The sequence below is a fragment of the Actinomycetospora atypica genome (genome assembly GCF_042653685.1).
GTDB classification, from domain to species: Bacteria; Actinomycetota; Actinomycetes; order Mycobacteriales; family Pseudonocardiaceae; genus Actinomycetospora; species Actinomycetospora atypica.
This window is the reverse complement of sequence record NZ_JBHSIV010000015.1, coordinates 55,677-113,347: the sequence shown is the minus strand read 5'-3', so window position 1 is coordinate 113,347 and position 57,671 is coordinate 55,677. Positions and strand designations below refer to the sequence as shown.

The following is a 57,671-nucleotide window of genomic DNA, read 5'->3' as shown; positions in this document are numbered from 1 at the left end:
CCAGTCCCGACCCGGTCAGCACGGGCGGGAAGCCGTCGCGCTGGGCTGCGACCAGGACCACGGCCTCGGACTCCAGCCGCCGGGCCACGAAGCCGAGGACGTCGGCGCTGGGCCCGTCGAGCCAGTGCGCGTCGTCGACCAGCAGGACGAGGGGCCGGTCGGCGGCGCTGTCGCTGATCAGGGTCAGCGCCGCCAGACCGATCAGGAAGAGCTCCGGTGCCGCGTCGTCGTTCATGCCGAACGCCGCCGTGAGCGCGCGCCGTTGCGGGGCGGGCAACGCGGGGAGGCGGTCGAACAAGGGCCGGACCAACTGGTGGAGGCCGGCGAACGGGAGGGTCATCTCGGACTCGACGCCGGTCGCGCCCAACACCCGCAGCCCGCGCTCGGCCGCGGTGTCGCGCACGAGGCGCAGGAGAGCGGACTTCCCGATCCCTGCCTCGCCGCGGACGAGGACGGCGGTACCGCGGCCCCGGATGTCGCGGAGCAGCCGGTCGAGGGCGTCGATCTCCGCGTCCCGACCGACCACGCCGGACGTCGTCGTCCCCGCACCCGTCAAGGCCCACCACCGTCCGGCTGCCGCGCGATCCGCGATCACCTCGACAGCTCCGTCGGTGCGCGCAGGACCTGGTCGAGGCACAGCCTAGACAAGGCACACCCGGTGGAGCGCGGTACTCGCTCATCCCCAGCCGGCGAGGATCTCCACCAGGGCCGCCGGATGAGCCAGGTGCGGGAAGTGCCCGCTCCCTGCCAGCACCGAGAGTCCGGCCGTCGGCAGGGCCGTCCGCAGCCACCTGACGTACGCGGGGGCCAGGGGGGCGCGGCTGACGTGGTGGTATCCCGTCCCATGTCGTCGCAACGCGGTGAGCTCGTCCGTCCGCTGCCGGCGGAGCTCCTCCGGCGACTTCTCGAGAATCTCCCGCCAGTACCCGAGCAGCAGGTCCTGGCGCGGCTCCGACCGCAACAGCGCCCGGAGCGGCGGGCTCAGCTCGTCGGTGCCCATCCCGTCGAGGAGCGTCGTCCAGACGCCCAGGTAGTCCGGTCCGCGCAGCACGGGTTCGACCGAGCGCAGCATCTCGCCGAAGGGACCGGCCAGCAACGGCTGGTCGATGTTCAGCACCGCCCGCGCGGGATGGCGTGCCGCGTACACGGTGGCCAGCACGGCCCCGATCGAGTGGCCCACCAGCACCGGCATGTCCACGCCCGCTGCGGTGATCGCCCCGTGCAGGATGTCGGCGACATCCGCCGGGTCGTACGAGCTGCCCGGTGGCGAGTCGCCGTGCCCCGGCAGGTCGAACGCCACCGCCCGGCGATCGGCCAGCGCGTCCGTCATCGGGGCCCACATCCCGCGATCGAAGGTCAACCCGTGCAGCAGGACGACCGGGGGCCTGCCGTCGTCCGTGCCCGTCAGGTCCGCGACGAGCTCACCGAGCTGCACGCCGGCCCCCTCTCTCACCCGGGTCCCGCCGTCCACCGTGCTCGCCACCGCGGTCACGCCAGCGGCCGACGGATCAGGTCGGCGGCCTTCTCGCCGATCATGATCGTCGCGGCGTTCGTGTTGACCGGCACGATCCGCGGCATGATCGATGCGTCGGCCACGCGCAGACCGGCCAGGCCGTGCACCCGCAGGTCCGGATCGACGACCGAGTCCGGACCGACGCCCATCGCGCAGGTGCCCACGGGGTGGTAGTAGGTGCTGGTGCCCCGGGCGACGAACTCGCGCAGACCCGCATCGTCGGTGACGTCGGGTCCCGGCAGCACCTCGCGAGCACGCCAGGACGCGAACGGCTCGGTCGCCGCGATCTCGCGGGCCACCCGGACCCCGTGCACCAGTCGGCGCACGTCGGAGTCCGCGCCGAGGTAGTTCGGGTCGATCAACGGGGGCACCGTGGGGTCCGGTCCCGCGAGGCGGATCGAGCCGCGCGCTTCGGGCACGGTGGCGATCGCGAGGGTGAAGCTGTTGGCGGGGGCGGCCAGGTGCGGCGGGTGGAACGGCACGTGGATGAACATCAGCTGCATGTCCGGGCCGCCCAGCGACTCCTCGCTGCGCCACACCATCGACGTCTCGGCGTGATTGGTCCGCCCCGCGGGGATCGGCCTGGCCGCCTCGTAGACGACCCCGCACAGCGGGTGGTCGTGCAGGTTGCGGCCCACCCCGGGCAGGTCGAGCACGACGTCGACCCCGACGGCCTCGAGCTCCTCGGCCGGCCCGACCCCGGACAGGAGCAGCAGCCGCGGCGAGTCCACCGCGCCCGCGCTGATCACCACCTCGACGTCGGCGTAGGCGGTGGTGGGCTCGCCGTCCTTCTCGAACTCGACGCCCACGCAGCGGTCCCCGTCGAAGAGCAGCCTCCGGGCCCGGGAGCCGGTGGCGACGGTCAGGTTGGGCCTCGTGTGGCGTACCGGGTGGAGGTAGGCGAGCGCGGTGCTCTGTCGTGCCCCGCCCGCGATCGAGAGGTCGTGCCAGCCGGCGCCCTCGGCGTGGGCTCCGTTGAAGTCGTCCGTGGCCGGGTACCCGGCGGCGGCCGCACCGTCGAGGAAGACCTGGGAGAGCGGGTTGGGGTCCGACGAGGGCGCGGGGAGCATCGGTCCGTCCGTTCCGCGGTAGTGCGGGTCCCGTCCGGTGACCGTCTCCATGCGCCGGAAGTAGGGCAGCACCGACTCGTAGTCCCAGCCCGTGCACCCAGACTTGGCCCACTGGTCGAAGTCGTTGCGGTGCCCGCGCAGGTACACCATCGCGTTGATGCTGCTGCTCCCGCCGAGCGTGTGCCCCCGGGGCCAGGGGTGGGAGATGCTGCCGGTGCCCGCCTGCGGAACTGTCTCGTAGGCGTAGTCGACCTCGGTGCCCCACAGCGCCGGCCACGCGGGCGGCGCAGCGATCTCCGGCCGGGTGTCGGCCGGGCCCGACTCGAGCAACAGCACTCGGGCCGCCGGGTCCTCGGACAGGCGGGCGGCGAGCACGCAACCGGCCGATCCTGCGCCGACGACCACGTAGTCGTAACGGCTGCTCCGGGCCGTCGTGCGCGTCTCGGTGTCGATGGTCATCATCCGTTCCTCTCGGTCTGCAGCGCCCGGAACGACCGGATCGGCCCTCTCTGCGCTGACGGATCGACCGTAGGAAGCGGCGGTCCTTCCTCGCGTACGTCACGTGACTGCCACGGCGACGTGAACCGGCCGGTGACGGACCGGTCGCGGCACGGAGCGCCGGCTCGAACCGGCAGGTCGGGCGCACACCTCACCCGGCCCGGCACGTCGTGGTCAGCCCGCATCACCCGCAACGCCTGTCGGCGCTCGTCGACCCCCGACGGAGCATCGACATGGCCGCAGCCACCTCGACACCGATCGCGGGGCAACTCAGAACACACCCTCGTCATCGCTCGTCGATAGGCGATTCCCGGTCTAGCCGCGACAGGCCCACCGTCATCGCGGTATGACCTGCACCGCCGACCCCTCCCCCACGCTTCGTGGATCGCAATCCATCCGCGCGAGTTATGTCCCCGCACCACGCGATCGAGCCTGGTACGAGGTCGAGCGATATCACGAATTGCGTCATCGCTCGCGACTGGAGATTGCCGATCATCGACTGATGACACAATCTAAGTTATCGGTTGTTTGTTTGTGCTGCTTACAGCGTTGCTGCATCACTTTTGTCAGCAGACGACCGACTACCGCGTTCGAGGCCCAGCCAACGCAACGGTGGTAGCGGCTCGAGCAGTACGAGGCCGTGACTAGCGCGGGTAGCACCGGACATGACTCGGTGCTCATCGCGGCGGTCCTCCGCCACACCTTGACCTTTGAAACGACCATGGCGCTGCTGGACCCGACCTCGCGGAGGCAACCCAGGCGGTCGGTACTCATCTAGCCCGTCAACCACCTTGAGGGCGCATTCCCAAGGGACAAGGCTGCTGCCACGATCTGCTAGCCTCCGCAGGCCTCCAGCCAGCCCTCCCGCCCGACGCTTTGAGACACGCGATCGAGACGTTCCAGCTCGTGCGTTGGCGACACCCGCGCTAATCGGCGTCGCTCGGCGCACCGGTCACCCCGGATCCTGGAGTGCGGGACGACCCGTTCGACGCCCCAGAAGGGGTTGGACATGTCGTTCATGACCAGGACGACGTCCTCCAGCGGCTCGGCCTCCAGCAACGGCGGCGGGGTCGGCACGCGCAGGATCTCCGGCAGGTCGCGAGTCCTCGGTTAGGGGGCCGCCCGGATGGCCCTGATCCGGGATGGGGCGCCTCTGCGGTGGGCTCCAGCACGTTTTCAACACCGAACGTGTCCCGCACGCGGACGCCGTCGAACCGGGGGTGACCGATCCGGGTGGCAGCATCAGCGGGACGACGAACGAGTCCACGCTGTGGGCCACAGCGGACTCCACAACGGCCAAGCGGGTGAGATCGGCGCGCGCGGTCTAAACTCCGCCGACGTACACCGCAGCGTCCTCGAACGCGAACAGCCGATCGGACCGCATCCCAAGGATGTTCGTTCGGGACGGCGATGACCAGGTCGGCCTCAAGTCTCCTAGGCTACCATGCTGTTATCGATAGCCCTGCCTCAAATTAACTGTCTGAAGGAAAACCCACCGGGAGCAGGCGTGATGGGCAACAAGCGTCCACGACCAGCCATGGAACGCAGCTTAATAGCCGCCGTCTTGGCGATTCTCGCTTTTGGTCTTGGACTTTTCGGTATGCACCAGTTGCTCTTGCGCCCCGACATTCCGGGGGGGCGAGGGGTCTCTGACCTAGTCTATTATACTTTACAACTCTTTCTTATAGACTCAGCCCCTCTGCAAACTGCTGGCGAATTGCCGACAACTCTGAACATCGCACGTTTCGCCGCCCCGGCTACGGCTGTTCTAGGATTAGGAACGTTATTAAGTCAAGGGGTCGCGAACTTCCTCGATAGGGCTCTTACTCCGCGGCGGTCGGGACACTCGGTAATAATTGGCGAGGGCGTTGCGGCTATGCAGCTGGCACATTCCGTCGTAGCCCGCGGCAACAGCTGCATTCTGATTCACAGCGAGACTCTTGGCGTGGGCATAGCCTACGACGGCGTGATAAAAATCGGAGGTGACGCAAGATCTCTCGCTACCTTAAGAGAAGCAGATATCGACAGAGCTCGAGACATCTTGATCTTATCTTCTCAGTTCAACCATACAGTAGAAATCACCAGCAGTTTGACACAAGCGATTAAGGATCGAAAGACTGCGCTACCGCTGTGCATCGCAGGTCGGTTTCCACAGGATCTATCACGTGCGTTGGCGGGGCTGTTCCCCGAAAAGCTGTCCTTGGAATTCGTCGATCCACTTCAGGTCGCCGCTAGAACGGTGATCGACCAGTGGTGGTCGCATGACGAAATGCTTGGCCTTATTGGTTCTGGAGCCGTTTTCGAGGCGCTTTCAGCAGAGCTAGAAAGACCCAGCGTAAATTCATCACGGCCTCAGGGCGTAGTTTTCGGCACACTCGAGGAGCTTGACATGGTGCCCGACGAACTCTCGACGATCATAGTTACGTGCCCGCCCGACTCGCTCGCAGTTAGCGCAGATGTCGCGCAGCGACTTCTTTCTCGGCCAGTCGATGTGGTGGCCTTGTTGGATGGGGCTACGAGATCGCATATGTCAATAGACCCGGGGCTCGAGCTTTCGGGCCGTCCGCGTGTACACACCTTCGATCTCGTCAGAACGATCTATAACGTTGCTCACCTGCGAGATCGACTTGCTCTTGAATTAGCACGCTCCGCGCACGACTCGTACCTGTTACAAGCTAAGAAGCGAGGAGACAGAGCGGGCTCAAATCCTCTCCAAGTTCCGTGGCCAGAGCTCGACGAGGAGCTAAGGGCATCGGCCGTGGAGCGCGCACGAGATGTGATCCGTAAGCTTCGTGTAATCGGATGTGTGGTGGTCCCCAGCCAGGATGTGACGTCGGAATCGCTTTCACTTGAAGCTGATGAAGTGGATCAACTCGCGCAGATCGAACACGAGAGATGGATGCAGGATCTCCAGAGGAGAGGTTGGCGCCAAGGTCCGCGAGATCTCATAGCAGGCTCCCATCCCGACCTAGTCGAATGGGAAGCGCTGTCAGACGAATCTCGCGAGAAAGACAGAACATCAGTGCGCGAAATCCCCAACCAGCTTCGTGCTGTGGGATATCAGATCGCGCGTCTCAAGACGCGGAAGTAGTTCGATACATGCACGCTCGCAGGTTACATTAGTCGGGGGGAGCTTCCGCTGAAGGCGGCTAGTCTCCGCAATATCGCACCTTGCAGAACGATGCATCCCTTCCTCGGGAAGGCGATGCCAAGGGTGGCGCCATGTCTGGCCTGGTCGGTCTTTGAGCGGGCCGGTCGGGTCCGGTGAGGGCGAGGCCGCCGGCGAGCCCGTCGCCCTGGCCGCCGACGCCTACGCCGGCGTCGACCTCCATCGCTCTACCGACCGCCCGCTACCGCCGCGATCGGCTCGCGGGCTGGGTCGCCGAACTCACCGCCGCCGCCAACCGCATCGCGCACGAGCTGAGGTGATGGCCGGACGCGGAGCGTGCCGGGTGCGCCGCATCATGCCCGGCTTCTGCCATACCGCGATAATCCCCGCTATCGCGGTATCGCTGAGCAAAGAGAAGGCCAGCGATATATCGCCAAGCTGACCCGACTTGAGGTATCGGCTAGAGTTGCTGCTGATCACGAGTTATGTCAGGACAAACGTTATCGCGACCAGCTTTTCCGGCAGGAACGGCCCGCGAGGGCCTCTTAATTCGGGTCAGGTGCGCGCACCACAGATTGGTCATACGCCCGTGGTGCCGGCTATGCCAGACATGTACGCCACCCTCTGCGGTGTGTGATATTACGGCCCTGGGTTGTCGAAGCTTCAGAGGTCCGCACGACCTGGAGTAAGAGCTCCAACACGTACAGTTCGGTAGATTCCCAAACTAGCCGCACATCCGCCGGAGATTCGTCCCAATGGCGTATTGCTCGTCGGGAAGCGGTCCACATGATCGTCTAGCTCGCACACTCCAGGGGGAATTGAGTGCGCGCTTCTCATCGGCTCTCGACGGCTGCCACATTCATAGTTCTATTGTTCATCGGCATGTCTGGGTTCAGTACAGCTTCCGCGGCCCCGCCCATGGGGCACGATGCTTCTTGCAACTACTTCGGCAAAGTAATCGACGTTAAGGGTGTGCCGACTTACAAGTCGATCCTTTGTCAGTACGTCTATCAGCGAGAGGCAGATGGCAGCCTGCTGAATGCTGAGGCAGATGGTTGGTTCAACACGGTTGGCTACTCGATCCAGACCGTAGCCAAGGAGCAGGTATGCAACTATTGGGTAGACTTCGACGCATGGGACTCTGATAGTGTGAAGTACTTTCACAACCAGGGCCAGAATCTAAGCACTTGCACGAAGCCTTTCATTAGTAAAAGTGGGAGCCGAGACCTCAACGCCGATCGACTCATCCGACCGAATAGCGAGTTCTGCGCAACGCTGTTCGAGACGGAGCAGGACAAGCCTCGACAGGTTGCGAGAACTTGCGCGCATCTGTCCTGATCTCGGAACAACTACGGGTACACCCGGCGCGGATTCCCCCGCTGTGCGAAGCGGACAACTCAAGCCTGTCGGTTCCCGACTAGGTGGAGTCGTGAGGGGCCTTAAGCATCTGGGCACGGGGGGACCGGGTCGATGCAGAGGTCGCCGCGGTAGAGCCGGTCAGCGCACGTCCTGGTAGGGCTCTAAGCAGATCCCTTGCGGATCGGCGGTGAGCCGATTGTTCCGCAGGCCGCCGCGGGCGTCGAGCCGATCGGAGTGAACGAGGCGCTGCACGCGCTCACACCCCATATCCACCACTTGTTCGCCGACCTGCCCATCGACATCGATGCGTTCGTCATCCTGTACATCGAAGTCCCAGAAGAGGGGTCGTTGCCAGCCGCGCCAGCCGACCCGCACCGTCACCCGCGGGCTCCGCCGCCACGACCGTCAGCGATCCCTCAGGTCGATCCAGTCACCGTGCCGTCAGCCCGCCACTAGCAAACGACAGCCAAGACCAGCTACGCGGCACTTACACGCTAACGATGACGCACGCTCTCGCGATGTGATGGCTGAGCGGGTGATGACCTGGGGGGACAATGGGGAACAGCTGCACGTGCAGATTCAGCAACATCCCAGGCACTCGCGCCTGGGCCAGGGGGGCAACGCCCTCGGAACGGGACCAGAACTGCCCCCTGCACAGCCTCCTCATGGAACGAAGCAGGCGAAGCAGTGCGTCCGCCAATTGGGGAAGATCAACATACGCCCCTACACCCAGCATCAACCCAGGAGGCGCGGACGTTGAGAGGGGGCGTGGACGCCTCAAGACCGCCCTGTACGTCTTCGTCACCCTGAGTGCGCTTTTCCTCGTTCTGGTTCTCTCGTTTATCTTCAACTTCCCCAGATGGTATTGATGACCTCGAGCGCCTCGCCACGACCGGGCCCTGCACCTCTGACGATCACTCACTTTCGGGCAACCCCAAGTGCCAGCTCCCGAAGTTGACTGCAACGGGAGATGCGAAGAACAACGCAGGGCAGCGGCCCCGTTGCCGCTGGGCATCCGTCCAATCAAGAAGCCCAAGCGTTTGCTCGAAAGGCGACTGTACGAATCCGAGACAGTGCACTAGGGGCCGCTTCAGAATAAATTTCACAACGATCCGATTGTCGCGGAATCGCTGCCGACGGTCGCACTCTCTGATGATCGTCACTACAAAGTCGATCGGTACAGCTGGCATGGAACGGGCCGAGGTGGTCGCAGTTGGGACACTCCCGCCGTTGCCTCCGTCGTCGAGGCCGGGCGGCCGGCCTGGTCAGGCTGTCTCGAGGGGCGTCGACGACCTGCGCGGCTCGGTGCCGCACCAGCGGCTTGCGTAGAACGCGAGGTGTGCTCAGCGCCGTAGGAGACGTGCCGGGTCGGGACGCTCTGATGTGGTCGACGGCGGCCGAGCCACCGGACTCGCCCGCTGGCTCAGCGATGCCGGCTCTGGCTCGGTCACTGCTGGGGCCGCCGACCCGACCGGCTGCGACATTCGCAACGCCCGATTTGCGCCCTCGAACGCCTTGACCGCCTCCCGGATCGGCACCGCGGCCTGACCTGTCCGCCGCTCCGCCCCAACCATCCGGCGCCAAAAGCGCTCGAGAGAAATACGCCGTGCCCACCACGCGGGCACCCGTCTGCACTCCGCGACCATGTTCGCTGACCCAGAACGTAGGGCACTCGCCGACCGAGGCCGCACGTTATGTCAGGTGACGCCAGTGACGCACCTCGCGCCGCAGGCTGTGCCGGCGAAGTCTTGAACCCTGTCGGGCGTTCTCGAGTCGACTGTCGAGGCTCCTCGAGACGGCTCCGTCCTGGCGCATCTGCCAGAACTCGTTGCCGGTCCACGCAATAGTGTGTGTCCCGCCATCGGTGGAACATGCAATGTTTCTTGCGTACCAATTGAAGTAGATCGTCCCACTGTAGCCTTGGTAGACGGTGTCTCCCGCAGCCGTGAAATAGGTGTCGTAGTAGTCGAGGTCGGTGTGACACACCTTCTCCACGAGCGCATTCTTCGTGCAGACGAAGTCAGCCGCGCTAAGATGCGGTTTCTCGCTGGTGGGCGTTGCGAGTACGTCGCATCCGAAGGCCGAGGTGCCGACGACCGAGCCTTCGACAGGAGCCGTGGATGCGGTCGAGACACTCGAGCTGTTGCTCGAGGCGTGCGGGCTTGCAGCGAACGCCACAGCCAGCAGTGCCACCGCAGCGCCGACGACTGCCTTCGCTCGGCCTCGCGCAGAGGCGGCCTCCCACAGGTCCCGCGGGCTCTTCCCAGAGCCATCTCGTGCGGCAATCAGTGGCCGTCCGGAGAAGAGGTCCGTCTCTTCAGCCGGTGGGTCCGCAATGAGCAGCGTCTCGGTGGGGGCGTCGAGGTTCTCGACGATCTCGTGCGGCGGGATGCTCGCATGGCAGCTCCCGGGTGCTGTTCGCTCGGGGCGGCGCATCCCGAGCCGAGCATTGGCAGAGCGCGCGCGGGACCCAGTGGTGCGCCAATCCCCGATTTCGGTGAGCTCTGACCGAGTCGGCGCCGTCACCTGCCCGGCGCCGGCGTCTGGCGCGGCCATTGTTCCGTCCACGGCGGCGGCGTGACGTCCCATCGCTGAAGTCCCCCGACTCCTTCGCGGTCCCCGACGGCCCGCGTTCGTCGTGTGGATCGCGGAATGAGACCGGACCGTTACGCGTCTGCTGGACCTGGGCGCCGCCGCCCTGTGACCTGCTTCCGTGCCAATTCCAGGATTCCTCCCTGCTTCCTGGGCGAGCCATCCTCTGCAGCCATCATCCACCCTCGAGAGGCAGTTAAGCTCCCTCGTCGCCGTCGCCCTACAGCAGTTCGACGTCGAGACCTGTCAGCAGTAGGCCACCATGAGCGGGCCGGCGGCTTGGTCGGTCGCCTCGTCGCGCGACAGGCCGTCCGCTTGTAACCGCTTCGTACCGAGGAGTGCTCGGTCGAAGCTGGCCTTCGGGAGCTGTTCAGGGATTCCGCCCGCAGTCTGCAACTGCCCGAAAGTCGCTTGCCCTGCTGCCGCACGTCTGAGTGCGTCGGCGAGGCGGTCACCGCACCCGCTGACCGCTTGTGCTTCTGCCGGGTCGTACGAAGGCGGAACGTAGGGCGCAGCGGTGGTCGGCGATGGCCTGACAACTGGTGGGTCGAGAAGTGTTAGCGACGCCGGGATGGTGTCGCCGACCGATACGAGCGTTCTGTAGTCGAGAGATAGCAGCGTCGTTCGCAAGTAGCCGGTGAAGCGGTAGTCCTTCCCGTTCTCAGCGCGTGTGCCATTACGGCAGCTGATGCTGAGGGACACGTCGCCCGCAGCCCCGTCGGCGCGGTAGCCGAACAGGGCGATGTTGGCTCCATTACGCGACCACTGACTGCTGTAGCTCGCCGTCGGAGTCACGGTCGGCACTTGGGCTACGACGTCGGCGAGGTCCTGGTGGCAGTACTTGCGCAGCACCGCTCGCTCCGTGCAGGCCATGCGCTCCGCCTGGTCGGCGGTCGGAACCGCGGGAATGTCGGCGGCTGGGCACCCCAGCGGTGTCGTACTGGACGTGTCGTCTGATGACCGATCTCCAGACGAGCAACCAGCGAGGACAGCCGCGGCGACGGCCAGGAGGAGCAGCGGAGTAAGGAGCCGACCCACACGTGTCATGCGCGTGGACGTCGGGGACGGCGGCGCCGTGATGACGTTCGGCATCTATCGATAACGAGGCGCCTTCTACTGGAGGTTCGCGGTGCCCGCCAGGCTCCGGGCAGTGCTGCCTCGACGCAGCGGCCTCTAGGGACACGGTGAGGACTTCCGTAGACGTCCCGAGCGGTCCAGCTGCTAAGCCCACGCCGCGCAACGCCACGGTGCCGGCCGACCGGTGTCGACGTTTCACCCAAGCGGTCGCCTATCCGGTAGTCCGGCTTCGCACGGTGGTTGCGTTGGAGCGCGCACGGCCCGTGCGGCCCATCCGTGATCAGGCAGAGGCAAGGCGTGGCTAGAGGTAACAGGGCGAGGACGTCCATCGACTCGTAGGAGACAAGCAAGATCGATCGGACAGAAGGTCATCAAGATGACGATGATGCAGGGACCGACTCCGGGTGAAGCCCCCTCGGGCGGTCCTTGGGGCCCGGCACCAGTGCCGCGCCGACGTATGCCGGCCTGGGCGGTTGCCCTGCTCGTCGTCGGGAGTGTGCTGATCGTTGCTGTGGCCGCATTGCTCGCTGTCGCCGTCGGGCTCGGAGTGGGCGAGCAGCAAGACGGTAGTTCGGCGACAGCGACGACACCGCAGGTCACCGAACAGGCCGGGCATCAGATTGAGGTCATCATGGACTCTTCTGAATCCGTGTTGCGGCAGATCAGCTCGCGCAACCCGATGGGAAGCGGTCAAGAGCAGTACGTAGCCTCGCCAGCCCGGTTTCCCGTCACCACCACCCCGGGCGCTCCCTACCTGACCACCGTTAACGTGCTCGGTCCCACGAACGCGAGGCGTGGAGCGTGGGTGCGATGCACCATCACTGTTGATGGTCAGATTGCCTCACAGCAGGTTGGGGTGAACGGCGACGATGCAAGCTGCAGCGTCTCCCTGACCAACTGATAGCCAGGCGAGATAGCTCGAAGGTCGCGTCGGCCTGAACACCGGCGACACCGCATCCGAGTTAGGTGAGCCAGTGGGTGGGGTTGGTGGAGTCGAAGGTGCGGGCATAAGTGTTCGCTGGACCGAGCGCGTTCCCGTTGACCCCGGTCGACGAGGTGCACGTCGATGACGGTGCGTGCGCCGGGCTCGTGGCCAGGCTCGACCGCGCCAGCGTGGACTCCGTCGGCGCTCTGGGTTCCACCGGCAGCTACGTCTACCTGACGCGCGAGCAACGACGCTGGATCGCCGAGGTCGCCGGCCGGACCCCGGTCCTGGTCGGGATCGGTGCGCTCCGGACGTCGAACGTCCTGCGTCACGCCGAGGACGCCCAGGAGGCAGGCGCCGGCGCGGTGATGCTGGCGCCGGTGTCCTGCCAGTCCCTGACCGACGAGGAGGTCTACGGGCTCTACGCCGATGTCACGACCTGTCGGTCCCGCTCGTGGTCTACGACAACTCGGGCACCACCCACGTCGTCATCTCGGACGAACTGCACGGCCGTACCGCCGCACTCCCCCACGTCGCCTCCATCAAGATCCCGGCCCTCCCGGCGGATCTGCCGGAGGAAATGGTGGTGCTAGCACCTTCCTTTGCCCCGGCCGGTCAAGAGGACTACTCCACGACCGACATCCGACGGCGACGACGATAGGCGGGCCGGGATGAACGCGCGGAGAGGCCGCCCCAGACCGTGAGGGAGGGCTGCGCGAGACTGCGGCAGTGATCCAGACCTGCCCGGCCTGCTACCGAGCCGATGACGTGCGCTGGTCGAGGCTGCCGGAGCAGATGATCAGCTACGTCTGCGACGACCGTCATGAAGGTGCGGGCCCCCACTTCTGGACCGCAGCAACCGGGTCACGCGAGCCGACCGAGACGGCGACGGCGGGAGTCACCGCGGACCTCCTCGAACCTCTGTTTCTCTGCGTCCATGAGGGCGACCCGTTCGTCGAGTACGGGGTCGTCGAGTACCGCCTCCGGACAGACTTCCCCGCGCTCTTCCACACCCACGTCGCCGAACGTGGCCACTCGATCTCCGGCCACCCGGCCCCGACCGCGAGCAGTGTCCGGTTCGCCGCCACGCTCGGTCGCCTGGCCGACCGGGGCGACCTCTTGAAGACCTGGGGTCCGGCCACCGGCGCTTGGCGGCGCAACGACCGCGTGACCTACTGGGCGACGCCGTCGACGCCACCGACGCCCCGGCTCTCGTGGGCCGAGTTCTGCGAGTCCATCGGCCGATCGGCCGAGTGGACAACGACTGACGTCGACGAGTTGTGCAGCGGCCGGCCTCGCCATTGACCTCCGGACAGGTCGTGTTCTCCCGTGAAGCGCCGGATGCCCGTCTCGCCTGTGGGTTCGGGGCCTCTCTGCGGTGACCTCCTTCACGGGGCCGTGGATCTCGTTTGGTAGGCAGTGCTGCCGGCACCGGCCGGACGGGGGAGGCGTCGATGACGTTCGTGCAGCATTTGTCTATAAGAGTTCCGTGGCACGACGACGGCTGGGCGGGCACCGTCTGCCGCTCGCCCCGGAGCAATAACGCCTGTCTGCTGCTCACCAACATCGGCGAGAAGCGCGTCGACGCCGTCGAGGAGGCCCACTCCGGCGCCGCGATCGATGACCTCCCGGAGGGTCAGACCCCACCGTGCGTCGCCGAGCGCGCCACGTTCATGAGTCCCCGCGTCCATGCCCTCACTCAAACCCACCCCTACGCGTGGCACCCGGCGCTCTCGGGGCTGCGGCCGTCCACGCTGCCGATTCCGGCGTTCTCAGCACCAGCGGTGCCGTACTTCTGGCTCAACCGCGGGTCGATCGAGGAGCTGCTCGAGCACGTCCCCGTCGACGGCTTCGAGCTCGACCGCGAAACCGACGCTCTGGACGCACTGGGCTGGGACAAGGCAACGTGGATCCTCCACGGCGACAACCAGCGGGCGTTGATCGACACCTTCTTCGCGAACGTGCGCGTCGAGGAATCATTGGTCTTCTTCTACGTCAAGCACTCGCCGTTCGAGGACAAGCCCGGTCGTGTCCTCGTCGGCGCGGCCCTGGTCGAGCACCTCACCTCGCCGTCGCCGTGGCCGACGGCGGGCGCGACGGCGTTCCCGAACCACCAATGGGAGACGCTCGTCGGCCACACGCTGCGCCCCGACGGGTCGGGCGGGCTGCTGATGCCGCTGCAGGACCTTCTCGAGCTCGCGGACACTGGTGTCGACGTGTCCGCGGCCGTGCCCGACGCGGTGCAGGCGAACCGCGAGTTCTCCTACGTGACCGAGCACGTCGGCTCCGACGCTGCGGTCGCCGCCCTGCTCACCTTGCGTCGCTGCGCCGAGGAGTCGTTGCGGCTCGGGGTCGCCGTGCCCCAGCAGTCCTTGGAATGGCTCGACACGCAGCTCGCCAGGACCTGGCGCCGCCGCGGCCCCTCCCCAGGCCTCCCCGGTGTGCTGGGGTTCCTCGGCTGGGAACACCCGACGTATGCCGCGCAGGTCGCGACCACCGCGGCAGGCGAGGACGACGCCTGGCCGCTCGTCGTCGCCGCTCTCGAGGAACGCCACGCGCCGACCCCAATCACCGAGCTCGCCACGTCGACGCGCCGGCGCATCTGGGCGGGGCAGTCGAGCGAGAGCCGGCGGGTCCTCGATCTGCTCGTACGCTTCGATCTCCCCGCCGAAGCGGTCATCCAGGCCACCGAACCCGAGCTGCCGAACCCGGTCGATCGCGACCGGCTGCTCGACAATCCCTACGAACTGGTCGTGGTCACCGCCGACAGGCCGTTCCCGGTCGACGTCACCGCTATCGACCGCGGGTGCTATCCGGACCCTGCCGTCGGCGCCGAGTTCCCCCTCCCGGTGAGCACCCCGTTCGACGATCCGCTCGACCGCCGCCGCCTCGAGGCGATTCTCACGTGGCTCGTCGTTCAGGCCGATGAGGAGGGGCACACGCTGCTGCCGGTGCCCGACGTGATCGAACGCGTCCTCAACCTCGCGACCACGCGCCCACCGAAGCTCACCACCACGGTGCTCGACGGGCTCGGTCTCGACCCGCGGCGCCTCGAGCAGGACGAGCGGGCCCTCGTCGCCAGCGAGCTCGCCGACGGCACGGCCGCCTACAAGCACGTTAGCGCCCAGGAGCGCGCCGAGGCCATCCTGGAGGTCATCGAGCCGCTGCGGACCGGCATCCGGCACCCCGTGCCCGGCGACCTCGCAGCGAGCCTTGACGCAGCTTTGCGGCCCCTCGCCGACGCCGGGACCGAGGACCGCGACGACGAGCAGCGCGCCCGGCAGGAGAAGCTTGCGGCGCTGACCGAGATGTTCGCCGCGCGGTTCACCGTCCTCAACGGCCGGGCCGGCACCGGAAAGACCACGCTGGTCAAGGCACTAATCAGCCGCCCCGACGTCACCGCTCGCCGGGTGCTGCTCCTCGCGCCCACCGGGAAGGCCCGAGTGCAACTCGAGGCGAAGGTGGGCCACCCGGCGAGCACGGTCGCTCAGTTCCTCGCCCGCAGCAAGCGCTTCGACGGCGACGACGGTTCCTACTTCTCCACCGGGGACGCTGCGTCGCGCGACCGCTTCGGCACCGTGGTGGTCGACGAGGCGTCGATGCTTACCGAATCAATGCTCGACGCCCTGCTCGATGCCCTGCATCCACCGGACCGCCTTGTGCTCGTCGGCGACCCCCGCCAGCTCCCGCCGATCGGGCCCGGTCGGCCCTTCGTCGACCTCGAGGGTGATGTCCGACGCGCCCACGACGGCCGTTGGCCACACACAGCACCCGGCTGGTGCGAGCTGACGGTCCTGCGTCGACAGCGCGGCGGGGGCCGGGCGCGCGATGACTTGCAGCTCGCCCAGTGGTTCGGCGGCGACGAGCTCCCCGAAGGCGCCGACGACGTCTGGGACCGGCTGCGGACGGGCGCGACCATGCCGACTCTGCGCGCGGTGCCCTGGGCGGGGCGTTCCGCCGGGGAGGTCCTCGACGCCGTGCTTGCCGAGGAACTCGACGTCACCGAGGACGGCGGCCGCAGCTTCGCCGCCTCGTACGGCGCCACCATCGACAAGTACGTCGACTACGGCTCCGCAGCCCAGCAGTGCGAGCGCTGGCAAGTGCTCTCACCGACACGGGGGCGCGCGCACGGCACCGTCGGCCTCAACCGGCACCTCAAGGCCGCACACCGCCGCGATGAACTCGAGAAGGCGCTGCGCCGTCGCTACCGGACGGTGCCCCGCCCGCTCGGCTGGGAACAGATCGTGCTCGGCGACAAGGTCGTCAACCTCGAGAACCGGACCTTCCCCGCATGGTCGCGCGACCAGGGCAAGCAGCGGGTCCTCGTCGCCAACGGCGAGATCGGAGTCGTCACCGGCCAGGTCAGCAAGAAGGCCCCGTGGGCGACACAGGTCGAGTTCCTCCAGCGCGCCGGGCTGCGCGTCACCGTGAACGGCGCCGTGTCCGAGAGCGACGCATCGCTGGAGCTCGCGTGGGCCCTCACGGTCCACAAGTCCCAAGGCAGCGAGTTCGGCCTGGTCATCCTCATGCTCCCCGAGCATCTCGGCGCGCTGTCGCGAGAACTGATCTACACAGCGCTGACCCGCCAGACGTCCCGCATCGTGCTCTGCCACGAAGGCCCGCTCGACCACCTGCTCGACCTCACACGCGCGACGGGCTCGGAGACCGCGCGGCGCTACACCGACCTCGTCCGACCCGCCGACCCCGTGACGGTCACGAGCGCCGACGGGCAGCACGCCTACGTCGTCGACCGCGGCCTGAGCCACATCACTACCGGCGGCGTGCTCGTACGGAGCAAGAACGAAGTCATCATCGCCGACATCCTCGACGACTTGGTCCCCGGCCAGTGGAGCTACGAAGCGCCGTTTACCGGTGACGACGGCCGGACCGTGCGTCCCGACTTCACCGCCGTGCTGCCCGACGGACAGATCGTGCTCTGGGAGCACCTCGGCATGCTCGACAGCCCCACTTACAAAGAGGCGTGGCACCGAAAGCAGCAGTGGTACACCGAGCAAGGCGTCCACACACCAGATGGGCCAGCCGAGGGACGTCGAGCAACCCTGATCACGACGTCCAGCACCGCCGGGGTCGACGTCCCCGCGTGGCGCGCCATCGCGGAATCAGCCCTCACCGGTGCGGCACCGCGGATGCAACGCCGCGCACGGGTCCGTCGAGGTCGATGAGCGGTTGGGACTCCGTGTCGCCGCGCTCGGGCTCGGGGCTCCGGCTAGTAGACGCTGCAAAGGACCAGGCCGAGGTGGACGGCGATCCGTGCAGACCCGATTGGAGATGAGATTCGCAGTGAGTGATGGTGAACGCCCGCAGTTCCCGTTAAAAGAGCTGCTCCAGGCCGGCCCAAAGGCGCCGCTGGTTCTCGTTGAATACGTTATCGAGCGACGTGGGCCCGACATTTCAAAGGAGCAAGCCAAGGCAAGAGAAGAAGCTGGATTTGGCGTCGAGGCTTATGTGGACGACCTCGTCAAGAAGCAACTGCTTCTTGTTCGCGGCCAAGGCGCTCTTGCGGGTCTCGGCTTCGTGGCGGCCGGAGCCGCAGGTCCTGGCGTCCTCCCAGCGGCGACCAGCGTCATTCTCTCGGATGTCGCAACACTTGCGTACTTTCAGATCGATCTATCACTGAAGATCGCCGCTGCCTACGGCCACGACCTGATAGATCGCGAAGCCAGAGCCCGCGAGATTTTACACCTTCACGGGATAGAGATTATCGGAGGAGAAGCACTAGCCGCTCCTCTCGGTGCTGCTGGCGAACGTATTCTCAAGCGACTCCTGATGCGCTACCTCCGAGGTCCCGCCTTACAGGCAGCAAAGGCACTCTTCCGCTTCGTGGGCGTCAAATTCACGCGGACAGCCCTGCTCAAAGCAGTCCCGTTCATCAATATCCCCGTCGGTGCAGCATTCGCAGACGTGACGACTCGTAGGTCAGCACGCAAGGCTCGACAGTTCTACCGGCCGTCTTCCTATCAAAAGAAGGCGTCCTAGCCCTAAGGTCAGGTGCCGCCGCTGGCCATCCAGATGGGACACTGGGCGAACCATAATCCGGAATAATGGAGGCTTAGGAAACCCGCTTTGGGCCGAATTTGTAGCTGACTGGCCAATGGATGGGACAAGGACTCAGCCCAGCCAATCTGTGGGGTTGGTGGGGTCGAAGGTCCTAAGCGGGCTCCCGTCGCTCCGCCCCAGGATTGCTACTCGAAGAGATTGAGTCGATCCCGCTCACTCGACTGCCGTAATAGGCTGCTCTCGCGCGTCCCGACCTCTTGGGCATGGCGAGCTTCAGACTGCTTGCCTCGAACCCGTAGCTGATCTCCGAGGCCAGGGCGAACAGTGCTACTGCTCAGCGCTTCGCTCAAGGCGTGCAACGTTCGACAGTACTGACGATTCCTGTGCGCCTTCGCCACTACATTCCGGCCCGGACAACCGTTCGCTAAGTGTGGCCAAAGCATGTCGCGCTGCTCATGGGCGGACCCCTGGGGCTCACTCGTGCGATGCACCGTCGCGCAGTGCCTGGTCCGAGTCACACGGGTTATGTCCGCGACTCTCACCGGACGCGCCTCAAATGCCGCGATTGCCGTAGTTATCGCGCTCCCGGTCGCGAAAGATTGGCGACTTATCGCCCGGCGACACAATCTGAGTTATTGGATTGCCATCAGTCGTGCCTAGAGCGTTGACCTGCCATGGTGAATCAAAGCCGTTTCGTCGACTCTGACGGAAGATCGTGGTATAGCAGCTCGAGTACGGTGTCCTTGCCCATTGGGATGGTGAGACTCCGTCGACGTCGTCGCCCGCCTACTGACCGTTTCGCATCATAGTGAGCCCGACAGCGTTGCAGCCGTCGAGGTAATCCTGCCAATGGGAGCCGCCGTAACCGTCGTCGTTGATGGAGCAGCGGCTCATCACCGTGATGCTGTAGTAGCCCCGGTCACGGAGGTCTCTGGCGTAGTCGGCGCCGGCCTGGCGGGCGCCGATGGAGGCCTGCACGGCGATCTCCGAGGCGCTGGGCCCACTGTTCGCTTCCACCACGCTCACGAGGCCGAGGGCCGACCCGGCGATAGCGCCGATCGCCAGCCACGCGCGGGTGTTCGGTGTGCGTTCGGCCCACCAGGCGCCAAGGTCGACCTCGCGCGGGTTGGCGCGAGTCATCTCGACGGTCGGCGCGTCCAGCTCTGGCGCGGTGTGGCGTCCCATATTCGTCCCCCGACGAGTCGAGCACGCTCCGACGGCATGCCCTGCCTCTGTCTCGCGGGCCGACACCTCGTCGTTACCCCCAGGACGCGATCGCCCTCGGTCGCCACGGCTAGAGGTGCGGCGCCGGTCAGCGATACTTCACCGGCGGAGAGGGACCGGGTTCGGGACAGCCCGAAAACGAAACCGGCACGACGGGCGATCGACGCGCATGCCAGCGAACTCGGATAGAACTCCGTCCGGGTCGTCTACCGGCCTACGCCGATCGGTTCTGCAAGACGCCGACGCACACGTCCTTACTGACTCCTTGGAGACCGATCGCGGGCTGCGACCCCAGGCCTCGCTCGTGCCTCTGTTCCTGGAGCCTGTCCGGCCCTTACACCCGAAGGAACCGAGTGTGGGCACGTCCTTACGTACGCCCGCTACCGAGCCGGCAACGCCGCCGACGACCTCTCGGAACAGGGCGCCACGATCGAACGCCTCGAACCGGGACGCGGAGACATCACTCCGAACGCGCCCCTCCCCCCCGAGCCCAGCACTGCAGCGCGGAAGTCGTCGCCGGCCCGTGACGAATCCAGCTCTGCGGGAAGTACTCCCCTACGCCAAAGAGCCCCGCGAGCACCTGGCACTCCGCGAACTGGCGCTGCGTCGAACCAGGAGCACCTGCGCGCGGAGGTGGACCACCTGGCTCGACGCCTCGACCGATGGACGGCCGCCATTAAGCGCGGGAAGGCGCCCATGATCTCCAACGTGCACCACGCCCGCTCCAAGCTGCGGGAGCTCTCCTTTCACGTTGACCTCGGCGGAGATGACTGCAGGACGGTCCATCGGCTCATCACCCGGGCGAGCGAACTCCTCACCGAGTTGGAACGGTTGGTACGGCAGGTCGCTGCGGACAAGGCCGCCTTCCGCACACAGACAGCTGGCGCGGGCTTCTGGGCCTACCCGACGATCGGCAAGGTTCCCTTTGAGACCGGCCAGATGGCCCGTGGCCCCCGCACGTCCAACCGCCACAGGCCCGCGCGCAGTGCCTGATCAGTGAGCGCAGGTCTACCCGGTCTCGGACGCTGACCCGGGGACGCTGAGTCGGCGTCCACGCTCGGAAGACCCGAACGCCGGCTTCGACGCACCGCCGCCGCTGTCGACCAACGCCAGGATTGGCCTCGCCGCACGGCAGGCCAGACGAGGACCGTGCGGCTACATAAGCCAGCTCGGGCCCGACGCGAGCCACAGCGGGACGGCGGTTAGGGGGCGCTCGTCGCCGGGTTTCGTTGGATCAGCGTCTGGCGACTGTCGCCAGAGCTGGCGGACATCGAGCGCGAGGGGTAACGGACAGCCTATTACAGACGAACTGGTCTTCACGATCAGCCGGAAGGAACCGTTATGTCCATCAAAGACGACGTCCCCACGCCCGGTAGTGCGCCGAAGCAGATGCTGGTCGTGCCCGTCCGATGGCTGGTGACCGGTGCGGGCGTCCTCGCTGCCCTGGGTCTCATGGTCTGGGCCATCGTCGCGCTGTCGGACCCCAACTCGGAGGACCGTCTCGTCCGGCTGATGCGTAGCGATATGACTCCATCAGCGAACGCCCGGGTCACTGACCCTCAGCTCGTCGAACGCGCCGAAGCGATCTGCACTCGGCTTGGCGCCCGCAGCATCGCCGTGGCGATGGACGGCGTCGAGACCCCGATCCCCCGGGACGAGTTCATCGAGCTGTACGACGACTTCTGCGACTCTCGGTAGGGACTCAAGGCGGCACATGTGCCAGGCGTCGGCGGGCTGGGGTCGACCTTCGAACTGCAGTTTCGGCAGGCCGACTGACGCCGAGGAAGTTCGCCGGCAGGCCCGCCAGGCGAGGGCGCTGTAGGTGGCCGCGTAGCTCACGAGTCGTCTGCGTCTTCGCCCTCGTCGTCGCCGATGCGAGCGATGAGGTCGCGATAGAGAGCGAAGGCGTCCTGCGGACCGAGCACGGGGACGTCGAGCACACCGCGGTAGACCTCGTCGTTGCCTTGCTCGGTCAGCGTCCAGTCCACGCGGACCGTCCGACTCCCGGAATCGGTGAGAATGCAGAAGTCGCCGTTGTCGGTCGTCCATTCCTCATCGGGGTGTAACGAGTACGGCGTCAAGGTCACCCGTGCTGTCCCGCCGACTACCTTCCAGTCCACCGGATAGTTCGCGAGCATCGGCGGCGATGGCGACACCATGTCGTGGAAATCCTGTCGTCGCCCTAGGCGTCCGGACTGCGGTTGGCCGCACCGAGCAGGAACTTCGCGACCTTCGTGATTCCAGTCGGCTTGGTCAGGTCGATCTCACTCTTGACCTCGAGGTAGGACGTCTCGGCCTCGTCCCCGACCTTGACCACGTGGTCGAGGATTGCCTGCCGTGATCGTTCCCCTAGCGGCGGCCCGTTCGTGTCCATCCGTCCATCGTGCCGCCGCGCGGTTCAGTGGCGGCGCCAGGCCGGGCTCCGGCCCTAGTGCCCGTCGAGCGCGAGCTCCCCCGGCTACTTCCGCGCCCGCCCCGCGCTGTTCCGTCCGACAATGCCGGGGTGGCTGATGAGGTAGAGGAGGTAGAGGTAGGCCAGCGCAGGCAGATCGTGCGGGACCTCGCCGTCGTGGTTGGCCAGGAGGGCTTCGGTACGAGCGGAGTCATTCGCGCCTGGCTTGCCGCCATAGCCGTGGGTGGCGTTACGGAGCAACTTGACGTAGTGCGCGGCCGCACCCTCGAGGGAGAGGTCAGCGCGACCTGGAACGTTGACGACCTCGACGTTGAGTTGGCGAGGCAGAAAGAAGCCGTGCTGCAGCGCGCTGAGGGCCTCGACGCCACGCTCGGCCCCGTGAAGGAGTAGCGCGGCCTGCCGGTCGGTCATCGACGCGGCCAACTCGGCGAGTTTCTTAATCGCGAAGGAGGCCGTGCACATCCTCTCGGTGGAGTAGCCGAGGAGGCCCTCAAGAGTGTCCATGACCGTGTGGAACAGGGCCCGTCGGGCGGTGGAGTCGCGGTGCGAGGTCTGGATCGAGTGGGTGAGCCGGAAGACCTGCTCGACGCTGGCCAGGCACTGCAGGTGGCGAGCTGGGCGGTATCGCCCGTCAGGTCCTGCGAAGACGCGGGGGTCGCTGATCACCTCGAGGAACCGCTGGAGGTGGTAGCACCACCACGACAGCGAATCCGACACCGCGCGGGTCGCCAGAACTGGGAAGACCGTCTCGCCGGCGCGATCCCGGATGGAGAGCATTTGAAGGGGTTCAGCCGGCCCGCCCGGTCTACGGCCGTTCAGGGCGCTGCCAAGACTCATGACGACGATCCCGAATCCGCGAGCGATCGCAAAGCCCCAGACCGCGGGACTGATCGCACCGAGCAGCGGGCCGATGTAGGCGTCGAAGGTGTATAGCCCTTCCCACAGACCCTCTGAGCTGGCGAACACGCTCGCGCCAGCGACGTGGGCGACCATCAGGTCGTCGATCTTGCCGTCTCGCATCTGCTGGTCGTAGTCGGCGCGGACGAGGAAAGAGGTCAGCTTCGCGCGGGTGCGTAGAGACGCACTGGGTATGACGACGTGCACGGCCGCGTCTGGGAAGGCGGGGTTGCCGTCCTCACCCTGGACCGTCCGCAGCTGCTTATATGCCTCGTCGACACGGACGGGGAGTTCGGCGTTGGATGCGGTGCTACACAAGAGCTGCTGTCGGTAGAGCAAGTCGACCGGATCCCGCAGCGGGCCGAGGCGTTCGAGGTCGCGCGCTATGCGACCGGGGTCCTGGGTCGGCTCGATAAGGGCCGGCGCCTGGGCGATCAGTTCCTCGAGCCGTTCCAGGCGTGGGCGAGGCACTCTCCCGCCGGCGATCTTCTCGACGTTCACCAAATCAACTGAGCTCTGGCCGAATATCGGCACGGGCTGGAACACGCGGTACAGGTTCTGGTCCGCGTCCTCTATCCGGGCGGTCAACCCAGCGTGGGCGAGCAGCCCCAGAGGGGCGCCTCCCCAGGTCGAACCGGGTAAGCCCATCGTCACCGAGCGCGGCGCTACCCACCGTGCATCTGCCATGACCACTCCGACCGGCTCTGCCGAGAACCGCATTCGCGCCCCCAATACCTGGCGAACTCTATCCGCACCTGTCCTTCCACGAGCCCACGCCGCAACACCCACCCGCCGCCAGCCTGGACCTCGCCGAGCCTGGTCAAGACGGTCCCGGCGGTCGTGACCTTCCAGGAACCCCCATCCGGACATGTTGGGCGTCCCGTCATATCAGCCAGTGGGTGGGGTTCGTGGCGTCGAAGGTGCGGGCAGCGTCGATGTAGGGGTCCATGGATGCTCGGGAGCGCCAGCGGCCGTGGCGCTGCACGTCGCGTTCGGGGACGCCGGCGGCGATGGCTTCGGTGGCGAACCCGCGTCGGAGGCTGTGGCCGCCCCACAGATCGGCGTCCCCGAGTCCGGCCGCCGCCGCGCGGCGTTTGATGATGTCGGCGATGGAGTTGCGGTGCAGTCCGCCGGCGCGGGGGCGGCGGCCGTAGCGGTCGATCCCCCGCCACGCTGGACCATCAACGATGCCGTGGGACCCGAGCAGGTCCCGCCACCGGACCCAGGCGACACCGGCGTCGAGCAGCATCGACTCCCCGCTCCCCTCCCCCACCGTCGTGGTCTCGGGAGTTGGGGCGGCGATGCCGAGGGTGGTGCCGTGCCCGGCCTGGTCGGTCTTGGACCGGGCGATGAACACCGACAGGCCCTGCTCGGAGGCGTGCAGGTCTTCCATTCGCAGGCGGGCGAGGTCGTCGGAGCGGAGCGCGGCCTTCCACCCGATGAGCAGCAGGGCGTGGTCACGGGCGTCGGACAGGGACTCCTCGGGATGCAGCGCGCGCAGGAGCTCGAGCAGCGGGTCGCGGCGGGCCGCGGCCCGGCGTCGTGGTGGGGCGACGGCGGGGTGGCGGCCGATGCCGGCCAGGGTGCGTCGCACCGCTTCCGAGCGGGTCGGGTTCTCGAGCTGTGCGGTCTGGTGGACCACCGAGATCGCCGCCAGGTAGCCGCGCAGGGTCCCGGGGCGCATCCCGTCGCGCTCCCGGACCTGCCCCGCCACCACGGTCGCCGGCGGGTCGGCGGGGGTGGCGGGGCGCCACCGCGGCGCGAGGTCGGCCAGGAACCGCGCCACCGTCAGCGGGTCCGCCGGTAGCGCCCGCTCCCCCACCCCGTCGCACCAGACTTCGAAGCGGGCCCATTGCCGCTCGTAGGCCGCCCAGGTCTTCTCCGCCCGCGCGCCGCGGGCGTAGGACTCGGCCCGCGCAGTCAGCTCGTCGCGGGCCTCGGCAACCGCACCCGGCTCGTCGTCAGGAAGAACGGTGAGGGCCTCCTCGGGCAGCTCCATGGCGGTCACCGGAGCAGCGTCTCAGCAGCGAAAGACCGGTCTCGGGAGGCGCGCCGGGTCAACCGGGCAGATACGGCTGTTGTGCACGGTTGGACGGGCAGGGCGTCGAGCGGGGCGGGTGCTGCCGCGCAGCACCCGCCCCACTCGGCACGGCGTCAGGGAGTCGGCACGTCGTCGACCAGCGCCGCCAGCCCGTCGACGACCTCCTTCTGGTGGGCGGCCATGTCCTGGCCGGACATCGCGGACAGGAAGTCGAGGAACGGGTCGTCGGCCTCGGTCCGGATGCCGCTGAGCTCCTCGAACACCGCGAGCCCGCAGAACGGGACGTACCCGGCCGAGTAGCCGCCCTCGTGCACGCAGAGCAGCCGGCCCTGCGCCGTCGAGGCCGCGACGTCGAGCATCCGCCGGGTCAGGCGCCGGTAGCCCTCGCTGTGCAGCATCTGGCGGCCCAACGGGTCGAGGGCGCTCGAGTCGAAGCCGGACGCGACGAAGACGAACTCGGGCCGGAACCGCTCCAGCGCCGGCACCACGACGGTGTCGAACGCGTACTCGTACCCCCCGGTCCCGGTGCCCGGCGGCAGGGGCACGTTGATGTTCGTCCCGACCCCGTCGCCCTCGCCGGTCTCCCCCGCGAACCCCGAGTCGTGCGGGTAGTAGCCGTCCTGGTGCAGCGAGATCGTCAGGACCGACGGGTCGTCGTAGAAGGCCTGCTGCGTCCCGTTGCCGTGGTGGACGTCCCAGTCCACGATCGCCACCCGCGCGAGCCCCCCGGCGCGGAGGTGCCGGGCGGCGACGGCGACGTTGTTGAGCATGCAGAACCCGCGGCCCTGGTCCCGCTCGGCGTGGTGGCCGGGCGGGCGGATGATCGCGTAGGCGTTGTCGACCACCTGGTCGCGGACCGCCTCGGCCGCCGCGATCGCGCCGCCGGCGGCGAGCGCCGCGATCTCGTACCCGCCGGGCCCGAAGGGCGTCAGTTCGCCGGCGTCGCCACCGTTCGCGTCCGAGAGCTCCTTCATCCGGTCCAGGTAGGACCGGTCGTGGACGCGGCACAGCTCCTCGGTCGTGGCGGCCCGCGGGCGGATCCACTGCAGCTGCTCCGAGAGGCCCGTGGCGTCGAGGAGGTTCTTCAGCCGCCGCTTCGTACGCGGGTTCTCGGCGTGCTCGTCGGGCTCGATCCACCCGCTCGCCGGGATGAACACCCCGGCGTGCCGCGTGTCCCACCACATGTACTTCTCGTGCCAGAGGGCACCGGTCGTCATGATCTCTCCCAGCTCGTCGGGTTCGGGGGACGCCGGATCAGCCGTGGCAGTGGCTGCCGCCCGACGGCGGCACGTCGAGTACCGGGTTGCGGTCGAAGAAGCCGACCGGCATCAGCCGGAACTTGGCGTGGTCGACCGGCATGACCGGCCAGTCCTCCGGGCGCGGGACGTGGGTGAGGCCGAAGGTGTGCCACAGGACCACGTCGGCTCCCGCGCCGCCCTCGTCGAGGGAGCGGTCGGCCGCGGTCCACGCGGGCAGGCCGGCCCCGCCGGGGTGCTGGTTGACGAAGTCGCCGGCCGGATAGCGCTCGGCGTCGTCGTGGGCGGTGACCCACAGGTGCTTCGTCGCGAAGGCCGCGCGCCCGGCGATGGAGGACTCGGGGTCGGCGAGCAGCGTCGGGGTCCCCTGGGCCATCAGGGCGTAGGCCACCGGCTTCCCGTAGCGGTTCGTCGACGACGGGTTGACGATCTGCCAGCTCCGGTTGCTCCCCGGGTCGGCGAGGCGCTGGGCCTCGCTCTCGCGGGTCAGCCGGGTGCGCGACTCGGTGAAGGCGTTGCCCCAGGGGTTGCCCTCCCCCATCGGGAGCCGGACGGCCTCCACCTCCTCGACGGCGTTCTCGGTGCCGTCGACCGCCATGTCGAGGCGGGCGGAGAAGAGGTGCTGGTGGAACGGCGCGCCGAGCCCGGGCGCCACCTCGCTGGCGTACTCCGAGCCACCCTCGGGGAAGGCCGAGGTGAAGGGGATGCCGGTCAGCTTGGACTCGCACTCGATGGTGCCGTCGAGGTAGAGGTACCAGTAGAAGCCGTAGTCGTAGTTGCCGACGGTGGTGAAGAACGAGACCACCATGCGGCGCTGGCGGCGGCTCTCCGACGCGTTGGTGAACAGGTCGGTGTGCTTCCAGAGGATGCCCGCGTCCTCCTCGTGCAGGCAGATCGCGTTGGTGATGGTGCGGGGCGAGCCGTCGTCGTCGGCCACCACCACGTCCATGTACGTGATGTCGCCGAGGCAGTCGCAGCCGAGCTCCAGGGAGTTGGCGTAGCGGGCGAACATGTACTCGCCGCAGTCGAAGTAGTTCTGCCAGAACCGCACCGGCGAGGGGTCGGCGTAGGGGACGACCATCTCGGCGATCGACGCCCGGTAGACCACGGGGCGGCCGTGCAGGCCGATCTGGTGCAGGGTCAGGCCCTCGCGCTCGTTGAACCCGATGCGCAGGTCCCAGCCCTCCCAGCGCAGCCGGTTGCCCTCGAGGGAGAAGCTGACGCCCTCGGGCTGGGTGATCTCGATCGGGCGCAGGGTGGTGCGCTGCGGGCCCACCTGGGCGGGGTCGTCGAAGTTGCCGGGCTCCGCGGGGACGGCCATCTCGGCGTGGTCGATGACCCGGGTGACCTCGCGGCGGGTGAGGTCGACGTAGGCGACGACGCCGTCGACCGGGTGCGCCCAGGGCGAGTCGGCGGCGTGGTCCTGGCGGAAGCCGAGGACGCGCGCCATGCGGTGCCCGGACTCCTCCGGGTAGTAGGAGCCGGCCGAGAGCGGGACGGCCCGGACCGTGGCGGGGTCGATCCCGCGGCGGCGCATCGCGTCGCACCACTCGGTGGAGGAGTTGACGATCTCCTCCATCACCTCGAACTCGGTGTCGATGATCGGCAGCTGGCCGCTGGTGGCGGCGTCGAGGTCGACGCTGGTGACGATCTCGCGGCGGGTCGCGGACACGACGACGTCGCGGGACGCGGCGCCGGCGAGGTCGAGCAGCAGGACGCGGAGGCGGCGGTCCACCGCGTCGCCCTCGGTGTGGGCGAGGACCTCGGCCTTCGCGGGCTCCTCGAGGGCGGCGAAGCAGACGCGGACGGTGTCGCCGAGCAGGCCGGCGTCGGTGAGCACCTCGCGGACGGCCGCGAACTCCTCGGTGGTGGGCTGGTCGAGCGGGTGGGGGGCGAGACCGGACGCGGTGCTCGTCGGGGCGGTGAGGGTCATGGTGTCTCCGGGAGAGGCGGGGGGACGGGTCAGGACGCGGGGGTGCGGTCGGGTCGGGTGTCGACCTCGGCCGGGGCGGTGCGCGGCGCCGGCACCCCGGCGGACGAGCGGCGCTGGAGCAGCGCGATGACGACGCCGGCCAGCGCGACGAGGGCGAGCACGGCCGCGATGGCGAGCGCCAGGGCGGGTGAGCCGCCGATGAGCGTCGGGAAGTTCGAGATCGTGAGCCACAGGCACACGAGCAGGCCGGCGAGGCCGAGCGCCGGGGCGATGCGGGTGTTCCAGGCCCGGCGGTCGACCCGGCTGCGGGCGAAGAAGACCAGGACGGCCAGGCAGGTCACCGACATCAGGACGAGGACGCCGAGGGTCGCCGTGCCGGCCATCCACGCGAACACCTGCGCCACCGGGTCGAGCCCGGCGAGCGCGAACACCACGATGAGCACGAACGACAGGCCGCTCTGGGCGAGCGAGGCGACGTGCGGCGACCCGTGGCCGGCGTGGGTGCGGCCACACGCGGCGGGCAGGGCCCGGTGGCCGCCGAGGGCGTACCAGTAGCGCGCGGCCACGTTGTGGAAGGACAGGATCGCGGCGAAGAGGCTCGTCACCAGCAGGATCGCCGCCAGGTGGCCCGCGAACGGCCCCAGCCACGCGTTCACGGTGTCGACCAGGAACGTGCCGGGGCTCGCGCCGGCCTGCGCGACCGCGGCCTCGTCGCCCCACGCCGAGACGATCGCCCAGCTCGACACCGCGTAGAACAGGCCGATCACGACGAGCGCGGTGTAGGTGGCGCGGGGGATCGTGCGCTGCGGGTCGTGCGCCTCGTCGCGGAACACCGCGGTGGCCTCGAAGCCGATGAAGCTGGCGATCGCGAACATGACGGCGATGCCGACCGCACCGGAGGAGACCTGGGCGGGGTCGAGGAAGGCCGTCGAGAGGCCCTGGGCCCCGCCCTGCACGGTCACCACGGCGTCGAGGACGAGCACGATCGCGATCTCGGCGAGCAGCAGGACGCCGAGCACGCGACTGGAGAGCTCGATGTGGCGGTAGCCGAGGACGGCGACGACGCCCATGAGCACCAGGGTGTAGACCCACCACGGCACCTCCGGGCCGCCGTAGCTCGTGACGAGCTCGTCCACCGCCGCGCCGACGTAGCCGTACACCGCGGCCTGCACGGCGGCGTAGGTGGCGAGCGCGAGGAACGCCGCGCCGAGACCCAGCGGGCGGCCGAGCCCGTGGCGGACGTAGGTGAAGAACGCGCCCGCGTCGGGGACGTGCGGGCTCATCGCGCAGAAGCCGACGGCGAAGAGCAGCAGGACCAGCGCGCACAGCAGGAACGTGCTCGGGAACGCGGCGCCGTTGCCGGCCCCGACCCCCAGCGGGACGGTCCCCGCGATGACGGTCAGCGGGGCCGCGGCGGCCACCACCATGAAGACGATCGAGCCGACCCCGAGCGAGCCGGAGAGGCGTGACGGTGATTCCGGTGCGGCACTGGTGGGTGCGGCCATGGCGACTCCCGAGAACGGGTGGATGCGACGACGACGAATGTCGTGGCTCACGTTTGCGTGCCCGTTCCGACGGGGTCAAGACCCGGTGAGCAGGGCCGGGACCAGCGCGGATGTCATTCCCGCGGGTGCTCGCGCATTCGGCGGCACTTCTCCGTTCGGAGAACGGCGGACGCCTCGGCGGGGTCGAACGAGAATCGGTCGCCCGCACTTTCTCGTTCGTGGGTGCGGAGATCGTCATTCCGCTCCCGGGGCCGTCGGCCCTACGGTACGGGCGTGATCGGAGGGTCCCGACGATGAGGCGCGTCCCGGTGCTGCGCGCGCGCTCGCCGGTGGCCGGGCTGCGCCGACGGACCCTGGGCCCGCTCGGGGTGCTCGCCCAGTCGGTGGCCACCACGGCCCCGGCGGCGGCGATGGCCTCGACCCCGCTCTTGGTGGCGGCCGACGCCGGGTCGGGCGCGCCGTGGTCGTTCGCGATCGCCGCGGTGCTCGCCGGACTCGTCGCGGTGTGCGTCGCCGTGTTCGCCCGGCGGATGGCCGCCGCCGGCTCGCTCTACAGTTACACGGCCAAGGGACTCGGCCCCGGGAGCGCGTTCGCGTGCGCGGTGGCGCTGGTCGTCGGCTACGGGCTGCTCGTGGCGGCGGCCCTGGCCGGGGCGGCCTGGTACGGCCGTGCCCTGCTCGAGCGCCTCCGGCCGGGCACCGACGGCGAGGTCGCGGGCATCGTCGTGATCGTGGTGCTGGCCGCCGCGGTCGGCGTCTGCGCGGTCCGCGGCGTGCGGCTGACCGGGCGCGTCATGCTCGTCGTCGAGGGCCTCTCGATCGGGCTGATCCTCGTCGTGCTCGTCGCGCTGCTGGTCAGCGGCCCCGCCACGCCGTCCCCTCCCCCACCGCCGCTGCCCTCCGGCGGGCTCGGCGGCATCGTCGTCGGGGTCCTGCCCGCGCTCGCCGCGTTCATCGGCTTCGACAGCGCCACCTCCCTCGGGGTCGAGGCCCGGCGGCCGTTCGCCTCCGTGCCCCGGGCCGTCGGGATCACCGCCGGGGTCGCCGCGGTGCTCTACCTCGTGGCCACCGTGGTGCAGCTCGAGGTGCTCGGCGTGGTCCCCGGCGCCGGGGGCGAACCGCCGGGCACCGCACTCGCCGGCTCCCGCGACCTCGCGTGGGCCTCCGCGGTGATCGACGCCGGCATCGTCGCCTCGTTCTCGGCGTGCACCCTGGCCGCGCTCAACACGCTCGTCCGGGTGCTGTTCTCCCTGGCCCGCGACGGGGTCGCGCCCTCGCTGCTCGGCCGCACGCACCGCCGCTACCTCACCCCGGCCGCCGCGATCGGGATCGCCGTGCCCCTGCTCGCCGTGCCCCCGCTGGTCAGCACCGCGCTCGGGGTGGCGCCGGAGACGATGTTCTCGGCGCTGGTCTCGGTGTCGGCGATCGGCTTCCTCGTCGCCTACGGCCTGGTCTCGCTCGCTGCGCCCCGCTTCCTCGCCCGGATCGGCGAGCTCACCCGCGGGGTCGTCGTGGTGGCCGCCGTCGCGGTCCCGGCCCTCGTGGCGGTGGGGCTCGTGGCGGTCGCGAGCTCGCTCGGGTCGGGGCCGATGTGGGCGGTCGTCGTCGGGATGGTCGTCGCCGGGATCGCGGGGTGGGCGGCGCTGCGGTGGCGGCGGCCCGCCGCCCTGGCCGGCATCGGGGTGTACGACGAGACCACCGCCGCCGACGTCCTCACCGGGGACCGCCGGTGAGCCCGGGCGGGGCGTCCCCGATCAGCGGGCGCCAGCCGCAGGCCGTGCGCAGCGCGCTGGCGATCCTCGAGGAGGTCGCGGGCTCGGGGGTCGGGGTCACCGCCAAGGAGATCTCGACGGCACTGCGCATCCCGCCGGCGACGACCTACCGGCTGCTCAACCTCCTCGTCGCCGAGGAGTACCTCGTGCGGCTCCCCGACCTCGGCGGCTTCGCCCTGGGCCGGCGCAGCGCGGCCCTCGCACCCGCCCCGGTCACGCTGCCAACCGCGGCGCGAGCGGTGATGGAACGGCTGCGCAGCCGGGTGCGGTGGGGCGCGCACCTCGCGGCCTTCCCGGGGCAGCGGCTGGTGTTCCTCGACCCCGATCCCGACCACCCGCCCGCCGACGCCGCAGAGCTCACCCGCCACGCCCACGCCACGGCGCTCGGGCGACTCCTGCTCGCCGAGCACGACGGGCCCGTCCCCACCAACCTGACCCGGCTCACCCCGCACACCGTGGTCGACCCCGTCGAGCTCAAGGAGCGGCTCGTCGAGGTGGCGCGCACCGGGCTCGCGCGCCAGTGCGGCGAGTTCCGGTCCGAGCGCGGGTGCCTCGCGGTGCCGGTGCGGGCGCCCGACGACCAGCGCCTCGTCGCCGGGCTCGCCCTGACCGGGCCGGCCGACCGGGTGGCCGCGCCGAACGAGGACCTCGTCGAGGTGCTCCGCCGGCACGCGGCCGAGCTGGCACCGCTCCTGGCCTGAGCTCAGCGCGAGCCGTCGAGGGTCCGCAACCCCTCGAGCATCGTCGCCAGGTTGTTCTCCAGGTGCTCGCGCACGGCCGCACGGACGCGCTCCGGGTCGCGGGACCGCGCGGCCTCGACCAGCTCGTCGTGCACGTGGGCCCGGTGGGCGGCGAAGGACTCGGGGGCCTCGACCGGGTCGAAGACCAGGCGCGTGTAGCGCTCCGAGGCGTCCCACAGCGGGCCGAGCAGCCGCCGGTCCCAGTCGCTGGCGGCCGGCTCGATCAGCGCCGCGTGGAACGCGCGGTGGGGAGCCCAGAACGCCTCGCCGAGGACGTCGTCGAAGGTCCGGCGGACCAGCGCGTCGAGCTCGTCGATCTCGCCGTCGGTGCGCCCGGGGGCCGACAGCGCCGCCAGTTCCGGCTCGACCGTGACCCGGAGCCGGTAGATGGCGCGCAGGTCGTCGGGGTCGAGCGGGGTCACCATGGCGCTGCGCGACGGGCTCAGGGTGATCAGCCCCTGCGCCTCGAGCTGGCGCAGCGCCTCGCGGACGGGGACGTGGCTGACGCCGAGCCGCTCGGTGAGGGCCGGGACGGTGAAGGGCCGGCCGGGTGGGAGCTCGCCACTGAGGATGGAGCGGCGGATCTCGTGCAGCACGAGGTCGACCGCCGACGCCTTGTGCGACGCCACCGAACGCACACCCCGGCCCACCTCAGCCGTCACCGGCCACCTCCCGTGCTCGTCGCCGCCCACGGGAGACCCGTTGACAAGTTATAAGATAGCAGCTTAGCTCCCGCCGAGACGCAGGTCACGCCGAGGTGGCCGTGGATCGGAGGATCGCCATGTTGTCGACACCCACGTCCGGTTGCTCCCTCGACCGTCCCGGTACGTCCGAGGAGGCTCGCACTCTGCGCGCCGACCTGGTCGGACGGGCCCGGGACATCGTCCCGGTCCTCGCCCGCAACGCCGCCCGCACGGAGGAACAGCGCCGGGTGGTCGAGGAGAACATCTCGCTGGCCGACGAGGCCGGCCTGTACTCGATCATGAAGCCGAAGCGGCTCGGCGGGCTCGAGACCGACATCCGCACGAAGCTGGAGGTGTCGCGCGAGCTCGCCCGTGGCTGCGGGTCGACCGCGTGGGTCTCGACGCTGATGAACGTCTGCTCGTTCTTCGCGGGCCTGTTCCCCGACCGGGCGCAGCGGGACGTCTGGGAGAGCTCGCCCGGCGCCCGCATCGCCGGGGTCCTCGCGCCCTCGGCCGAGGCGACGCGCGTCGACGGCGGCTACCGGGTGACCGGCTCGTGGGGCTGGGCCTCGGGCTGCCTGCACGCGCAGTGGGCCGTCGTCGGGTTCCCGGTTCCCGACGACCGCGGGGAGATCGTCGACCAGGGCCTCGCCCTGGTCCCGATGACCGACCTGAGGATCGAGGACACCTGGCACGTCGCCGGGATGCGCGGCACCGGGTCGAACACGCTCGTCGCCCGGGACGTCGTCATCCCCGAGCACCGTGTCATCTCGATCCCGGCAGCGATCGGCGGCCGGTACGCGACCGAGCACACCGACGAGGCTCTCTACCGGTCGGCGTTCGTCCCGGTCGCGGCCGTGGTCCTCGCCGGGCCGCAGCTGGGCCTGGCGCAGGCCGCGCTCGACCTCGTCGTCGAGAAGGCACCCAAGCGCTCGGTGTCCTACACCTTCTACGACACCCAGACCGAGGCACCGACCGTGCAGCTCGCGGTGGCCAAGGCCGCCTCGCTCGTCGACGCCGCCCACCTGTTCGCCTACCGCGCGGCCGCCGACATCGACCAGGCCGCCGCCGACGGCACCTACCCCGACTACGTCGCCCGCGCCCGGGTCCGCATGGACACCGGCGCCGCGATCGAGAACGCCCGCGAGGCGATCCGCGTCCTCGTCTCGGCCCACGGGGCCGGGTCGTTCGCCGAGAGCAGCCCGCTGCAGCGGATCTGGCGCGACTCCGAGGTCGCCTCCCGCCACGCGGTGATCAGCCCCGCCATCTCCTCCGAGGTCTACGGCCGGGCCCTGCTGGGCCTGACCGACGGCGTCACCGCCCTCGTCTGAACGGGAAGCACCCATGCGCATCGCCAACCACGCCGGCCGCCTCGTCCTGCTCGAGCCCGGCACCGATCCCGACGAGCTCCGCGGCCTCGACGTCGGCCGGGCCGGACCGTTCGACGCCGACCCGCAGGCCGTCTACGCCCGCTGGGACGAGTTCCGGGAGTGGGCCGGGTCGGTCTCCTTCGCCGATGCCGCCCCCCTCGACCCCGCCGCCCTCGGCCCCGTCACCCCGCGCCCGCCGCAGGTCTTCGGCATCGGGCTGAACTACCGCGACCACGCCGCCGAGTCGGGCTTCGAGCTGCCGACCCGCCCGGTCGTGTTCACCAAGTACGCCTCCAGCTTCACGGGGCCGACCGGCGACGTCCGGCTCTCCCCCGGCGACGTCGACTGGGAGGTCGAGCTCGTCGCCGTCATCGGGACGGGCGGGCACGGCATCGCCGAGGCCGACGGCTGGGACCACGTCGCCGGACTGACCGTCGGCCAGGACCTCTCCGACCGGACCGCCCAGTTCGCCGCGCCCCCCGCCCAGTTCGGGCTGGGCAAGTCCTACCCCGGCTTCTCGCCGGTCGGCCCCTCGCTGGTGACGCCCGACGAGCTGCGCGCCGCCGGGCACGACCCCGACGACCTCGAGCTGGGCTGCCTGGTCAACGGCGAGAGCGTCCAGAAGGGGCGGACCTCGACGATGATCTTCTCGGTGCCCGCGCTCGTCGCGGAGCTCTCGGCGGTGGTGACCCTGCTGCCCGGCGACGTCGTGTTCACCGGCACCCCCTCGGGCATCGGCGCGAGCATGACCCCGCCGCGGTTCCTCGCCGCCGGCGACGAGCTCACCTCCTGGTGCACCGGCATCGGCACCATGACGCACCGGTTCGTGGCATGACGGTCCTCGAGGCCGCGGACCGGGGCGGCACCTTCGTCGACCACGGGTTCGCCGAGCAGACCGTCGACCTCGGCGAGGTCCGGATGAACTACGCGGTGGCCGGCGACCCGGCGCTGCCCGCGCTCCTGCTGATCCCGGGGCAGTCCGAGTCGTGGTGGGGCTACGAGGCGGCGATGGGGCTGCTGGCCGAGCACTTCCACGTCCACGCGGTCGACCTGCGGGGCCAGGGGCGCTCCACGTGGACGCCCGGCCGGTACACGATCGACAACTTCGGCAACGACCTCGTCCGCTTCATCGACCTCGTGATCGGGCGCGGGACGCTGGTCAGCGGGATGTCGTCCGGTGGGGTCCTGTCGGCGTGGCTCTCGGCGTACGCGAAGCCCGGACAGGTCCGGGCCGCGGTGTGGGAGGACCCGCCGCTGTTCGCCAGCGAGGTCGCGCCCGCCGTCGGGCCCGGCATCGCCGGGGCGATCGGCCCGGTCTTCGCGGCCTGGAACACGTGGCTCGGCGACCAGTGGTCGATCGGCGATTGGTCGGGGCTCCTGCGCGCGATGCCGACGGCGATCCCGACGGAGATCCTGCGCCACCTCGGCGCCATGATCCCGCCCGACGAGGACGCCGATCCCACGGCCGGACCGCCCCAGAACCTGCGGGAGTACGACCCCGAGTGGGGCCGCGCCTTCGTGTCCGGCTCCGCCACGGCGTCGTGCGACCACGTGACGATGCTCGAGCAGGTCCGCGTCCCGGTGTTGTTCACCCACCACATCCGCATCGTCGACGAGCAGACCGGGCGGCTGATCGGGGCCTCGTCGGACGACCAGGCGCGGCGCGCCCGGGAGATCGTCGGCGCCGCCGGCGGCCGGATCGACTACCGGTCCTTCCCCGACTCTCCCCACTCGATGCACGAGCACGACCCGGAGAAGTACGTCGCGACCGTCCTCGACTGGCTCGCGACCCTCGACCGACCGACCCCCTAGAGGAGACGACCATGCCGACCGACCGCCCGGCCACTGCCGACCGGCGCAGCGCGCCGATCATCGCGCCGAAGCTGCACCACGCGACGTTCCTGACCCTGAAGCTCGACGAGATGGTCCGCTGGTACGGGCTCGTCTGCGGGCTGCACCCCGTGCACTACGCCGAGTCCGCGGCCTGGCTGACCAACGACGAGGCCAACCACCGGATCGCGCTCATCGCCCACCCCGCGGTGCACCGCCCCGCCGACAAGCCGACCAGCGCCGGCCTGCACCACACCGCGTTCGAGTACGCGACGTTCGGGCAGTGGCTCGACAATTACGTCCGGCTCCGCAACCACGGGATCACGCCGTTCATGTCGCTCGACCACGGCATCACCATGTCGATGTACTACGCCGACCCCGAGGGCAACGGCGTGGAGATCCAGTTCGACTGCTTCGGCGACTGGGCCGAGTCGAAGGAGTGGATCTGGGCGTCGCGGGAGTTCGCGGAGAACCCGATCGGCGAGTGGTTCGACCCGGACAAGCTCGTCGAGGCCCGCGAGCAGGGGCTGTCCGAGGCCGAGATCCACGAGGGCGCCCGGGCCGGCAAGTACCGGCCGGAGAACCCGCCGGCCGACATCCTCCTGCCCGAGGTCTACTGAGTGACCCAGGTCCTCATCGCCGGCGGCGGCCCCGTCGGTCTGGCCGCGGCGGTCGAGCTCGGCCGCCGCGGGATCGACTGCGTCGTCGTCGAGCCGCGCACCGAGGTGTCCCACGCCCGGCCCCGGTGCAAGACGGTCAACGTGCGCACGATGGAGCACCTGCGCCGGTGGGGCGTCGCCGACCGGCTCCGCGCCCGCGCCCCGCTGTCGCCGGCGTACTCCTCCGACGTCGTGTTCTGCACTTCGCTGACGGGACGGGAGCTCGCGCGGTTCACCGGCGTCCTCGGCCTCACCCCGCAGGGCGACCGCTTCCCCGAGGTCGGCCAGCAAGCGCCCCAGTTCGTCCTGGAGGAGCTCCTGCGGGAGATGGTCGACGAGCTCGACACCACGACCCTCGTGCTCGGCCGCCGGGTCGTCGACGTGGTCCAGGACGACGACGGCGTGACGGTGACGGTCGTCGGGCCGGACGGGGTGGCCGAACAGATCACCGCCGACCACGTGATCGGCTGCGACGGTCCGCGCAGCCGGGTACGCGAGTGCCTCGGGGCCGACTACGTCGGCGAGCACGCGCTGCGGCCGAACTTCGGCATGGTGTTCCGCGCGCCCGGACTGGCCGAGCGGGTCCGGCACGGTCCCGCCGTCCAGTACTGGACCGTGAACCCCGGCGCGCCCGCCCTGCTCGGCCCGCTCGACGAGGTCGGGACCTGGTGGATCATCGCGTTCGGCGTCGACCGCGAGACCGGCGAGCGCGAGGGGGCGGCCATCCTCGACGCGGCCGTCGGCGAGGCCGTGGGCGCGACCGTGCTGTCGACCGACCCGTGGACCGCCCGGATGCAGCTGGTCGACACCGCGCGGGTCGGGCGGGTGTTCCTCGCCGGGGACGCGGCCCACCTCAACCCGCCGTTCGGCGGGCACGGGATGAACACCGGGTTCGGCGACGCGGTCGACCTCGGGTGGAAGCTCGCCGCGGTCCTGCAGGGCTGGGGCGGGCCCGCGCTCCTCGACAGCTACGAGGCCGAGCGACGGCCGGTCCAGGACCGGGTGATCCGGGCCGCCGCGGAGAACATGCGCACCCTCTCGATCGACCTCCTCGACGACGACCTCGACCGGGACACCCCGGCGGGTGACACCGCCCGTCGATCGGCCCGTGAGCGGATTGAGGCGACGAAGGACGCCGAGTTCCACGCCCTGGACCTGGTGCTCGACCTCGACCTGGCGGGGTCGCCGGTGGTGGCCGCGGGCACCGGGAGGCGGCTGCCGCACCGCTGGCTCCCCGACGGCCGCTCCCTCTACGACGTCCTCGGCGACGGGTTCACCCTGCTCACCCCACCCGGCGCCGACGTCACCGCGCTGACGGACGCCTGCGCGAGCCAAGGCGTCCCCCTCACGGTCGCCGAGGTGCTGGAGGACCGGGCGGACCCGGTCCTCGTCCGGCCCGACCACCACGTCGCCTGGAGCGGGTCCCACCTCCCCGACGACGTGAGCGCCCTGGTCGGGCGGGTCACCGGTCGCCCGCCGAGCTGATCAGGAGGCGGGCAACGGCCAGATCGGACAGACCCATCCCCATCGACTTGAACACCGTCAGCCGGGGCGCGACCGGCCGGACGACCTTCCCGACGACGACCTCCGCCAGCGGTGTCGGTGCCTCCCCGCCCGCGTCGAGGTGCTCCCGCAGCTCGCGCGAGGCCCGCCGGGCGTTCTCCACGCTGTCGACCGCGACGACGTCGGCGGCGGGCAGGACGTCGGGGTGGAGCTCGGCGTTCGCGGGCAGGAGTGCGCCCACGGCGTTGAGGTGGGCCCCGACCGCGAGGTGGTCGAGCCCCAGGAACGGGTCGCGGGCCCGGGTCACCACGGTGACGATCGGGGCATCGGCGGTCGCGGCCTCCAGGGTCGGGACGGCCTCGGCGGCGAGCCCCAGCTCGGCGTGCACGCGCGCGGCGAAGGCGCGGCGGCGGTCGTCGTCGGGACCCCACACCCGGACCCGCCGCAGGGCGCGGACGGCGGCCACGGCCTCGACCTGCCCCAGCGCCTGGCGACCGGTCCCGACGATCGTCAGCTCGTCCGCGCCGGGGTCGGCCAGCAGGTCGGTGGCCACCGCCGAGATCGCCGAGGTGCGCAGCGTGCCGAAGCGGGCGGCCCCGAAGGTCGCGAGAATCCGGCCGTCGCGGGCGTCGAAGGCCGAGGCGAGGGCGGCCGCCCCGGCAGGCGTGTTCACCCAGGTCTTGAACACGACCAGGCCCTCGTCGGTGTCGACGGCCCCCAGCGCGTGGGCGCTGCTCGCGTCCGGCCAGGTGGCCAGGGTCTTGTCGATGTTGCGGGCGGTGCCCTCGGCCTCGTGGCGCAGGACGAGGCGCAGCGAGTCGATCACGGCGGGGATCGTCGCGGTCGCGGCGACGTCGTCCTCGGAGAAGCCGGGGATCGTCGTGGGCATCAGGGGGCTCCCAGGGCGGCGGGGACGAGGTCGTCGACGACGGTGTGGCGCAGGACGCCGACCCGGTCGACCTCCACCTCGATCCGGTCGCCCGGCGCGAGGAAGCGCGGGGGTTCCCGCCGGAACCCGATGCCCGACGGGGTCCCGAGGGCGACGACGTCGCCGGGGCGCAGCGTGGTGAAGGTGCTGATGTAGGCGATCAGGGCGGCCGCGGAGAAGGTCAGGTGGTCGGTGGTGTCGTGCTGGACGACGTCGCCGTTGAGGCGGGTGGTCACGGCCAGGGGGCGGTCGCCGAACTCGTCGGCGGTGACCACCCACGGGCCCAGGACCCCGCTGGCCTCCCAGTTCTTGCCCGCGACGGCCTGCCCGGAGTGCAGCTGCCAGTCGCGCACGCTGTTCTCGGCCATGCACGTCCAGCCCGCGACGTGGCCGAGCGCGTCGGCCTCGGCGATCCGCCGCCCGACGGTCCCGACGACGAGGGCGACCTCGCCCTCCCAGTCGAGCTGCTCGGACTCCGGGGGCCGGACGACCGCGCCGCCGGATCCGACGAAGGAGTCGGGGAACCGGGTGAACAGCGTCGGGCGGACGGGGACCTCGCGGCCGGTCTCGGCGGCGTGCGCGGCGAAGTTGAAGCCGACGCAGACGACCTTCGCGCCCTCCTCGACCGGCGGGGCCCAGGCGACGTCGGCGACGGCGTGCCGCGGGTCCCCGGAACGCGCCGCGGCCGGGTCGGCGAGCAGCTCCGGCCAGGTCAGCCGGGCGCTGACGTCGACGACCTGCTCCCCCTCGACGGGGCCGAACCCGACGGCACCGTCGGGCCCGGCGAACCGGGCGATCCTCACGACGCGCCCCCGTCGGTGAAGGGCGCGCCCTCGGCGAGCAGCCGCTCCACCTCGGGTACGGCGGCGTCGGACAGCGGCAGCAGGGGCATGCGGACGTGCGGGGAGCTCAGCCGGCCCCACCGGTGCAGGACCCACTTGGCGGGTGCCGGGTTGGTCTCGACGAAGAGCAGGTCGACCAGCGGGTGCAGCCCGAAGTGGATCTCGCGGGCGGTGGCGTGGTCGCCGGCCTCCCACGCCTCGAACATCCGAGCCACCGCCGCGGGCGCCAGGTTCGCGACCGCGCTGACGAAGCCGGCCCCGCCGAGCGCGAGCAGCGGCAGGCCCAGGAGCTCGATGCCCGACCAGACGACGAGGTCGGGCCCGCACGCCCGGAGCACCCGGGAGAAGTGCTCGAAGTCCTTCGTCGTCTCCTTGATCCCGACGATGTTGTCGTGGTCGCGGTGCAGGCGCGCCACGGTCTCGGGCGCGACGTCGACCGCGGTCCGCGAGGGGACGTTGTAGATCAGGATCGGCAGGTCGGGGAACTCGTCAGCGACCGTGGCGAACCACCGGTAGAGCGCTTCCTGGGTGGGCCGCGCGTAGTACGGCGTGATCACCAGGGCGGCGTCGGCGCCGGCGTCGCGGGCGGCGGCGGTCAGCTCGAGGGTCTCGTCGAGCTTTGCGGAACCGGTGCCCGGGACGAACGGCACGGCGTCGGCGACCTCGTCGGCGACCACCGTGATGGCCCGGGCGCGCTCGGCGATCGTCTGGGCGGCGGGCTCCCCCGTCGAGCCGCCGATCGAGAGGCCGTGGGAGCCGGCCTGCAGCTGCCAGCGGACCAGGCCGCGCAGGGCGGCCTCGTCGAGCGAGCCGTCGGCGGCGAACGGGGTGATGAGTGGCGCCACGGAGCCGCGGATGGCGGTGGGGTCGGAGCGGAACTTCATCGCGCTCAGCCGGCTTCGCGGGGGCCGATGTAGCCGGTCTGCCCGGCCTCGGAGCCCAGGGCGAGCACCGGGCCGTCGATCTCCTCCTGCCAGACCAGCGACTCCATGCCGATCTGCTGGGGGTGGTCCTGCACCGTGAACGCCGCGAGCCCGTCGGGACCCCAGTGGTGGGTGTGCTCGGCCCAGCCCGGCGCCGACAGCAGCAGGTCCCCGGCCTTCCAGTCGATGCGCCGGCCGTCGACGACGCTGTGGCCGGTGCCGCGGACGTGATAGTTGATCGCGACCGAGGTGTGCCGGTGGCCGCGCTCGACATTGGCTGACGGCTTCCCCGGCGGGACGACCATCGCGGTGACGAAGAAGTTGTGGGTGGCGCCGCAGCGGCGCTCGGTCGCCGGGTTGTAGTAGGCGAGGATCGGCCGCTTGCCGTCGCCGACCTCGCTCGTCAGGTGCTGGGAGACCTCGGCCCAGGGCCAGTGCAGCGGGGCGTTCTGGACGACCTCGCTGTCGACGATGTGCTCGTAGCCGCGCAGGCGGGCGCCCTCGGTGCCGATCGGCAGGTCCGGCGCGGTGCCCCGGCCGGAACCGGCGCCGGCCTCGTCGTCGGGACGAGCGACGGGGGCGCTGGAGGTGAGCTCCTCGACGTAGTGGACGCCGAGCTTGGCCAGCAGCGGGGCGTTGGAGTAGCTGAGCCGGACCCAGAGGTCGTCGCCGGTGTTGCGGAACTCGTGGGGCTTCATCGCGGGCACGCTGGCGACGTCGAAGACCTCGAGGACGTGTTCCGTCCCCGCGACCGCGACGACCCCGCGGCCGCGGATGCCGATCTGCACGGTGCCGGCGTTCTGGCGGACCGGGGTGGTGCGCTCCCCCGGGGTGAGCACCTCGATGGCCACCTGGATGCCGGGCGCGAGCCCGGGGCCGGGGCCGGTGGACTCGGGGTGCACGAGCAGGGAGACGCGGCGGCCGCCGGGCGGGGTGGGGCACGCCGCGAGCCGGTCGATCTCCGCGTCGATGCGCTCCTTGGAGATCTTCACGGGGGCCCAGGACCGCATCGTGCCGCGGAGGGTCCCGCCGGCGTCCTGCAGGGCGACCTCGTCGGGACGCAGGTCCGCGGCGGGGGCGACGTCGATCGTCGTCATCGCCTCTCCTCTCTCTCGCTGTTCGGCCTGTCCCGACCGTAGGGAGACACCGACCCATAGCACCAATGTCGATGTACGGATGCACTGATAACTTCACCGCTATGGACACGCGGACCCCGCTGCGACGACTCGAGATCTTCTGCCTGGTCGTCGACGAGGGCGGCGTGACCCGGGCCGCCGACCGGCTGCTCATCGCCCAGCCCGCCGTGACCGCCCAGCTGCGCGCCCTCGAGAAGTCCGTGGGCGCGACGCTGGTGGCCCGCACCGGCAACCGCCTCGTGCTCACCGAGGCGGGCGACCGCCTCTACGCCTGGGCGAAGGACGTCCTCGCCGGGGCCGGGCAGGTCCAGCGCGACGTCGCCCAGCTCGCCGCGGGCGCCGCCGGGGCGCTCGTGGTGCACGCCAGCATGGCCATCGGCACCTACCTGCTGCCGCCGCTGGTCACGCGCCTGCGCACCGAGCGGCCGGCGGCGGACATCACGGTGCACGTCGGCGAGCCCGGCGCGGCGATCCGGGCCGCCGCGCAGGGCGTCGCCGACTTCTCCGTGACGACGTTCCAGGACGCGGCGGACACCGAGGGCCTGGTGGCGCGGCGGCTCTGGGACGAGCCGATCGTCGTCGGGATGGGGCCGCACGGGCCCACCGACGCCACCGACCTGTCCCTCGCCGAGATCGCCGCGCTGCCGATGGTCGCGGCGCCGCGGGACGTCGCCTACGACCGGATGCTGAGCGCCCAGCTGCACCGCCACGGGGTGGGCTCGCTGACCGTGATGATCCGGCTCGGCCACGCCGAGGCGATCAAGCAGACCGCCATCGAGAACGGGTGGGCCTGCCTCATCCCCGGCTACGCCATCGCCGGCGACGTCGCCGCCGGCCGGATGCGGGCGGTCCCGGTCCGCGACGTGCAGCTGAGCGAGAGCATCGGGCTCTACCACCGCACGACGAAGTACTTCTCCCCGCTGCAGCGGGCCGCGCTCGACCTCATCGAGGCCACGGCCCGCGCCGCGGCCTGGCGGGGAGCGGGGTAGCCGGCGAGGTGGACGATCCCGGTGACCGGGGGACGGCGCATCACCTGCCCGTCGAGCACTCCCGGGGACGCCGGCGGGGGTGCGCCGTTCCCCACGGCGGGCGGTGCCGTGCCGGCCCGGGAGGATCAGGTCACGAGCACGTCCGTGCCGTCGTCGTGCTCGAGCGCGGCAGGGTCGTAGAAGTGCATGTAGAGGAAGTGGACGACCCCGATGGCCAGCAGCACCGCGACGATCAGCAGTGAGGCGAGGGTCGTGCTGGACACCAGGACGACGAAGAGGGCCGCGATCATCCACAGCAGAGCCACGACGGCGACCGGTCGGTCGACCCGCCCGAGGTCGAAGCCGCCGTCGCCGCGCGGCAGCGCGCGGCGCTTCCGGAGATAGAGCAGGACGGTCAGGCCGTAGATCGTCAGGCCGAGGATCGTGGTGGTGGCGATCAGCTGGAGCAGGGCCGCACCGGGCAACACGATCATCAGCAGCGTGCCGACGGCCAGGACGAGCACCGTCGCCGGGATCGGGGTCCGGGTCCTCGGGTTGACGCGCTGCATGATGCGGTGGCCCGGGAAGCGCCCGTCGCGGGCCATGGCGAAGACGTAGCGCGACGTGGACGCCATCGCGACGAGCGCAGCGCCGTAGAAGGCGATGGTCACGACCGCCAGCAACGGCTTCTCCCAGCCGGCCCCGAACTGCTGACGCAGGACCTCGGCCACCGGCGCGTCGCTCGCCGACGCCGCGGGCACGTCCTTGACCGCGATCGTCAGCACGACGAGGAAGACGAATCCGAGCCCGGTGGATGCGACGACGGACCCGATGATGGCGCGCGGCACGGTCCGGGTGGCGTTCTTCGCCTCCTCGGACATGTTGGCCGCCGACTCGAACCCGACGAGGGTCGTGAGGCCCATGATGGCGGCACCCATGAGTCCACCGCCCACCGCGAAGTAGCCGGCGCTGCCGCCGGCGACCCCTTCCGAGACGAGGTTCTGGGGTTGTCCGTCCCCGGTCAGCACCACCACGGCGGCGAACGCGATGCCGAGGACGAACAGGATGCCGATCTCGACGGTGACGGACAGGGAGTTGACCCAGCCGACGATGCGGGTGGCGGCGACGGCCAGGAGACACTGACTGGCCAACAGCGCCACCGTGATCACCCGGGCGGTCGTCTCGTCGTCCGCCATCCCGAGCAGGGGCATGAGGCACTGACTGGCCAGAGCGTTGTCGATCGTCGCGGGTCCGGCCACCGCGCTGACGAACGCCAACCACCCGAAGACCCATCCCACGCGGGGGCCTGCGGTGAGGGATGCCCACGCGTAGCTGCCGCCGCTGAGCGGGATCCTCGCCGCGAACTGCGCATACACCAGTGCCACCAGCAGCTGCCCGACGCCGACCACGGGGAAGAGCCAGATGCCGACCGGTCCGGAACTGCGCAGGAGGTCGTCGTACGTCGCGAAGATGCCGATGACGACGGACACCGACGCGAAGGCCACCGCGAAAATCTGGAAGCCGTTGAGTGACCGCTGCAGCTCGGGCTCGTAGCCGCAGTCCTGGCAGATCTCGTCAGCGGTCTCTCCCGCAGAAGTGCTCGTCATCGCAGCCACCGATCTTCCGTCTCGCCTGGGGTGATGCCGTGCTCGGCGTCGAAGACCCGGCACGGGTCGTAGCCGGCCTTGACCGCTCGGAGGCGGGCGACGTTGTCGCCCCAGTAGGCCGCCTCCCAGTCCTGGATGCCGGCGTTGGGCACGTTCACGTACGCCCCGTCGACGTAGGGAGCGAGCGCCTCGGTGAGCCGACGCACCCAGTCCAGGCACGCCGCGGTCCGCTCCTCCTCCGGCGGCGGGCCGCCACGGTCGCCCCACCCGGCGCCGGGCTCGGCGTAGAACAGGGCCCGGCGGTGCGCGAACGCCGACCCGCCGGTCGGCTCGTCGGTCGCGACAGCGCCCCCGAGGGCATTGGTGAAGTAGTTGCAGCCCGGCGGCGCCTCCTCGAGGGCGGCGGCGAGCATCTCGATCGCCCGGGGCGGGAAGGGCTCCACCACGAACTGCGAGGTGAACTTCCAGTTCGCCGGCTCCTCCTCGAGCGGGATCTGGAAGCCCGCGAAGGTGCGTCCCCAGTCCCCGTCCGTGACCACCACGTCGGGTCGGCCGATCCGCAGCATCGGGTCGAGCAGCGCGCGCATGTCCCCCTCCGGATCGGCCTCCGACCCGGCCACGAGCACGGCGGTGAGCGTCACCTCCTCGGCGGTGACCTCGAGCTGGCTGGTCAGGCGGTCGTCGCCGTGCGGGGCGTGGCGTTGCCAGGCGTCGAAGAGGGATCGGAAGTGCCCGAGCCCGGGCCAGGTCGCGACGAGACGGACCGTGCGCGTCACCGGGTGGATCCGCATCGTCATCGAGGTGACGACGCCGAACGTGCCGTTCCCTGCGCCCCGCAACGCCCAGAGCAGGTCGCCGTGGTGCCGTTCGTCGACGACGACCACCTCCGCTCCTCCTGCTGCCGGCGCGAGGACGATCTCGGCGGCGAGCAGGTGGTCGCACGCCATCCCGAACGGCCGGCTCAGCAGGCCGAAGCCGCCGCCGAGCGTCGCCCCCACGAGCCCGACCGATCCCTCGGTACCGGTCGGCGCGGCGAACCCCGCCTCCCCGAGCGCGGTCACGGCCTGCAGTTGGTCGATGCCGGCTCCGAGGGTGGCGGTCGCGGATTCGGGATCGACGGTCACCGACGTGAGCCCGCTGACGTCGATGACGACGCCGCCGTCCACCGCGCTCCAGCCCTCGAGGGCGTGGCGTCCGCTGCGGGCGCGGACCGGCAGGCCGCGGTGCCGCGCCCACGCCAGTGCGTTGACGACGTCGGCCGTCTCGGCGGCGAACACCACCGCGGCCGGTCGGCGCACGTGCAGGCCGTTCCACCCCGCGCTCGCGGCGTCGTACCCGGGGTCCCCGGGGTGTACGACCCGTCCGGTCAACGCGGTCATCTGTGCGACGGTCATCGATCAGGGCTCCGTCCCTCTCCCGAGCGCGGCGTCCGGACGCGCGGGAGGAGTCTTCATCGGCCGGAGGGCCGCGGATTCCGGGGACGACTACGGAGGTTCCGGTGCCCCGGAACCGAGCACTACCGAGATCCACACGGACTGCCGGGGCGCGAGTGACCGAGCTCTATCCCAGTGCGGCGCGAACGAGCTCGGCGAGGGCGGCGCGCTCGGTGACACCGGCTTTGCTGCTCGCGTTGTAGACATGGGACTCGACGGTGCGGACCGACAGCGACACGACCTCGGCGATGTCCCGGTTGGACAGACCCTGGGCCACCAGCAGGGCGATCTCGCGCTCCCGGTTGGTGAACGGCACCGCCAACGCCGCCGCGGCGACGGCCGGGCTCGTGGCGGCGCCGCCGGCCGTCGCGCCGAGGCGATTCGCCCGCGCGGCGGCGGTCAGGGACCGCCCGGTGCGACCGCTGCGGCGACAGGACACCGCGGCGTGCCCGGCGGCGTCCGCAGCGGCCAGGACGTCGCCCATCATCTCGAACTCTCCGGACACCCGCTCCAGCCCCGCAGGATCGTCTGCCGCGAGGGCGGCCGCGTACCGCGCGGCGACGGCTGCCCGGGGGGCAGTGGTCACCTCGGCCAGCTCGCCGAGACGCGCCGCGCAGCCGGTGTCCCCCAGCTGGACCGCGGTCTGCAGACACCAGATCTCGCGCGCGATCTGATCGTGGCCACGGGCGAACTCCGCTGCCCGGCGGGCCGCCCGGCGCGCCTCGGTGATCCGCTGCCCTGCGGCGGCCACCCACGCCTCGGCGAGCAGCTCCACCGAGGTGACGTAGACATACGCGGGGTGACGGTCGGCCTTCGCAGCCGCCAGCGTCGCCTCTGCTCCGGCGACGTCGCCCGATCGCGCCAGCGCCTGGGCCAGCAACGGCCGGAAGCGGTAGACGCTGGTGGCCACGGGGAAGCTCGCGCTCGTGGCCGGGTCGTGGAGCCCGCCGTCGGCGTGCGATGTCAGACGGCGGACCGCGGCGTCGAGGTCCCCCGCGGCCAGGAGGGCCATCCCGAGGATCTCCTCGGCCACCACCCGGGCCGAGGCCGGCAGATGCTGCTGTGCCCGGAGGTTCTCCTCGGCCACGTCGACGGCCTCGGCGATCCGCCCCGCCGCGGCGAGGGCGAACGTCAGGAACTCGGCCAGGTGCAGCCCGAGGAAGCGGCCCTGGTCGTTGAGGCCCACCACACGCCGGCACTCGACGGCCCGCGCCACGGCGTCCTCGGACCGGCCGAGCTCACCGTGCGCCAGGCACTCCGCCGCCAGACCGATGGTGGCGGCGAACGAATCCATCCCGCCGTAGTCGACGTCGGCCATGGCCGACAGGACGTCGCGAGGGCGCGCCGCGAGCGTGAGCTGGATGGCGCGCGAGGCCATCAGGTTGTGGCGCCGGGAGCCCTGCGCGGTCGCGAGGGCATCGTCGACGACCTGCCAGGACTGCGCGGGCGAACGCATGGTCCACAGCAGGTTCGCCGCCCGCACCGTGACCACGTTCAGATAGGCATCGGGCTCGTCGTCGTCGGCGGCCACGACCGAGTCGAGCACCTCGTCGGCCGACTCGCCCCGGGACATCATGAACAGGGTGTAGGCGAGCGGAACGCGGGACCGGACGCCCGACCCCATCCCGCCCGCGCCGTCGGCCGCGCTGAACAGACGATGGGCCAACCCGAAGTCCAGCAGCGACCCGGCCGCACGTGCCGCGGACAGGAACACGTGGACGTCGGGCGGGAGGTCCGACTCCAACCACAGCAGTCCACGCCTGGCTGCCTGCGCGGCGCCGGGCGCACCGTCCCGCATGGCCAGCGCGACCTGTCCTCGCAGCCGGCGCAGGCGCCAGGGGCCGCAGGTGTTGCGCCGGACCTCACCGAAGACCGGATGCCCCATGTAGACCACGTCGCCCTCGGTGCGGATCAGGGCCCGGGCCTCGGCCTCCTCGATCGCGTCCTGCTCGACGACGCGCTGCAGACAGCTCCCCTGCATCGGCTCACCGACCGCGACGACGTCGACGACGTCCCGGACCGCGTCTCGAACGGCACCGATCTGCGCCTCCACCAACTCCACCAACGACGGCGCGACGCCGTCGACCTGCCACCGCACCATCCCGTCCACGGTCTCCAGGTGGCCCGACGTCGAGGCGAACTCGACGATCTGCCGCAGGAACAGCGCGTTCCCGGCTGCCAACCGAAGCATCCGGGCAGAGCACGCCGGGTCCGGAGAGGAACCGAGCATCGCGGTCAGCAGGTCCTCGGTGTGCCCCGCGGACAACGGACGCAGCTCCCGCCGGTGCAGCAGACCGTCCTTCCAGAGCATGCGCACGGCGTCCGGCGCCGGCTCGCCCTGCCGCGTGGTCACCAGGACCGTCGCAGCACCCCCGAGGACCAGGTGCTGCAGCACGACCGCCGAGAGGTCGTCGAGGAGGTGTGCGTCGTCGACCGTGACGAGCAGCCGCTCGGGCTCGGCGCCCTCGCCGAGTGCTGCGACGAGCCGCCGGACCAGCACCAACGGCGACGCACCGTCCATGTCCTCCGCCCAGCGACCGAAAGCGCTCAACGGGATCGCCCGCGCCGAGGCCGTGGCGGTGACGCTGCGGACGACCCATCCGGAACCGGCCAGACTCCCGGCCGCCTCGCAGACCAACCGGGACTTCCCCACACCGGCCCCGCCCACGAGCACGACCCCACGACAGGCCGCCGTCGCCAGCGACACCGTGAGCTCGGAGAGTTCGCCGTCGCGCCCGATCAGCGGCCAGGGGTCGAGCACTACGAGATGGTAGCCGTGCCCGCCGGACCGATCACGATGATCGATTCACTCTTTCGGCCCAACCACCGAGTCGCCCCCGACGAGATGCGACGCGGGCAGGCGGGCGCGTCGTCGTCATGGCGCGGGCTCCTGGTAGGTGGGGGTGACGCCGTCGAACCGCAGCGGGAGCCGCGTCGGGCCGAGGTGGTTGCCGCCCTGCAGCGGGCCGAAGGCGACCTCGCCGTCGAGCCGGAACGGCGGGTGGGCGGCGAGGGCCTCGAGCAGGAGCGCGAGCTCCGTGCGGGCCAGGGCGGCGCCGATGCAGAGGTGGATGCCCCAGCCGAAGGCCAGGTGGCCACGGCCGCCGCGCTCCACGTCGAAGCGGTCGGGGTCGGGGAACTGCCGGGGGTCCCGGTTGGCGGCCGCGAAGGACAGCAGCACCCCGGAACCGGCCGGGAGGGCGGTCCCGCCGACCTCGGTGTCCCGGGTGGTGCGGCGGGCGAAGTTCTGGGCCGGGCTGCGCAGCCGCAGCATCTCCTCGACGTACTCGGCGGCCCGGTCCGGCGCGGCCCGGACCTCGTCCTGCAGGTCGGGGTCGGCGGCGAGCAGGGACGCGAGCGCGCTCGCCGAGTTCATGGTGGTCTCGTGGCCGGCGACGGCCAGCGACATCAGCGTCCCGACGATCTCGTCGTCGCGCACCGGCCGACCCTCGACCTGGGCGTCGAGCAGCCCGGTGACGTAGTCGTCGGGCCGGTGGGTGCGGTGCCGGGTGACCTCGACCTGCATGAGGGCGGCGATCGCCGCGACGGCCTCGGGGAAGGTCGTCGTGGTCAGGCCGCTCCAGAGGTCCTCGGTGATCTCGCGGAAGCGGGCGACCGACTCCGGCGCGAAGCCGACGACCTCGATCAGCACCTGCAGCGGCAGGGGCAGCGCGACCGCGGCGACGAAGTCCCCGCCGCCGGCCCGGACGTAGTCCTCGACGAGGCCCTCGACCCGGGCCTGCAGGACCGGCCGCAGGGCCCGGATCCGGCGGGGCTCCAGCGCGGGGCGCATCAGCTTGCGGTAGGCGGTGTGCAGGGGCGGGTCGAAGTCGATCGGGAGGACCTGCTGGCTGCCGTCGACCGGGATCCGGTGACCGGAGGCGGACGAGAAGGTGCCGGGATCGAGCAGCGCCGCCCGGACGTCGGCGAACCGGCTCAGCAGGTAGAACCCCCCGCGGGCCGCGGAGTGGGCGACCGCCCCGCGTTCGCGGACGTCGGTGTAGACGTCCCAGACCGCGGGCTCGGTGAGGGCGGGGTCGTAGGGGTCGAGGTCGACCTCGTGGGCCGGGCATCCCCGGGGCGGGGCGCTCACGACGTCGCCACCGGGAGGCTCCGCAGCGTCGGGAAGACCGGGTTCGGCTCGCGCGGCGCCTCCCCGCCGGCGACGAGGTGCAGGTCGGGGAACGCGGCGGCGAGCTTCCGGAACGCGATGTCGAGCTCCATCCGGCCCAGGTGGGCGCCGATGCAGGTGTGGCGGCCCGCCGAGAAGGCGAGGTGGGTGGTGTCGGTGCGCGCCAGGTCGAAGGCGTCGGGGTCGTCGAACCGGCGGTCGTCGCGGTTGGCCGACGCGGCGGCCACGACGATCGCGGTGCCGGCCGGGACGGTGCCCGAGGGCAGCTCGAGGTCCTCCGGGGCGTATCGGGTGAGCAGCTGCGCCGGCGCCTCCCAGCGCAGCGACTCCTCGACCGCCACCGCGGCGAGCCCGGGGTCGGCGGCGAGGGCGGACCACTGCGCCGGGTCGGAGAGCAGGCCCTGCAGGCCGTTGGCGAGGGCGCTCATCGTCGTCTCGAACCCGGCGTTGAGCACCGAGTGCGCGGTCACGAGCAGCTCGTTCCCGCTCATTGCGCCGGCTTCCTGCTGCGCGATCAGGGCCGTCAGGAAGTCGTCGTCCCCGCGCGGGTGGGCCCGGCGGTCGGCGACGAGGTCGGCGAAGTAGTCGAGGTACCAGCGGCAGATGTTCTCGGCGGCCGCGAGCCGGTCGGCGGGGGGCGGCAGCGGCGACAGGATCGTCACGAAGTCGACCGCGCCGCGGATCAGCGCCGGCCAGTCGGGCTCCGGGATGCCGAGGATGCTGCACACCGCGGCCGCCGGGACGTGCTCGGCGAGGTCGGCGACGGCGTCGAACGAGCCGAGTTCACGGAGCACCGCGATCCGGGCGTCGACGGCGGTCTCGACGTCCGCCCGCAGCGTGGCGATCGTCCGCGGGCGGAACGCCGGCGTGGTGGAGCGGCGCAGCCGGGTGTGGTCGGGCGCGTCGGTGAAGAGCATCTGGCCGAGGAACATGTCCGCGGCGGCCCCGTCGCCCAGCCAGGGCGGCGCCCCGGCGCCGACGGGGCGCATCCGCACTACCTTGTCCCGCAGGACCTGGTCGACGTCGGCCCACCGCGACACCATGATCGTCGGGACCGGTCCTGGCAGCTGGAGCAGCGGCGCCTCGTCGCGGATCGTCCGGTACACCGCGTGGCGGTCGGCGTGGAACGTCGGCGAGGCCGGGTCGAACACGGCCGTGCCTGTCTGCGTCATCGCGGCTCTCCAGGGTCGTGGTGGCGACCGGGGTCGCTGTGACCTGGACCATAAGAAGCCGGAGAGCCATCACGCCAATACCAGCTCACCGATGAAGCGATAACCATGGCCTGATGCTCCTAGGGTGCAGGTCATGGACCAGTACGCAACCTCCGTGTGGATCGACGCGACACCGGAGGAGGTCTACGCCGCCGTCTCCGACATCACCCGCCACGGCGAGTGGAGCGGCTTCACCCGCGCCTGCGAGTGGGACCCCGGGGACGGCCCGCGGGTCGGGGCCCACTTCACCGGTCACAACTCCCGGCCGGGGCGCGACTGGGACACCCGCAGCGAGGTCGTCGCCGCCGACCCCGGCCGCGAGTTCGCCTGGGAGGTCAACGGCGGGGGCGTCCGCTGGGGCTTCGAGCTGCTTCCCGACGAGGGCGGGACCCGTCTGACCCAGCGCTGGGAGCTCCGGCCTGCCGGGCGGGAGCTCATTCGTGAGCGCTTCGGCGAGGACGGGATCACCCTGCGGACCGACGACGCCCGCACGAGCATCCCGACGACGCTCGCGACGATCAAGCGGGTCCTCGAGGGCTGACCGCTTCGAAGCACATCGAGCCCCATGCAGTTACTTGTTGCCTAGCACGCAAGTGGGATAGCGTCGGCTCCTCACCCCGACACGAGGAGCCACCCATGCCGTCCACCCACCTCGACCAGGCCCGGCTGCAGGCCGTCGACGCCCCCGCCGAGGGCCCCGTGGTGATGCTCAACCTGGTGCGCTTCCGCGACGAGGCCGACTACGGGCCGGACAGCGACCAGGTGCCGTGCTCCGGCCGGACCGCGTACTTCGAGCGCTACGTCCCGGCCTTCCGCAAGGTCGCCCCGGAGTACGGCGGCACGAGGCCGGTGTACCTGGGCCGGGCCCACGAGCTGCTCGTCGGTGCGGAGGGCGAGAAGTGGGACGTCGTCGCGCTGGTGCAGTACCCCGACCTCGCCGCCCTGAAGGGGATCCTCGGCGACGAGCGCTACCTGCGCGACGCGGCGCCCCACCGCGTCGCCGGGGTCGCCGACTGGCGGTTCCTGGTCACCTCCGCGGTGGCGTAGCGCGTCACTCCGGCCAGGGGTTGCCGCGGATCACCTCGACGAAGTCCCCGCGGACGAAGGTCGGGTCGAAGTGGGCGAGGACGTCGTCGTTCATCGTCCCGAAGGTGGTCCCGGGCCGGTGGGCCATGCCGTCGTGGAAGGCCTGCAGGATGCGGTTCTTGAAGTCCGGCCGCGGGTGGGCCGCGACGACCTCCTCCCGCTGCTCCGGGGTGATCTCGTCGAGGTCGAGGCCGAGCACGTCGGTCTCCACCCCGAGGGTCACCACGGCCACCTCCGGCGACAGGTGCAGCGGGATCGCCGGAGTGGTGTGCAGCGCGATGCCCAGCCACACCTCCCGGGCCTCCGCGGCGGAGCGACCGTGGTCGAGCAGGAACCCGTGGGCCACGTCGGCACCGTCGATCTCGAAGCGCTGGTCCTTCGAGGCGTGGCCCGTGGTGAGCCCGAGGTCGTGGAAGAGGCCGCCCACGTACGCGAGCTCCGGGTCGACGTCGAGCCCGCGCGCGGCGGCCTTGAGCATCCCCCAGAGGAAGACGCGCCGGGAGTGGTGGAACAGCAGGTCGTCGGTCGCGTCGCGGACGAACGCGGTGGCGTCGTGGACGAGGGCGGTGTCGGGGACGGTGATGCCCGCGATCCGCTCGGGCGTCGGTGTGGTCATGCCACAAGCCTCGCGACCGGAGCCGGCGACGCCCACCGCGTGGAGCGACGGGCACCCCACGGATCCGGACACGCTCAAGTCGGGTCGTCCCGGCGCGTCGTCCGGAAGCGGGCGCGGTACTCGCTCGGCGACAGTCCGAGGCGTGCGACGAAGGTCCGCCGCATCGTCTCCGCGCTGCCGAAACCGGCGGAACGAGCGGTCTCGACGACGGTCCGTCCCTCCTCGAGCAGGGCGGTCGCGTGGTCGAGGCGCACCTGCTCGACGAACCGCGCGGGCGTCTCGTCGAGCTCGGCGGCGAACAGCCTCGTCAGGTGCCGGGGACTCACCCCGACCCGGGCGGCGAGGGCGGGCGCGCTGTGGTCGAGCGCGGGCTGCGCCGCGACCAGGTCGAGCACCGTCCGCAGGGTGGGCGTGCTCGGGGCGCGCGTCCGCAGCGACGTCGAGAACTGCGACTGCCCGCCGGGGCGCTGCATGAACATGACGAGGTCGCGGGCCACCGTCCGCGCGAGCTCCGGGCCGTGGTCCTGCTCGACGAGCGCGAGGGCGAGGTCCATCCCGGCGGAGACCCCGGCGGAGGTGAAGACGCCGTCGTCCTCGACGAACAGCGCGTCGGCCTCCACCTGCACGTCGGGGTGGCTCCGGGCCAGCAGCCGGGCGTGCTGCCAGTGCGTGGTGGCCCGCCGCCCCGCGAGCAGCCCCGCGGCGGCGAGGGCGAACGAGCCGGTGCAGATCGACACGACCCGCCGGCTCCGCGGGGCCAGCTCGCGCACCGCGGCCACCAGGTCGTCGGGGACCGGCGCTTCGGCGAGGACGTCGCCGCCCACGACGACGAGGGTGTCGGGCGCGAGGTCCGCCGTCGGTGGCCCGTCGACCGGCAGCAGCATGCCGACGGAGCTGCGGACCGGCCGGCCCGAGCCCGACACGTACCCGAGCCGGTAGGCCGCGCCGAAGCGGGCGGCGTCGGCGAAGACCTCGGCGGGCCCGGTGACGTCGAGGGTCTTCACGCCGTCGAAGAGCACGAAGACGACGAGCCGCTCAGCCGACACGGTCCCCTCTTCCCACCACGGCGAGTGTGCCACCGGTCCGGCGCGTCGGCGGTCCGGGTCCACCGGGCCACGGCAGGAAATCTCCCCCGACCACGCTAGACTTTGCTGGGCAGTCAGGTGTAACTTCTCCGCCGTCGCACAGCAGAGACCCGAACGGACGGTGATCCTCGGTTATCGAACTCCCACGATTCCCGCAGCAGCCTCTCGTCGGTTCCTGCGGTTCGAGGCCGGCCCTGCCGGCCGACAGTGTGCAGACCTGATTTCCAGGGGCCCCGGTGCGAGATGCACCGGGGCCCCTCGTCCGTGTGAGGTGAGATGACCCGGGAGTCCGAGGCCGTGACGCGGCGGTTCGACGACGAGCACTACCCCGCCTACTCCATGGGCCGGGCCGCCGAGATGATCGGCGCGACCCCCGGCTTCCTCCGCAGCCTCGACGAGGCCGGACTCCTCGATCCGCAGCGGTCGCCCGGCGGCCACCGCCGCTACTCCCGCCACCAGCTCCGGCTCGCCGCGCGGGTCCGGGAGCTCCTCGACCAGGGCACCGCCCTCGACGCCGCCTGCCGCATCGTCACCCTCGAGGACCAGCTCGACGAGGCCCGGCGCACGATCGCCGACCAGCGAGGCGACCAGCAGGGCGGCTGATCACCCGAGCGTCGCGGCGGCGCGGCGGAGACTCTCCAGCGCCGTCCGCATCTCCCCCGCCAGCGCCCCGGCGTCGTCGCGGTCGCCGTCGGCCCACGCGGCGAACCCCTGCTTCACCGCCAGGACACCCAGCTCGGCGGCGAGCCGGGACGTCGGGTCGGGGACGCCGCGGTCGGCGAGCGCGGCGGTCATGGCGGCCGCCAGGCCGACGGTCTTGAGGGCGTCCCGCTCCTGGAGCTCCGGACTCGCGGCGACGGCCGCGGTCAGACGCGCGGAGAACTCGTGCTGCTCGGGCGAGAAGGACGCCGCGAGGGCGTCGAGGCCCGCGGCCACCGCGTCGAGCGGGGCGACCCCCTCGGGCGCGGCGCCGATCCCGGCGGTGAGCAGCGCGGCGTGCTCCTCCTGCCCGGCGAAGAGCACCTCGCGCTTGTCGGGGAAGTGGCGGAAGAACGTCGCCTTCGTCAGGCCCGCCCGCTCGACGACCTGGGCCACGGTCGTCGCCTCGTAGCCCTGCTCGGCGCACAGGTCGATCGCGGCGCGCACCAGCCGCATCCGCGCGTTCGGCTCCCATCGCCCCACACGGTCATCCTAGTGATGAGACACCGTCTCATCGTAGTGCTACGGTGACGAGACATCGTCTCATCAACCTCGGGAGCTCCCCATGCGCGTCTTCGTCACCGGCGGTACCGGCACGATCGGGGCGCCCGTCGTCGCCGAACTGCTCGCGCACGGCCATGCCGTGCTCGCCCTGGCCCGCTCCGACCGGTCCGCCCGGATGCTGGAGAGCGCCGGCGCCGAGGTCCTCCGCGGGGAGCTGGCCGACCTCGACGTCCTGCGCTCCGGGGTCGCGAAGGCCGACGGCGTGGTCCACGTGGCGTTCGGGCACGCCGACGCCACCCCCGACGGGCTCGCCCGGGCGATGGACGAGGAGACCGCGGTCCTCGCGGCGCTGGGCGCGGAACTCGTCGGGACGGACCGCCCGATCGTCACGGCCTCCGGCACGCCCTGGGTGGCGGGGAAGGTCGCCACCGAGGCCGATCCCCTCGACACGGGCGGGCCGGTGGGCGCCCGCGCCCGGGCCGTGAACGCCCTGCTCGACCTCGCTGCCGAAGGCGTCCGCAGCTCGGTCGTCCGCATCCCCCGCACGGCCCACCGCGACGGGCAGGGTGGCTTCGCCGGCCTGCTCGTCGACCAGGCCCGCCGGTCCGGCGTCGCCGGCTACCCCGGCGACGGCACCCAGCGCTGGCCCGCCGTGCACGCCCTCGACGCCGCGGCGCTGTTCCGGCTGGCCCTCGAGTCGGCGCCGGCGGGGACGTCGTGGCACGCGGTCGACGAGGAGGGCGACGCGGTCCTCGACATCGCCACGGTGATCGGCCGACGGCTGGGCCTGCCGGTCGCGGCCGTGCCCGAGGAGGACTTCGGACCGTTCGGGGCGATCTTCGCCATGGACCAGCCCGCGTCGAGCGCGCACACCCGCGAGGCCCTCGGGTGGCGGCCGACGCACCCCGGTCTCCTGGCGGACCTGGAGAACCTGCAGCCCTGAGTCAGGCGTGGAGTGCGCGGACCCGCCCGGGGGGCGGGCCGTCGGGCCCGATCAGCACCACGGCGTCGTCGAACCCGGCCTCCGCGTAGCGGGCGAGCACCTCGCGGAGCCGGCCGAGGTCGTCCCCGGCCGCCACCGGGATCGCGCAGACGACGGCCCGACGACCGCCGGCAGCCCGGAACCGGCCGTGGGCCTCGACGATCTCGTCGGGCGTGCGGCGGTAGCCCGACGCGAGCCACCCGTCGAACTCCCGGGCGGCGCGCTCGACGGCGGCACCCCAGGAGCCCAGCAGCACCGGTGGTGCCGTGCCGGACGGCGCGAGGTCGACGGCCTCGTCGTGCCCGTCCGCGAGCAGGCGACGCAGCCGGGGCACGGTCTCGCGGAAGGTGTGGAACCGGGCGGCGTGGTCGCGGTCGTAGGCCGCGGAGTCGGTCGCGGTCGACCCGGGACTGACGCCGAGGGTCAGGCGGTCGCCGCACACCGAGGCCAGGGACAGGATCCGGTGGGCGAGCTCGACGGGGTGGTGCAGCGGGACCTGGACCGTGGCCGTGCCGAGCTCGACGCCCTCGGTGGCGGTGGCCGCGACGGCCAGCGTGACGAACGGGTCGGGCACCAGGAACCCGCGCCCGACCACCTCGGGGGTCCACAGACTCTCGAAGCCCGCGTCCACCAGGCGTCGCGCGCGGTCGGCGACGTCCACCGGTGGAGCCGGCACGAGGTGCGTGAGGGTCGCGCCCAGGCGCATGTCCACTCCCCTCCGCGATCCCGTCGTCCGGCGGATCAGGCTAGCCAGGATCACGTCGCCAGGAGCGGCTCCTCCGGCGTCGCGGCCGGGCCCGCCGGCACCAGGGTCGCCACGCCCAGCCGGTACGGCTCGCACCCCACTCGGTAGAGCCGCTGCATCACGGCGCCGACCGTGCGCCCGAGACGGTCGGCGAGGCCCTGCAGCACCTCGCCCCGCACGGCGTCCGTCTCCGGATGGAGCCACGCGTGGCGGAGGACGGCGTCGTCGTCGGGCTCCCATGCCTGTCCGTGGTGCCGGGGCCGCGGCGGCGGGGCGAAGCGCGACGGCGGCCACCACGGGTCGTCGTCGTCCCCGCCGCGCGGGAACGGCACCAGGTCGCCCGGGGCGCCGCCGCCGTCGGGCCAGTCGTCGCGCCACCCGAAGCGCAACCGCTCCTCGTGGTGCGGGTCCTCCTCGGGCTCGGGGTCGGACATCGGCCACATCGGCGGGTCGAGCGGCCCGCCGACGCCGTAGAGGTCGTCGGCCCAGGCGGCACGCAGCAGCGCGTGCAGCCGCCGGGCGGGCAGGGAGACCGACGCGCCGGGCTCGTCGTCGGGACCCGAGCCCACCGGCACCACCGCCACGTAGGCCCGGGCGTCGACGACCTGGATCCGCAGTTCGTGGCCCGCCTCGCGGACCGTGATCATCTCGCGCATGGCGACGAGCGTCCGGGCCGCTGCAGGGTCCCGGCAACGACCGGCCGTGCGCCTGTGGACAACCACGTCCGTCCCCAGGCTGCACTGCTCCGATCGGCAGCACCAGCGCCGGTCGCCGACTCCTGCTCACT

At 71.0% G+C, this 57,671-nt stretch carries 49 protein-coding genes and 1 pseudogene (1 of these 50 only partly in view); 21 read left to right on the top strand and 29 right to left on the bottom strand.

Features of this window, described 5'->3' with window-relative positions; all coding sequences use genetic code 11:
* The 3 genes from ACFPBZ_RS15750 to ACFPBZ_RS15740 all read right to left on the bottom strand — a co-directional run.
* Nucleotides 1-526: the 5' portion of an ATP-binding protein gene (locus tag ACFPBZ_RS15750; protein WP_378037023.1), read on the bottom strand. 2,159 nt of this gene lie to the left of the window's left edge; 526 of the gene's 2,685 nt are visible here — the first part of the coding sequence; its start codon is at nt 524-526; the stop codon falls past the left edge of the window.
* A gap of 150 nt (nt 527-676) precedes the next feature.
* Nucleotides 677-1,435 (bottom strand): alpha/beta fold hydrolase, encoded by a 759-nt coding sequence (locus ACFPBZ_RS15745; RefSeq protein WP_378037022.1) that lies wholly within the window; start codon nt 1,433-1,435, stop codon nt 677-679.
* Nucleotides 1,436-1,488: 53 nt separating this feature from the next.
* The gene (locus ACFPBZ_RS15740) at nt 1,489-3,042 is read right to left on the bottom strand and encodes a GMC family oxidoreductase (RefSeq protein ID WP_378037021.1); all 1,554 of its coding nucleotides are present in this window, start codon (nt 3,040-3,042) and stop codon (nt 1,489-1,491) included.
* A gap of 1,984 nt (nt 3,043-5,026) precedes the next feature.
* Here ACFPBZ_RS15740 and ACFPBZ_RS15735 point away from each other — a divergent pair.
* Nucleotides 5,027-6,172, top strand: a complete 1,146-nt coding sequence (locus ACFPBZ_RS15735) for a RyR domain-containing protein (protein ID WP_378037020.1) — start codon at nt 5,027-5,029, stop codon at nt 6,170-6,172.
* 1,515 nt (nt 6,173-7,687) lie between these two features.
* Here the strand turns inward: ACFPBZ_RS15735 and ACFPBZ_RS15730 are convergent.
* The 3 genes from ACFPBZ_RS15730 to ACFPBZ_RS15720 form a co-directional block, all read right to left on the bottom strand.
* Nucleotides 7,688-7,930, bottom strand: coding sequence for a hypothetical protein (locus tag ACFPBZ_RS15730; RefSeq protein ID WP_378037019.1), 243 nt, complete (start codon nt 7,928-7,930; stop codon nt 7,688-7,690).
* A gap of 1,311 nt (nt 7,931-9,241) precedes the next feature.
* Nucleotides 9,242-10,138, bottom strand: a complete 897-nt coding sequence (locus ACFPBZ_RS15725; RefSeq protein ID WP_378037018.1) for a hypothetical protein — start codon at nt 10,136-10,138, stop codon at nt 9,242-9,244.
* 249 nt (nt 10,139-10,387) lie between these two features.
* Nucleotides 10,388-10,993 carry a hypothetical protein gene (locus ACFPBZ_RS15720; RefSeq protein WP_378037017.1) on the bottom strand — a complete coding sequence of 202 codons (606 nt, stop codon included), beginning with the start codon at nt 10,991-10,993 and terminating at the stop codon, nt 10,388-10,390.
* Between the two features lie 601 nt (nt 10,994-11,594).
* Between ACFPBZ_RS15720 and ACFPBZ_RS15715 the strand changes: the two genes are divergently transcribed.
* The 6 genes and pseudogenes from ACFPBZ_RS15715 (at nt 11,595) to ACFPBZ_RS15690 (ending at nt 18,140) form a co-directional block, all read left to right on the top strand.
* Nucleotides 11,595-12,119 carry a hypothetical protein gene (locus tag ACFPBZ_RS15715; RefSeq protein ID WP_378037016.1) on the top strand — a complete coding sequence of 175 codons (525 nt, stop codon included), beginning with the start codon at nt 11,595-11,597 and terminating at the stop codon, nt 12,117-12,119.
* 110 nt (nt 12,120-12,229) lie between these two features.
* Nucleotides 12,230-12,460: pseudogene (locus tag ACFPBZ_RS15710) on the top strand (dihydrodipicolinate synthase family protein); the annotation flags it as partial.
* A 137-nt stretch (nt 12,461-12,597) separates the two neighbouring features.
* On the top strand, nt 12,598-12,804 hold the full coding sequence (locus tag ACFPBZ_RS15705; RefSeq protein WP_378037032.1) for a hypothetical protein: 207 nt from the start codon (nt 12,598-12,600) through the stop codon (nt 12,802-12,804).
* A gap of 68 nt (nt 12,805-12,872) precedes the next feature.
* Complete coding sequence (locus tag ACFPBZ_RS15700; RefSeq protein WP_378037015.1) at nt 12,873-13,448, top strand: hypothetical protein; 576 nt, start codon at nt 12,873-12,875, stop codon at nt 13,446-13,448.
* 149 nt (nt 13,449-13,597) lie between these two features.
* Nucleotides 13,598-17,326, top strand: coding sequence for an AAA family ATPase (locus ACFPBZ_RS15695; RefSeq protein WP_378037014.1), 3,729 nt, complete (start codon nt 13,598-13,600; stop codon nt 17,324-17,326).
* Between the two features lie 88 nt (nt 17,327-17,414).
* Nucleotides 17,415-18,140 (top strand): hypothetical protein, encoded by a 726-nt coding sequence (locus ACFPBZ_RS15690; protein ID WP_378037013.1) that lies wholly within the window; start codon nt 17,415-17,417, stop codon nt 18,138-18,140.
* A gap of 807 nt (nt 18,141-18,947) precedes the next feature.
* Here ACFPBZ_RS15690 and ACFPBZ_RS15685 read toward each other — a convergent pair.
* Nucleotides 18,948-19,346, bottom strand: coding sequence for a hypothetical protein (locus ACFPBZ_RS15685; protein WP_378037012.1), 399 nt, complete (start codon nt 19,344-19,346; stop codon nt 18,948-18,950).
* A 735-nt stretch (nt 19,347-20,081) separates the two neighbouring features.
* Between ACFPBZ_RS15685 and ACFPBZ_RS15680 the strand changes: the two genes are divergently transcribed.
* Both ACFPBZ_RS15680 and ACFPBZ_RS15675 read left to right on the top strand, forming a co-directional pair.
* Complete coding sequence (locus ACFPBZ_RS15680; RefSeq protein WP_378037011.1) at nt 20,082-20,378, top strand: hypothetical protein; 297 nt, start codon at nt 20,082-20,084, stop codon at nt 20,376-20,378.
* Nucleotides 20,379-20,726: 348 nt separating this feature from the next.
* Entirely contained in the window at nt 20,727-21,083 is a 357-nt protein-coding gene (locus tag ACFPBZ_RS15675; protein WP_378037010.1) for a hypothetical protein, read from the top strand.
* Between the two features lie 137 nt (nt 21,084-21,220).
* Here the strand turns inward: ACFPBZ_RS15675 and ACFPBZ_RS15670 are convergent, their stop codons facing one another.
* The 7 genes from ACFPBZ_RS15670 to ACFPBZ_RS15640 form a co-directional block, all read right to left on the bottom strand.
* The gene (locus ACFPBZ_RS15670) at nt 21,221-21,544 is read right to left on the bottom strand and encodes a hypothetical protein (RefSeq protein WP_378037009.1); all 324 of its coding nucleotides are present in this window, start codon (nt 21,542-21,544) and stop codon (nt 21,221-21,223) included.
* Between the two features lie 23 nt (nt 21,545-21,567).
* Complete coding sequence (locus ACFPBZ_RS15665; protein WP_378037008.1) at nt 21,568-21,702, bottom strand: hypothetical protein; 135 nt, start codon at nt 21,700-21,702, stop codon at nt 21,568-21,570.
* Nucleotides 21,703-21,843: 141 nt separating this feature from the next.
* Nucleotides 21,844-23,241 (bottom strand): hypothetical protein, encoded by a 1,398-nt coding sequence (locus ACFPBZ_RS15660; RefSeq protein WP_378037007.1) that lies wholly within the window; start codon nt 23,239-23,241, stop codon nt 21,844-21,846.
* 337 nt (nt 23,242-23,578) lie between these two features.
* Nucleotides 23,579-24,694, bottom strand: a complete 1,116-nt coding sequence (locus ACFPBZ_RS15655) for a tyrosine-type recombinase/integrase (RefSeq protein ID WP_378037031.1) — start codon at nt 24,692-24,694, stop codon at nt 23,579-23,581.
* Nucleotides 24,695-24,849: 155 nt separating this feature from the next.
* Complete coding sequence (locus tag ACFPBZ_RS15650; RefSeq protein WP_378037006.1) at nt 24,850-25,953, bottom strand: class II histone deacetylase; 1,104 nt, start codon at nt 25,951-25,953, stop codon at nt 24,850-24,852.
* Nucleotides 25,954-25,990: 37 nt separating this feature from the next.
* A complete protein-coding gene (locus ACFPBZ_RS15645; RefSeq protein ID WP_378037005.1) occupies nt 25,991-27,925 on the bottom strand; it encodes a primary-amine oxidase in 1,935 nt (644 codons plus the stop codon).
* A gap of 29 nt (nt 27,926-27,954) precedes the next feature.
* On the bottom strand, nt 27,955-29,430 hold the full coding sequence (locus tag ACFPBZ_RS15640; protein WP_378037004.1) for an APC family permease: 1,476 nt from the start codon (nt 29,428-29,430) through the stop codon (nt 27,955-27,957).
* Nucleotides 29,431-29,723: 293 nt separating this feature from the next.
* On the opposite strand from ACFPBZ_RS15640, the gene ACFPBZ_RS15635 reads away from it, so the two are divergent.
* On the top strand, nt 29,724-31,163 hold the full coding sequence (locus tag ACFPBZ_RS15635; protein ID WP_378037003.1) for an APC family permease: 1,440 nt from the start codon (nt 29,724-29,726) through the stop codon (nt 31,161-31,163).
* Nucleotides 31,160-31,903 (top strand): IclR family transcriptional regulator, encoded by a 744-nt coding sequence (locus tag ACFPBZ_RS15630; RefSeq protein WP_378037002.1) that lies wholly within the window; start codon nt 31,160-31,162, stop codon nt 31,901-31,903. Before ACFPBZ_RS15635 ends, ACFPBZ_RS15630 begins: the two co-directional genes overlap by 4 nt.
* 2 nt (nt 31,904-31,905) lie before the next feature.
* Here ACFPBZ_RS15630 and ACFPBZ_RS15625 read toward each other — a convergent pair whose 3' ends face one another.
* Nucleotides 31,906-32,571 (bottom strand): GntR family transcriptional regulator, encoded by a 666-nt coding sequence (locus tag ACFPBZ_RS15625; RefSeq protein ID WP_378037001.1) that lies wholly within the window; start codon nt 32,569-32,571, stop codon nt 31,906-31,908.
* Between the two features lie 152 nt (nt 32,572-32,723).
* Between ACFPBZ_RS15625 and ACFPBZ_RS15620 the strand changes: the two genes are divergently transcribed.
* Genes ACFPBZ_RS15620 through ACFPBZ_RS15600 form a run of 5 tightly spaced genes read left to right on the top strand, consistent with a single transcriptional unit; the run spans nt 32,724 to nt 37,969 of the window.
* Entirely contained in the window at nt 32,724-33,956 is a 1,233-nt protein-coding gene (locus ACFPBZ_RS15620) for an acyl-CoA dehydrogenase family protein (RefSeq protein ID WP_378037000.1), read from the top strand.
* Between the two features lie 13 nt (nt 33,957-33,969).
* The gene (locus ACFPBZ_RS15615) at nt 33,970-34,830 is read left to right on the top strand and encodes a fumarylacetoacetate hydrolase family protein (RefSeq protein WP_378036999.1); all 861 of its coding nucleotides are present in this window, start codon (nt 33,970-33,972) and stop codon (nt 34,828-34,830) included.
* Nucleotides 34,827-35,807 carry an alpha/beta fold hydrolase gene (locus tag ACFPBZ_RS15610; RefSeq protein ID WP_378036998.1) on the top strand — a complete coding sequence of 327 codons (981 nt, stop codon included), beginning with the start codon at nt 34,827-34,829 and terminating at the stop codon, nt 35,805-35,807. Before ACFPBZ_RS15615 ends, ACFPBZ_RS15610 begins: the two co-directional genes overlap by 4 nt.
* A gap of 11 nt (nt 35,808-35,818) precedes the next feature.
* Complete coding sequence (locus tag ACFPBZ_RS15605) at nt 35,819-36,445, top strand: VOC family protein (protein ID WP_378036997.1); 627 nt, start codon at nt 35,819-35,821, stop codon at nt 36,443-36,445.
* On the top strand, nt 36,446-37,969 hold the full coding sequence (locus tag ACFPBZ_RS15600; protein WP_378036996.1) for an FAD-dependent monooxygenase: 1,524 nt from the start codon (nt 36,446-36,448) through the stop codon (nt 37,967-37,969).
* Here ACFPBZ_RS15600 and ACFPBZ_RS15595 read toward each other — a convergent pair.
* Genes ACFPBZ_RS15595 through ACFPBZ_RS15580 form a run of 4 tightly spaced genes read right to left on the bottom strand, consistent with a single transcriptional unit; the run spans nt 37,947 to nt 41,777 of the window.
* Nucleotides 37,947-38,876, bottom strand: coding sequence for an ornithine cyclodeaminase family protein (locus tag ACFPBZ_RS15595; protein WP_378036995.1), 930 nt, complete (start codon nt 38,874-38,876; stop codon nt 37,947-37,949). The two genes, ACFPBZ_RS15600 and ACFPBZ_RS15595, sit on opposite strands and share 23 nt — an antisense overlap.
* A complete protein-coding gene (locus ACFPBZ_RS15590) occupies nt 38,876-39,718 on the bottom strand; it encodes a fumarylacetoacetate hydrolase family protein (protein WP_378036994.1) in 843 nt (280 codons plus the stop codon). The genes ACFPBZ_RS15595 and ACFPBZ_RS15590 overlap by 1 nt, the downstream gene beginning before the upstream one ends.
* Complete coding sequence (gene dapA / locus ACFPBZ_RS15585; RefSeq protein WP_378036993.1) at nt 39,715-40,641, bottom strand: 4-hydroxy-tetrahydrodipicolinate synthase; 927 nt, start codon at nt 40,639-40,641, stop codon at nt 39,715-39,717. The genes ACFPBZ_RS15590 and dapA overlap by 4 nt, the downstream gene beginning before the upstream one ends.
* A 5-nt stretch (nt 40,642-40,646) precedes the next feature.
* Complete coding sequence (locus ACFPBZ_RS15580; RefSeq protein WP_378036992.1) at nt 40,647-41,777, bottom strand: cupin domain-containing protein; 1,131 nt, start codon at nt 41,775-41,777, stop codon at nt 40,647-40,649.
* A 101-nt stretch (nt 41,778-41,878) separates the two neighbouring features.
* Between ACFPBZ_RS15580 and ACFPBZ_RS15575 the strand changes: the two genes are divergently transcribed.
* Nucleotides 41,879-42,805 (top strand): LysR family transcriptional regulator, encoded by a 927-nt coding sequence (locus ACFPBZ_RS15575; RefSeq protein ID WP_378036991.1) that lies wholly within the window; start codon nt 41,879-41,881, stop codon nt 42,803-42,805.
* 125 nt (nt 42,806-42,930) lie between these two features.
* Here the strand turns inward: ACFPBZ_RS15575 and ACFPBZ_RS15570 are convergent, their stop codons facing one another.
* The 5 genes from ACFPBZ_RS15570 to ACFPBZ_RS15550 form a co-directional block, all read right to left on the bottom strand.
* The gene (locus ACFPBZ_RS15570; protein WP_378036990.1) at nt 42,931-44,391 is read right to left on the bottom strand and encodes an APC family permease; all 1,461 of its coding nucleotides are present in this window, start codon (nt 44,389-44,391) and stop codon (nt 42,931-42,933) included.
* Nucleotides 44,388-45,785, bottom strand: a complete 1,398-nt coding sequence (locus tag ACFPBZ_RS15565; RefSeq protein ID WP_378036989.1) for an FAD-binding oxidoreductase — start codon at nt 45,783-45,785, stop codon at nt 44,388-44,390. Before ACFPBZ_RS15565 ends, ACFPBZ_RS15570 begins: the two co-directional genes overlap by 4 nt.
* A gap of 166 nt (nt 45,786-45,951) precedes the next feature.
* A complete protein-coding gene (locus ACFPBZ_RS15560; protein ID WP_378036988.1) occupies nt 45,952-48,585 on the bottom strand; it encodes a helix-turn-helix transcriptional regulator in 2,634 nt (877 codons plus the stop codon).
* Between the two features lie 114 nt (nt 48,586-48,699).
* The gene (locus tag ACFPBZ_RS15555) at nt 48,700-49,917 is read right to left on the bottom strand and encodes a cytochrome P450 (RefSeq protein ID WP_378036987.1); all 1,218 of its coding nucleotides are present in this window, start codon (nt 49,915-49,917) and stop codon (nt 48,700-48,702) included.
* Nucleotides 49,914-51,128, bottom strand: a complete 1,215-nt coding sequence (locus tag ACFPBZ_RS15550; protein ID WP_378036986.1) for a cytochrome P450 — start codon at nt 51,126-51,128, stop codon at nt 49,914-49,916. The genes ACFPBZ_RS15555 and ACFPBZ_RS15550 overlap by 4 nt, the downstream gene beginning before the upstream one ends.
* A gap of 133 nt (nt 51,129-51,261) precedes the next feature.
* Between ACFPBZ_RS15550 and ACFPBZ_RS15545 the strand changes: the two genes are divergently transcribed.
* Nucleotides 51,262-51,708, top strand: coding sequence for an SRPBCC family protein (locus ACFPBZ_RS15545; protein WP_378036985.1), 447 nt, complete (start codon nt 51,262-51,264; stop codon nt 51,706-51,708).
* Nucleotides 51,709-51,803: 95 nt separating this feature from the next.
* Nucleotides 51,804-52,214, top strand: coding sequence for a hypothetical protein (locus tag ACFPBZ_RS15540; protein WP_378036984.1), 411 nt, complete (start codon nt 51,804-51,806; stop codon nt 52,212-52,214).
* A 4-nt stretch (nt 52,215-52,218) separates the two neighbouring features.
* On the opposite strand, the gene ACFPBZ_RS15535 is transcribed toward ACFPBZ_RS15540, so the two are convergent.
* Nucleotides 52,219-52,869: an HD domain-containing protein gene (locus tag ACFPBZ_RS15535; RefSeq protein ID WP_378036983.1), complete on the bottom strand. Its 651-nt coding sequence runs from the start codon at nt 52,867-52,869 to the stop codon at nt 52,219-52,221.
* A 74-nt stretch (nt 52,870-52,943) separates the two neighbouring features.
* Entirely contained in the window at nt 52,944-53,915 is a 972-nt protein-coding gene (locus tag ACFPBZ_RS15530) for a GlxA family transcriptional regulator (RefSeq protein WP_378036982.1), read from the bottom strand.
* A 315-nt stretch (nt 53,916-54,230) separates the two neighbouring features.
* Here ACFPBZ_RS15530 and ACFPBZ_RS15525 point away from each other — a divergent pair, with 315 nt between their 5' ends.
* Nucleotides 54,231-54,557: a helix-turn-helix domain-containing protein gene (locus ACFPBZ_RS15525; RefSeq protein WP_378036981.1), complete on the top strand. Its 327-nt coding sequence runs from the start codon at nt 54,231-54,233 to the stop codon at nt 54,555-54,557.
* On the opposite strand, the gene ACFPBZ_RS15520 is transcribed toward ACFPBZ_RS15525, so the two are convergent.
* On the bottom strand, nt 54,558-55,136 hold the full coding sequence (locus ACFPBZ_RS15520; protein ID WP_378036980.1) for a TetR/AcrR family transcriptional regulator: 579 nt from the start codon (nt 55,134-55,136) through the stop codon (nt 54,558-54,560).
* Nucleotides 55,137-55,218: 82 nt separating this feature from the next.
* On the opposite strand from ACFPBZ_RS15520, the gene ACFPBZ_RS15515 reads away from it, so the two are divergent.
* Entirely contained in the window at nt 55,219-56,100 is an 882-nt protein-coding gene (locus ACFPBZ_RS15515) for an SDR family oxidoreductase (protein ID WP_378036979.1), read from the top strand.
* A 1-nt stretch (nt 56,101) separates the two neighbouring features.
* Here the strand turns inward: ACFPBZ_RS15515 and ACFPBZ_RS15510 are convergent, their stop codons facing one another.
* Nucleotides 56,102-56,845: an LLM class flavin-dependent oxidoreductase gene (locus ACFPBZ_RS15510; RefSeq protein ID WP_378036978.1), complete on the bottom strand. Its 744-nt coding sequence runs from the start codon at nt 56,843-56,845 to the stop codon at nt 56,102-56,104.
* A 50-nt stretch (nt 56,846-56,895) separates the two neighbouring features.
* Entirely contained in the window at nt 56,896-57,540 is a 645-nt protein-coding gene (locus tag ACFPBZ_RS15505; protein ID WP_378036977.1) for a hypothetical protein, read from the bottom strand.
* Between the last annotated feature and the right edge of the window lie 131 nt (nt 57,541-57,671).

Coding starts and splice junctions, on each gene's coding strand:
- ACFPBZ_RS15695 (WP_378037014.1), top strand. CDS start 13,598: ATGACGTTCGTGCAGCATTTGTCTATAAGAGTTCCGTGGCACGACGAC.
- ACFPBZ_RS15715 (WP_378037016.1), top strand. CDS start 11,595: ATGACGATGATGCAGGGACCGACTCCGGGTGAAGCCCCCTCGGGCGGT.
- ACFPBZ_RS15570 (WP_378036990.1), bottom strand. CDS start 44,391: ATGACGAGCACTTCTGCGGGAGAGACCGCTGACGAGATCTGCCAGGAC.
- ACFPBZ_RS15510 (WP_378036978.1), bottom strand. CDS start 56,845: ATGCGCCTGGGCGCGACCCTCACGCACCTCGTGCCGGCTCCACCGGTG.
- ACFPBZ_RS15675 (WP_378037010.1), top strand. CDS start 20,727: ATGTCCATCAAAGACGACGTCCCCACGCCCGGTAGTGCGCCGAAGCAG.
- ACFPBZ_RS15535 (WP_378036983.1), bottom strand. CDS start 52,869: ATGACCACACCGACGCCCGAGCGGATCGCGGGCATCACCGTCCCCGAC.
- ACFPBZ_RS15545 (WP_378036985.1), top strand. CDS start 51,262: ATGGACCAGTACGCAACCTCCGTGTGGATCGACGCGACACCGGAGGAG.
- ACFPBZ_RS15640 (WP_378037004.1), bottom strand. CDS start 29,430: ATGGCCGCACCCACCAGTGCCGCACCGGAATCACCGTCACGCCTCTCC.
- ACFPBZ_RS15565 (WP_378036989.1), bottom strand. CDS start 45,785: ATGACCGTCGCACAGATGACCGCGTTGACCGGACGGGTCGTACACCCC.
- ACFPBZ_RS15655 (WP_378037031.1), bottom strand. CDS start 24,694: ATGGAGCTGCCCGAGGAGGCCCTCACCGTTCTTCCTGACGACGAGCCG.
- ACFPBZ_RS15595 (WP_378036995.1), bottom strand. CDS start 38,876: ATGCCCACGACGATCCCCGGCTTCTCCGAGGACGACGTCGCCGCGACC.
- ACFPBZ_RS15605 (WP_378036997.1), top strand. CDS start 35,819: ATGCCGACCGACCGCCCGGCCACTGCCGACCGGCGCAGCGCGCCGATC.
- ACFPBZ_RS15505 (WP_378036977.1), bottom strand. CDS start 57,540: ATGCGCGAGATGATCACGGTCCGCGAGGCGGGCCACGAACTGCGGATC.
- dapA (WP_378036993.1), bottom strand. CDS start 40,641: ATGAAGTTCCGCTCCGACCCCACCGCCATCCGCGGCTCCGTGGCGCCA.
- ACFPBZ_RS15680 (WP_378037011.1), top strand. CDS start 20,082: ATGATCTCCAACGTGCACCACGCCCGCTCCAAGCTGCGGGAGCTCTCC.
- ACFPBZ_RS15635 (WP_378037003.1), top strand. CDS start 29,724: ATGAGGCGCGTCCCGGTGCTGCGCGCGCGCTCGCCGGTGGCCGGGCTG.
- ACFPBZ_RS15610 (WP_378036998.1), top strand. CDS start 34,827: ATGACGGTCCTCGAGGCCGCGGACCGGGGCGGCACCTTCGTCGACCAC.
- ACFPBZ_RS15670 (WP_378037009.1), bottom strand. CDS start 21,544: ATGGTGTCGCCATCGCCGCCGATGCTCGCGAACTATCCGGTGGACTGG.
- ACFPBZ_RS15650 (WP_378037006.1), bottom strand. CDS start 25,953: ATGACGACCGGTGCCCTCTGGCACGAGAAGTACATGTGGTGGGACACG.
- ACFPBZ_RS15580 (WP_378036992.1), bottom strand. CDS start 41,777: ATGACGACGATCGACGTCGCCCCCGCCGCGGACCTGCGTCCCGACGAG.
- ACFPBZ_RS15645 (WP_378037005.1), bottom strand. CDS start 27,925: ATGACCCTCACCGCCCCGACGAGCACCGCGTCCGGTCTCGCCCCCCAC.
- ACFPBZ_RS15685 (WP_378037012.1), bottom strand. CDS start 19,346: ATGGGACGCCACACCGCGCCAGAGCTGGACGCGCCGACCGTCGAGATG.
- ACFPBZ_RS15575 (WP_378036991.1), top strand. CDS start 41,879: ATGGACACGCGGACCCCGCTGCGACGACTCGAGATCTTCTGCCTGGTC.
- ACFPBZ_RS15550 (WP_378036986.1), bottom strand. CDS start 51,128: ATGACGCAGACAGGCACGGCCGTGTTCGACCCGGCCTCGCCGACGTTC.
- ACFPBZ_RS15540 (WP_378036984.1), top strand. CDS start 51,804: ATGCCGTCCACCCACCTCGACCAGGCCCGGCTGCAGGCCGTCGACGCC.
- ACFPBZ_RS15525 (WP_378036981.1), top strand. CDS start 54,231: ATGACCCGGGAGTCCGAGGCCGTGACGCGGCGGTTCGACGACGAGCAC.
- ACFPBZ_RS15515 (WP_378036979.1), top strand. CDS start 55,219: ATGCGCGTCTTCGTCACCGGCGGTACCGGCACGATCGGGGCGCCCGTC.
- ACFPBZ_RS15620 (WP_378037000.1), top strand. CDS start 32,724: ATGTTGTCGACACCCACGTCCGGTTGCTCCCTCGACCGTCCCGGTACG.
- ACFPBZ_RS15740 (WP_378037021.1), bottom strand. CDS start 3,042: ATGACCATCGACACCGAGACGCGCACGACGGCCCGGAGCAGCCGTTAC.
- ACFPBZ_RS15725 (WP_378037018.1), bottom strand. CDS start 10,138: ATGGGACGTCACGCCGCCGCCGTGGACGGAACAATGGCCGCGCCAGAC.
- ACFPBZ_RS15615 (WP_378036999.1), top strand. CDS start 33,970: ATGCGCATCGCCAACCACGCCGGCCGCCTCGTCCTGCTCGAGCCCGGC.